Origin of the sequence: Streptomyces sp. Q6, from assembly GCF_036967205.1 — a bacterium.
GTDB classification, from domain to species: Bacteria; Actinomycetota; Actinomycetes; order Streptomycetales; family Streptomycetaceae; genus Streptomyces; species Streptomyces citrinus.
In genome coordinates this window covers 5910323-5967993 of the sequence record NZ_CP146022.1, presented here as the reverse complement: position 1 = coordinate 5967993, position 57671 = coordinate 5910323, and the positions used below count along the sequence as shown (strand labels likewise).

48 protein-coding genes, 1 pseudogene and 2 riboswitches (2 of these 51 running past the window's edge) are annotated in these 57671 nt (G+C 70.8%); of the genes and pseudogenes, 17 read left to right on the top strand and 32 right to left on the bottom strand.

The features are described from left to right. The 9 genes from V2W30_RS27825 to V2W30_RS27785 all read right to left on the bottom strand — a co-directional run. On the bottom strand, positions 1-148 hold the 5' portion of the coding sequence (locus tag V2W30_RS27825; RefSeq protein ID WP_338700777.1) for a M1 family metallopeptidase. It extends 1250 nt beyond the left edge of the window; the window shows 148 of its 1398 coding nt (coding positions 1-148); the start codon lies at positions 146-148; its stop codon lies beyond the left edge, outside the window. Positions 149-311: 163 nt separating this feature from the next. Then, positions 312-1742 (bottom strand): dipeptide ABC transporter ATP-binding protein, encoded by a 1431-nt coding sequence (locus tag V2W30_RS27820; RefSeq protein WP_425244704.1) that lies wholly within the window; start codon positions 1740-1742, stop codon positions 312-314. A 14-nt stretch (positions 1743-1756) separates the two neighbouring features. Next, on the bottom strand, positions 1757-2851 hold the full coding sequence (locus V2W30_RS27815) for an ABC transporter ATP-binding protein (RefSeq protein WP_338700773.1): 1095 nt from the start codon (positions 2849-2851) through the stop codon (positions 1757-1759). Continuing rightward, positions 2848-3855: an ABC transporter permease gene (locus V2W30_RS27810; RefSeq protein ID WP_338700771.1), complete on the bottom strand. Its 1008-nt coding sequence runs from the start codon at positions 3853-3855 to the stop codon at positions 2848-2850. Before V2W30_RS27810 ends, V2W30_RS27815 begins: the two co-directional genes overlap by 4 nt. Positions 3856-3927: 72 nt before the next feature. Next, a complete protein-coding gene (locus tag V2W30_RS27805) occupies positions 3928-5682 on the bottom strand; it encodes an ABC transporter substrate-binding protein (RefSeq protein ID WP_425244607.1) in 1755 nt (584 codons plus the stop codon). Between the two features lie 59 nt (positions 5683-5741). Beyond that, the gene (locus V2W30_RS27800) at positions 5742-6740 is read right to left on the bottom strand and encodes an ABC transporter permease (protein WP_338700767.1); all 999 of its coding nucleotides are present in this window, start codon (positions 6738-6740) and stop codon (positions 5742-5744) included. A 416-nt stretch (positions 6741-7156) separates the two neighbouring features. After that, positions 7157-7954: an enhanced serine sensitivity protein SseB C-terminal domain-containing protein gene (locus V2W30_RS27795; RefSeq protein WP_338700765.1), complete on the bottom strand. Its 798-nt coding sequence runs from the start codon at positions 7952-7954 to the stop codon at positions 7157-7159. A gap of 118 nt (positions 7955-8072) precedes the next feature. Next, complete coding sequence (locus tag V2W30_RS27790) at positions 8073-8897, bottom strand: enhanced serine sensitivity protein SseB (protein ID WP_338700763.1); 825 nt, start codon at positions 8895-8897, stop codon at positions 8073-8075. A 137-nt stretch (positions 8898-9034) separates the two neighbouring features. After that, positions 9035-9634 (bottom strand): AAA family ATPase, encoded by a 600-nt coding sequence (locus V2W30_RS27785; RefSeq protein ID WP_338703782.1) that lies wholly within the window; start codon positions 9632-9634, stop codon positions 9035-9037. Positions 9635-9863: 229 nt separating this feature from the next. Beyond that, a riboswitch (glycine riboswitch) is annotated at positions 9864-9963 on the top strand. After that, positions 9964-10065: riboswitch (glycine riboswitch) on the top strand. It abuts the riboswitch before it with no gap. Positions 10066-10101: 36 nt separating this feature from the next. On the opposite strand from V2W30_RS27785, the gene gcvT reads away from it, so the two are divergent. The 4 genes from gcvT to V2W30_RS27765 all read left to right on the top strand — a co-directional run bounded on the left by gcvT (position 10102) and on the right by V2W30_RS27765 (position 14500). Further along, on the top strand, positions 10102-11238 hold the full coding sequence (gene gcvT, locus V2W30_RS27780; RefSeq protein WP_338700761.1) for a glycine cleavage system aminomethyltransferase GcvT: 1137 nt from the start codon (positions 10102-10104) through the stop codon (positions 11236-11238). 66 nt (positions 11239-11304) lie between these two features. Beyond that, positions 11305-11682 (top strand): glycine cleavage system protein GcvH, encoded by a 378-nt coding sequence (gene gcvH, locus V2W30_RS27775; protein WP_338700759.1) that lies wholly within the window; start codon positions 11305-11307, stop codon positions 11680-11682. 8 nt (positions 11683-11690) lie between these two features. Then, on the top strand, positions 11691-12956 hold the full coding sequence (glyA, locus tag V2W30_RS27770; protein ID WP_338700757.1) for a serine hydroxymethyltransferase: 1266 nt from the start codon (positions 11691-11693) through the stop codon (positions 12954-12956). A 158-nt stretch (positions 12957-13114) separates the two neighbouring features. Further along, on the top strand, positions 13115-14500 hold the full coding sequence (locus tag V2W30_RS27765; protein ID WP_338700755.1) for an L-serine ammonia-lyase: 1386 nt from the start codon (positions 13115-13117) through the stop codon (positions 14498-14500). Between the two features lie 6 nt (positions 14501-14506). Here the strand turns inward: V2W30_RS27765 and V2W30_RS27760 are convergent, their stop codons facing one another. Next, positions 14507-15502, bottom strand: coding sequence for a L,D-transpeptidase (locus V2W30_RS27760; RefSeq protein ID WP_338700753.1), 996 nt, complete (start codon positions 15500-15502; stop codon positions 14507-14509). Between the two features lie 203 nt (positions 15503-15705). Here V2W30_RS27760 and V2W30_RS27755 point away from each other — a divergent pair, with 203 nt between their 5' ends. Then, a complete protein-coding gene (locus tag V2W30_RS27755; RefSeq protein WP_338700751.1) occupies positions 15706-16257 on the top strand; it encodes a glycoside hydrolase family 25 protein in 552 nt (183 codons plus the stop codon). 22 nt (positions 16258-16279) lie between these two features. Here the strand turns inward: V2W30_RS27755 and V2W30_RS27750 are convergent, their stop codons facing one another. Both V2W30_RS27750 and V2W30_RS27745 read right to left on the bottom strand, forming a co-directional pair. Next, complete coding sequence (locus tag V2W30_RS27750) at positions 16280-16978, bottom strand: NADPH-dependent F420 reductase (RefSeq protein ID WP_338700749.1); 699 nt, start codon at positions 16976-16978, stop codon at positions 16280-16282. A gap of 69 nt (positions 16979-17047) precedes the next feature. Further along, entirely contained in the window at positions 17048-18043 is a 996-nt protein-coding gene (locus V2W30_RS27745) for a zinc-dependent alcohol dehydrogenase family protein (protein WP_338700747.1), read from the bottom strand. Positions 18044-18144: 101 nt separating this feature from the next. On the opposite strand from V2W30_RS27745, the gene V2W30_RS27740 reads away from it, so the two are divergent. Continuing rightward, the gene (locus V2W30_RS27740; RefSeq protein WP_338700745.1) at positions 18145-19071 is read left to right on the top strand and encodes an AraC family transcriptional regulator; all 927 of its coding nucleotides are present in this window, start codon (positions 18145-18147) and stop codon (positions 19069-19071) included. A 457-nt stretch (positions 19072-19528) separates the two neighbouring features. On the opposite strand, the gene V2W30_RS27735 is transcribed toward V2W30_RS27740, so the two are convergent. Together V2W30_RS27735 and V2W30_RS27730 are read right to left on the bottom strand one after the other, a co-directional pair. After that, the gene (locus V2W30_RS27735) at positions 19529-19744 is read right to left on the bottom strand and encodes an EF-hand domain-containing protein (RefSeq protein WP_338700743.1); all 216 of its coding nucleotides are present in this window, start codon (positions 19742-19744) and stop codon (positions 19529-19531) included. A gap of 46 nt (positions 19745-19790) precedes the next feature. Beyond that, entirely contained in the window at positions 19791-20705 is a 915-nt protein-coding gene (locus V2W30_RS27730) for a MerR family transcriptional regulator (RefSeq protein ID WP_338700741.1), read from the bottom strand. Between the two features lie 53 nt (positions 20706-20758). Between V2W30_RS27730 and V2W30_RS27725 the strand changes: the two are divergent. Next, a pseudogene (locus V2W30_RS27725) lies at positions 20759-21414 on the top strand (GNAT family N-acetyltransferase). Here the strand turns inward: V2W30_RS27725 and V2W30_RS27720 are convergent. The 6 genes from V2W30_RS27720 to V2W30_RS27695 all read right to left on the bottom strand — a co-directional run bounded on the left by V2W30_RS27720 (position 21411) and on the right by V2W30_RS27695 (position 27902). Then, a complete protein-coding gene (locus V2W30_RS27720; RefSeq protein WP_338700738.1) occupies positions 21411-22592 on the bottom strand; it encodes a YncE family protein in 1182 nt (393 codons plus the stop codon). The pseudogene V2W30_RS27725 and the gene V2W30_RS27720 overlap by 4 nt on opposite strands. Next, entirely contained in the window at positions 22589-23389 is an 801-nt protein-coding gene (locus V2W30_RS27715) for a polysaccharide deacetylase family protein (RefSeq protein WP_338700736.1), read from the bottom strand. Before V2W30_RS27715 ends, V2W30_RS27720 begins: the two co-directional genes overlap by 4 nt. A gap of 299 nt (positions 23390-23688) precedes the next feature. Beyond that, positions 23689-24192 carry an ATP-binding protein gene (locus V2W30_RS27710; protein WP_338700735.1) on the bottom strand — a complete coding sequence of 168 codons (504 nt, stop codon included), beginning with the start codon at positions 24190-24192 and terminating at the stop codon, positions 23689-23691. A gap of 284 nt (positions 24193-24476) precedes the next feature. Then, entirely contained in the window at positions 24477-25244 is a 768-nt protein-coding gene (locus tag V2W30_RS27705; RefSeq protein ID WP_338700734.1) for an enoyl-CoA hydratase/isomerase family protein, read from the bottom strand. Between the two features lie 64 nt (positions 25245-25308). After that, positions 25309-26517: a L,D-transpeptidase gene (locus tag V2W30_RS27700; RefSeq protein ID WP_338700733.1), complete on the bottom strand. Its 1209-nt coding sequence runs from the start codon at positions 26515-26517 to the stop codon at positions 25309-25311. Between the two features lie 170 nt (positions 26518-26687). After that, positions 26688-27902, bottom strand: a complete 1215-nt coding sequence (locus V2W30_RS27695; RefSeq protein WP_338700731.1) for a L,D-transpeptidase — start codon at positions 27900-27902, stop codon at positions 26688-26690. A 150-nt stretch (positions 27903-28052) separates the two neighbouring features. On the opposite strand from V2W30_RS27695, the gene glgX reads away from it, so the two are divergent. Next, positions 28053-30353: a glycogen debranching protein GlgX gene (gene glgX / locus V2W30_RS27690; RefSeq protein ID WP_338700730.1), complete on the top strand. Its 2301-nt coding sequence runs from the start codon at positions 28053-28055 to the stop codon at positions 30351-30353. A gap of 44 nt (positions 30354-30397) precedes the next feature. Here glgX and V2W30_RS27685 read toward each other — a convergent pair whose 3' ends face one another. From V2W30_RS27685 to V2W30_RS27660, 6 genes are read right to left on the bottom strand one after another with little or no spacing between them, the layout of a single operon-like run. After that, positions 30398-30814, bottom strand: a complete 417-nt coding sequence (locus V2W30_RS27685; RefSeq protein ID WP_338700728.1) for a VOC family protein — start codon at positions 30812-30814, stop codon at positions 30398-30400. Next, positions 30811-31674 carry a helix-turn-helix domain-containing protein gene (locus tag V2W30_RS27680; protein ID WP_338700726.1) on the bottom strand — a complete coding sequence of 288 codons (864 nt, stop codon included), beginning with the start codon at positions 31672-31674 and terminating at the stop codon, positions 30811-30813. Before V2W30_RS27680 ends, V2W30_RS27685 begins: the two co-directional genes overlap by 4 nt. Positions 31675-31707: 33 nt before the next feature. Further along, positions 31708-32349, bottom strand: a complete 642-nt coding sequence (locus tag V2W30_RS27675) for a response regulator transcription factor (RefSeq protein ID WP_338700724.1) — start codon at positions 32347-32349, stop codon at positions 31708-31710. Further along, complete coding sequence (locus tag V2W30_RS27670; RefSeq protein WP_338700722.1) at positions 32342-33619, bottom strand: sensor histidine kinase; 1278 nt, start codon at positions 33617-33619, stop codon at positions 32342-32344. The genes V2W30_RS27675 and V2W30_RS27670 overlap by 8 nt, the downstream gene beginning before the upstream one ends. A 37-nt stretch (positions 33620-33656) precedes the next feature. Further along, positions 33657-34421: an ABC transporter permease gene (locus V2W30_RS27665; protein ID WP_338700720.1), complete on the bottom strand. Its 765-nt coding sequence runs from the start codon at positions 34419-34421 to the stop codon at positions 33657-33659. Beyond that, a complete protein-coding gene (locus V2W30_RS27660) occupies positions 34418-35338 on the bottom strand; it encodes an ABC transporter ATP-binding protein (protein ID WP_338700718.1) in 921 nt (306 codons plus the stop codon). Before V2W30_RS27660 ends, V2W30_RS27665 begins: the two co-directional genes overlap by 4 nt. Positions 35339-35506: 168 nt before the next feature. Here V2W30_RS27660 and V2W30_RS27655 point away from each other — a divergent pair, with 168 nt between their 5' ends. After that, on the top strand, positions 35507-37372 hold the full coding sequence (locus V2W30_RS27655) for an ABC transporter ATP-binding protein (RefSeq protein ID WP_338700716.1): 1866 nt from the start codon (positions 35507-35509) through the stop codon (positions 37370-37372). Then, positions 37369-39237 carry an ABC transporter ATP-binding protein gene (locus tag V2W30_RS27650; RefSeq protein WP_338700714.1) on the top strand — a complete coding sequence of 623 codons (1869 nt, stop codon included), beginning with the start codon at positions 37369-37371 and terminating at the stop codon, positions 39235-39237. The genes V2W30_RS27655 and V2W30_RS27650 overlap by 4 nt, the downstream gene beginning before the upstream one ends. A gap of 360 nt (positions 39238-39597) precedes the next feature. Here V2W30_RS27650 and V2W30_RS27645 read toward each other — a convergent pair whose 3' ends face one another. From V2W30_RS27645 to V2W30_RS27635, 3 genes are all read right to left on the bottom strand, one after another. Then, positions 39598-39750 (bottom strand): hypothetical protein, encoded by a 153-nt coding sequence (locus V2W30_RS27645; RefSeq protein WP_338700711.1) that lies wholly within the window; start codon positions 39748-39750, stop codon positions 39598-39600. A gap of 123 nt (positions 39751-39873) precedes the next feature. Next, positions 39874-40434 (bottom strand): RNA polymerase sigma factor, encoded by a 561-nt coding sequence (locus V2W30_RS27640; RefSeq protein WP_338700710.1) that lies wholly within the window; start codon positions 40432-40434, stop codon positions 39874-39876. An 87-nt stretch (positions 40435-40521) separates the two neighbouring features. Beyond that, positions 40522-40725 carry a hypothetical protein gene (locus tag V2W30_RS27635; protein ID WP_338700709.1) on the bottom strand — a complete coding sequence of 68 codons (204 nt, stop codon included), beginning with the start codon at positions 40723-40725 and terminating at the stop codon, positions 40522-40524. 55 nt (positions 40726-40780) lie between these two features. On the opposite strand from V2W30_RS27635, the gene V2W30_RS27630 reads away from it, so the two are divergent. The 4 genes from V2W30_RS27630 to V2W30_RS27615 all read left to right on the top strand — a co-directional run bounded on the left by V2W30_RS27630 (position 40781) and on the right by V2W30_RS27615 (position 48113). Then, on the top strand, positions 40781-41509 hold the full coding sequence (locus tag V2W30_RS27630; RefSeq protein WP_338700708.1) for a hypothetical protein: 729 nt from the start codon (positions 40781-40783) through the stop codon (positions 41507-41509). A gap of 656 nt (positions 41510-42165) precedes the next feature. Continuing rightward, positions 42166-44259 carry a M4 family metallopeptidase gene (locus tag V2W30_RS27625; RefSeq protein WP_338700707.1) on the top strand — a complete coding sequence of 698 codons (2094 nt, stop codon included), beginning with the start codon at positions 42166-42168 and terminating at the stop codon, positions 44257-44259. A gap of 337 nt (positions 44260-44596) precedes the next feature. Then, a complete protein-coding gene (locus V2W30_RS27620) occupies positions 44597-46243 on the top strand; it encodes a M4 family metallopeptidase (RefSeq protein ID WP_338700705.1) in 1647 nt (548 codons plus the stop codon). A gap of 304 nt (positions 46244-46547) precedes the next feature. After that, entirely contained in the window at positions 46548-48113 is a 1566-nt protein-coding gene (locus V2W30_RS27615) for a M4 family metallopeptidase (RefSeq protein WP_338700703.1), read from the top strand. 78 nt (positions 48114-48191) lie between these two features. Here V2W30_RS27615 and glgP read toward each other — a convergent pair whose 3' ends face one another. From glgP to V2W30_RS27600, 3 genes are all read right to left on the bottom strand, one after another. Beyond that, positions 48192-50804 (bottom strand): alpha-glucan family phosphorylase, encoded by a 2613-nt coding sequence (glgP, locus tag V2W30_RS27610; protein ID WP_338700701.1) that lies wholly within the window; start codon positions 50802-50804, stop codon positions 48192-48194. Positions 50805-51055: 251 nt separating this feature from the next. Beyond that, entirely contained in the window at positions 51056-51583 is a 528-nt protein-coding gene (locus tag V2W30_RS27605; protein ID WP_338700699.1) for a hypothetical protein, read from the bottom strand. Between the two features lie 129 nt (positions 51584-51712). After that, positions 51713-52273, bottom strand: a complete 561-nt coding sequence (locus V2W30_RS27600; RefSeq protein ID WP_338703781.1) for a maltokinase N-terminal cap-like domain-containing protein — start codon at positions 52271-52273, stop codon at positions 51713-51715. A 224-nt stretch (positions 52274-52497) separates the two neighbouring features. Between V2W30_RS27600 and V2W30_RS27595 the strand changes: the two genes are divergently transcribed. The 3 genes from V2W30_RS27595 to treS form a co-directional block, all read left to right on the top strand. Next, complete coding sequence (locus V2W30_RS27595; protein WP_338700697.1) at positions 52498-53715, top strand: S8 family peptidase; 1218 nt, start codon at positions 52498-52500, stop codon at positions 53713-53715. Between the two features lie 220 nt (positions 53716-53935). Beyond that, on the top strand, positions 53936-56395 hold the full coding sequence (locus V2W30_RS27590; RefSeq protein ID WP_338700695.1) for an alpha-1,4-glucan--maltose-1-phosphate maltosyltransferase: 2460 nt from the start codon (positions 53936-53938) through the stop codon (positions 56393-56395). Positions 56396-56437: 42 nt separating this feature from the next. Beyond that, a protein-coding gene (gene treS / locus V2W30_RS27585) for a maltose alpha-D-glucosyltransferase (RefSeq protein ID WP_338700693.1) crosses the window boundary here: on the top strand, positions 56438-57671 show its 5' portion. Its footprint extends 467 nt past the window's final position; 1234 of the gene's 1701 nt are visible here — the first part of the coding sequence; it begins with the start codon at positions 56438-56440; its stop codon lies beyond the right edge, outside the window.

The following is a 57671-nucleotide window of genomic DNA, read 5'->3' as shown; positions in this document are numbered from 1 at the left end:
CGTCGAAGCCGCCGTTGCCGAGCTGCGGGAAGTACGGGTCGCCGATGCCGTCGGAGCCGGGGGTGGGGGCGGGCGAGGCGGCGATCAGGCAGAAGGATGCGGCCGCGACGGTGAGGGCGGCCAGGCGTGCCGAACGGGAGAGTGCCATGGGCGTGCGTCCCTTTCGAGCGTGTTCCGGTGTATCGGACACCGAGACACTGCCGTTCGGGGCGCGGCGTGTACATGACCCTTCTGGGTCATGTTGGGCCGCCGCACGAGCCGCCGGTCGAGCCGACGCCGCACCGGGGCGGGGCCCCGGTGCGGCGTGCGCGCTACTTCTTGTCGGCCTCGGCAGCGGGCTCGGGCTCGGGCTCGGAGGCCGGCTCGCCGGCGGGCTCGGGCTCGGGCGCGGAGGCCGGCTCGGACTCCGGTTCCGAAGACACCGAATCCGACTCCGACTCCGACGCCGACTCCGGCTCCGACGCCGGCTCCGGCTGAGCCGCCGCCTCCGGCTCGGACGCGGCCTCGGGCTCAGCGGCCGTCTCGGCCGGGGCCTCCGACGTAGCCACCGCTTCCGGTTCCACCACCGCTTCCGGTTCGGTCACCGCTTCCGGCTCGGCCACCGCTTCCGGTTCCGCCACCGCTTCCGGCGTCGACGGGACCGTGATCACGTCGATCGCCGCCTCCTTGGCCACCGAGAGCAGCTTGGTGTCCTCGGGGGCCTGGTCCGCCGCGTTCTCCGGGTGGTGGCAGGCCACCTGGTGACCGGACGCGAGCTGGAGCAGCGGCGGCTCCTGGGTCGCGCAGATGTCCGTCGCCTTCCAGCAGCGCGTGTGGAAACGGCAGCCGGAGGGCGGGGAGATCGGCGAGGGGACGTCGCCGCGCAGCAGGATGCGCTCGCTCTTGGCACCGCGCCGCTTGGGGTCCGGGACCGGGACGGCGGACAGCAGCGCCTTCGTGTACGGGTGCATCGGCGACGCGTACAGGTCGTTGCGGTCGGCGAGCTCCACGATCTTGCCCAGGTACATCACGGCGATCCGGTCCGAGACGTGCCGGATGACCGAGAGGTCGTGCGCGATGATCACGTACGTGAGACCGAGCTCGTCCTGGAGATCGTCGAGGAGGTTGACGACCTGCGCCTGGATGGAGACGTCGAGCGCCGAGACCGGCTCGTCCGCGACCACGAGCTTCGGCTTGAGGGCCAGCGCGCGGGCGATGCCGATGCGCTGGCGCTGACCGCCGGAGAACTCGTGCGGGTAGCGGTTGAAGTGCTCCGGGTTCAGGCCGACCAGCTCCAGGAGGCGCTGGACCTCCTTCTTCACGCCGCCCTCGGGCGTCTCGCCCTGGAGCCGGAACGGCGCCGAGACGATCGAGCCGATGGTGTGGCGCGGGTTCAGCGAGCCGTACGGGTCCTGGAAGATCATCTGGATGTCGCGGCGCAGCGGACGCATGCCGCCGGACTTCAGATGCGTGATGTCCTTGCCCTCGAACTCGATCGACCCGCCGGTCGGTTCGAGCAGCCGCGTGATGACCCGGCCCATCGTCGACTTGCCGCAGCCGGACTCGCCGACGACGCCGAGCGTCTCGCCGCGCCTGACCTGGAAGTCGATGCCGTCGACGGCCTTCACCGCGGCAACCGTCCGCTGCAGCACGCCCTTCTTGATCGGGAAGTGCTTGACGAGGCCCTTGACCTCGAGCAGCACGTCCCGGTCCTCGGGCGAGGTCGCCTGGGCGGGGATGTCGGCCGTCTTCTTCTCGTCCACAGACTCGGTGTCACTCACAGCTTCGGCGCAATCTCTTCGGTCCAGATCCGCGTGCGGTCCTCGGGCGAGAGGTGGCAGGCGGAGTAGTGTCCGCCGTCCGCGAGGCGCAGTTCGGGGCGCTCGGTGCGGGTGACCCCGCCCTTGGGAACGTCCGCGTACGGGCAGCGCGGGTGGAAGGCGCAGCCGGACGGCACGTTGATGAGGCTCGGCGGCTGGCCCTTGACCGGCACGAGCCGGTCCGTCTGCTGCCGGTCGATGCGCGGCATCGAGCCCAGCAGACCCCAGGTGTACGGGTGCTGGGGCACCTCGAAGACCTCGTGCACCGGCCCGCGCTCCACGCACCGGCCGCCGTACATGACGAGCACCTGGTCGGCGATCTCGGCCACCACACCCAGGTCGTGGGTGATGAGGACGACCGCCGACTCGAACTCCTGCTGGAGGTCCCGGATCAGGTCGAGGATCTGCGCCTGCACGGTGACGTCGAGCGCGGTGGTCGGCTCGTCCGCGATGAGCAGCTGCGGGTTGTTGGCCAGCGACATCGCGATCATGGCGCGCTGGCGCATACCGCCGGAGAACTCGTGCGGGTAGCTGTCGACGCGCTTGGCGGGCTCGGGAATGCCGACGCGGTCCAGGAGTTCGACGGCGCGCCTGCGCGCGACCTTCTTGCTGACGTCGTTGTGGATGCGGTACGCCTCCACGATCTGGTTGCCGATCGTGTAGTACGGGTGCATCGCCGACAGCGGATCCTGGAAGATCATCGCCATGTCCCGGCCGCGCAGCCTGCGCACGTCGTCCGGGGCGGCGGAGATCAGTTCCTTGCCGTCGAGCCAGATCTCACCGGACATCTGCACGTTCTTGCCGCGGGCGCCGAGCCGGTGCAGGCCCATGATCGCCAGCGACGTGACCGACTTGCCGGAGCCGGACTCGCCGACGATGGAGAGCGTCTCGCCCTTCTCCAGGGAGAAGCTCAGCCCGTCGACGGACTTCACGAGGCCGTCGTCGGTCGGGAAGTGCACCTTCAGGTCGCGCACCTCGAGGAACGAGGTGGGCGCGGGCGTGCTGCTCACGGGCTCGCCGACGGCCGCGCCGGTTTTGGACAGTTCGGTCACGAGAGCCTCACCCGCGGGTCGGCGGCGGCGTAGAGAAGGTCCACCAGAAGGTTGCACAGGACGACGAAGAACGCGGCGAGCAGGGTCACGCCGAGCACCTTCGGCAGGTCGTTGTCGGTGATGCCCTGCACCGCGTACTCGCCGATGCCGTGCAGCGAGAAGACCTTCTCGGTGAGCACGGCACCGCCGAACAGCAGCCCGATGTCCATGCCGAAGACCGTGATGATGGGGGTCAGCGCGGCCCGCAGGCCGTGCCGTCCGACCACGGTGCGCTCGGGCAGGCCCTTGGCGCGCGCGGTGCGGATGAAGTCCTCGTTCATCGTCTCCAGCATGCCCGAGCGGGTGAGCCGGGCGTAGATGGCGGAGTACAGCAGCGCGAGCGAACACCACGCTGGGAACAGCGTGTTGGCCCACTGCGCCGGGTTCTCGGTGAAGGGGACATAGGTGCGGCCGAAGATCGGCCACTGGTAGGTGAAGAGCAGCAGCGCCAGCTGACCGGTGAAGAAGATGGGCATCGAGACGCCCGCGAGGGCGATACCCATGAACGTACGGTCGAAGATGGATCCGGGCTTGAGCGCCGAGATCACACCGACCGCCACACCGGAGAGCAGCCAGAGCACCGCGGCGCCGACGATGAGCGACACAGTGGTCGGCAGCCGGTCGGTGAGTTCGGGCCACACAGGAATGTGGTTCTTGAACGAGTAGCCGAAGCACGGCGCGTCGCAGTGCAGCGTGGTGGGGCCGAACTGGTACGAGGCCCCGGAGACGATCCCCTTGATGAAGTGCCAGTACTGGAGGTAGACCGGCTGGTCGAGTCCCAGGTTGTGCTTGACGGCCGCGATGTCGGCGGCCGAGGGGCTCTTGCCGATGTACTGCTGCGCGAGCTGGTCGGCGGTCTGGCCGGCGAGCCGTGGCAGCAGGAAGAAGATTGCAAAAGTGACCGCCGTGACGACCAGCAGCAGGATCACTGCCGCGATCAGTCGGCGGATGATGTACGAGATCACGGGGACCGGCGCTGGTGCCCGCGGGCCGAAGAGCCCGCGGGCACCAATGCCTTCACCTGCCTTCCGGGTCCGCTACTTCTTCGTGGTGCCGATGTTGAGGTAGTCGTACTGACCGCTGAAGGCGGCCGTGGACACCAGGTTGGTGGCGTACGGCGACCGGTACAGGAGCACCTTGAAGTAGGTCAGCGGAACGAGGGCCGCCTGCTCCATGACCCGCTTGTCGATCTGCGCGTAGAGCTTGTTGCGCGTGGCCTCGTCGGGCGAGGCGATGGCCTCGTCCAGCCACTTGTCGACCTGCTTGTCCTCGAGCTCCGAGAGCGCGGTGTTGCCGGACTGGCCGATCGCCTTGCTGTTCACGATCTGCTGGAGGAAGCCGTAGCCGGACGGCCAGTCGGCACCCCACTGCATCATCATGATGCCGACCTTGTTCTTCTGGTTGAACTTCGGGACACCGGCGTAGTCGGTGAAGTACTTGCCCGAGGGGTACTGCTTCAGGCTGGCGTCGATGCCGACCTTCTTGAGCGACGCGATGATCGCGGTCGCGGCGTCGACCTCTTCCTGACGGTCGCTGCGCGCGGTGATCGTGGTGCTGATCTTCTTCTCGCCGCAGGCCTTCAGGGCGTCCTTGGCCTTGGCGACGTCACCCTTGTTGCCGGAGGTGGCGTACGTGTCGGCCTTCTCGTAACCGGTGATGTCCGGCGGCAGGACCGTGGTGGCGATGTCACCGCGGATGTCGCCGCCCTCGACGGTCTGGACCGAGACCTTGTCCACCGCGTACTCGACGGCCTTGCGGCACTCGACGTTGGTGAAGGGCTTCAGCTTGGTGTTGATCGCCGCGTAGACGAGACGGCCACCGTAGGTGTTGTCGGTGTTCGCCTTCTTCTTCGGGTCACCGACGAGCTGGGCCTGGGTCTGCGCCTCGACGCCCTTGCCCTGGAGGTCGATCAGGGTGTCGCCGGACTGGAGGTCCTTGTCGATCGTCGACTGGTTGACCTTCAGGTTGACGACGATCTTGTCCGGGTACTGCTTGCGCAGCGGGTCCGTCTTCGGGTCGAAGTTCTTGTTGCGGACCAGGACGACCTGCTTGCCCTCCTGGTAGCTCTGGAACTGGTACGAGCCGGAGGAGACGATGTGCTTGACGTAGTCGATGCCGTCGTCCTTGGCCTTCGGCACCGGCGCGGTCTGCGGCGTGGCCACCAGGTAGTCGAACTCCTGGAAGGCGCGGTTGAGATGGAAGACGATCGTGTTGTCGTCCGGCGTCTCGATGGAGGCCAGGCCCTTGTCGCTCTTGTCCTTGTACGGGCCCTTGTACTTGTCGCCGCCCTCCATGAACTGCTGGAAGTAGTTCGGGCCGAGCGACAGCACGTCACGCGCGAAGTTGGAGCGCTCGACGGCGTACTTCACGTCCTTGGACGTGATCTTCGAGCCGTCCTGGTACTCCAGGCCCGAACGCAGCTTGTACGTCCAGGTCTTGCCGCCGTCCGAGGACTTGCCGGGCTCCGCCGCGAGGTCGGGGACCAGCTTGTTGCCCTCCTCGCCCGGGGCGGGGTTGAACGTCATCAGCGGGCGCGCGTAGAGCCGGCTGAAGTTGTACATGTACGCGTAGTACGTGTTGCCCGGGTCGAACGAGTCGGGGACGTCCGACATCGCGTAGGTGACCGTGCCGCCCTTCTTGGTCGACGCGTTGACGACCTTCTTCGTGGCGGCGTCCGCCCCGGCGGACTTGGTGTTGCTGTCGTCGTTGCCGTCGTCGGCCTTGCTGCAGCCGGCAAGCAGCAGGCTGACGCTGCCTATGGCCGCTACCGCGGCGAGTGATGACCTTCGCATGATGGTCGAATTCCCCTCCATTGTCGGAAACTTGTGGAGCCCTCTGAGCACGGGCTGCGTCAACGGCTGCGCGGGTCGAGAGCGTCGCGGAGACCGTCACCGAGCAGGTTGAACGCCAGTACGGTGACGAAGATGGCGAGGCCCGGGACGATCATGTACTGCGGGTCGACCTGGAAGAAGTTGACGGCCTGGCTGAGCATTCCGCCCCACGACGCCTGCGGCGGCTGGATGCCGACGCCGAGGAAGCTGAGCGACGCCTCGAAAATGATGTTCGTCGGGATGAGCAGCGTCGAGTAGACGATGATCGGCCCGACCAGGTTGGGCAGCAGCTCGCGGAACAGGATGTACGGGCCGCGCGCGCCCATGCCGCGGGCGGCGTCGACGAACTCTCGCTCGCGCAGCGCCAGCGTCTGGCCGCGCACGATCCGGCCCAGGTACGGCCAGTTGAAGAAGCCGATGACGAAGATCAGTACGCAGATGTGCAGCGGCAGCCCGTCGAGACCGAAGGCACCGCCCTGGAGCGTCGCGGAGATGGAGATCGCGAACAGCAGCAGCGGGAACGCGAGGAAGGTGTCCATCAGGCGGCTGATGACGGTGTCCACGCGGCCGCCGTAGTACCCGGCGACGACGCCCAGGATGGCGCCGATCACGTTCGACAGGATGGTGGCGCCGAAGGCCACGACGAGCGAGACCCAGGAGCCTTCCAGGATGCGGGCGAGGATGTCACGGCCGAACTTCGGCTCCACGCCCAGTGGGTGATCGACACTCATGCCGCCCCAACCGCCCTTGGGGAGCGACGTGTTGGGGTCGATGAGGTCCTGGTGGAACTCGTTCGGGTCGAGGCCGAGGAGGTGCTGGAGCGGGCGGGCCAGCACGGCGATGAGCACCAGGAGGATGACGACGACGCCACCGACGACCGCGACCTTGTCCCGCTTGAAGCGGTTCCAGGCGATCCGGCCGAGCGAACGGCCCTCGATGCGCGCTGCCCCGGCTCCGGCCAGCACCGCCTCAGGCTGTGCGTCGGCCGCTGCTGGGGTGGTCTCGATCGGTGCGGTCACGAGCGACTGCCCCTTCCCGGCCGGGGGTGACCGGCCCGCACTTGCCGCTGTGGCGGCCTCGTACTCGAACTGCGTTGCGGGCACCGCGTGGAGAGCGCCTCGCACAAGGACCCGAACGGTCCTGCATGCGGGGAGTCTTCATCGCGGCTGCGATCAGTCGCCAGATCCCCCGGCGAAAGGATGCCTAACCGTGATGCGGTCAGGGGGAATCCGTTATCCGGACGGCCGTGAACGGGGGGCGGACAGTGGGCAGTTGGGTGGTAACCGGCGGCAGAGCGGACATTGCGGTGCAGAGGGCCGCTTCTCTCCCCCAAACGGCTCTTACCTGAAATCGCCGCCGCGCAGCGGGAGTTGAGCGGGGGACAAAGCGGTCAGGTCGACCCCGAACGCGGGGCGGTGCGAGGAGGTACGAGGGCTCAGTACGAGGCGCCGTACGGCGGCGGGTAGCCGTAGCCGCCCGCCGGGGCCGCCGGCGCCGCGTGCGCCTCGCGGTCGTAGAACGGCCGGGCCTGCGCGCGCAGCCACATCGCGACCGGGTCGTACTCGTCCGACATCGCGACGGTCGAGACGGGCAGTCCGTCCGGCACCGCGGGCACGGACTGCTGCATCATCGCGCGCACCGCGTCCACGGAAGCGGGAGACGTGTCGTAGACGTCGAGCCCGATCGCCAGGTACGGGGCACCGAGCGCGGGCTGCACCCAGGCGCGGCGCAGCGAGCGGATCGCGGTGGTGCGGTGCGCGTTCTGCGCCAGCACCGCGTAGAACTGGGGGATCTCGATCGTCGGCTCGCTCAGCCGCAGCGGCCCCGCGGGCTGCCGGTCGAGGCCGCCGGCGATGCGCCGCAGGTCGAGCCAGGGGATGCCGACGCCGCCGCCGGGCGCGTGCGGGTTGAGCCACAGGCCGTAGTGGTCGGGGTAGAGGGTGCGGGCCGCGTCGACACCGCTGACCACCTCGTACGCACGCGACCAGCCGGACGCGGAGAGCTCCTGGGCGGAGGTGACGCAGGGGGCGTAGGAGAAACCGTCCACGTCCATGTTCCCGTACTGGGCGTCGGGCGATCCCGCCTGGCCGTGCCAGAGGAGCATCCAGACCTGCCCGGCCGTCGGGTCGGCGAGGGCCTGAAGCAGCGCCTCATAGGCGTCGTAGCGCCCGGGGGTCACCTGGCGCAGCATGTGCTCGACCTGTCCGGCCGCGGCCGTGCCCGACGCACTCACCCGTAACCGCCCCTTCGTGAACATCCGTGTCCCACCGTGACCGGAGGGCGGTGCGCCGTCCGGTCAGGTCATGAAACCAGCTTAAGCGGCGTTCCTGACACCGACTTGACGGACGGCGTCACGCTTCTCGTACGTAGAACGGACGCACCTGTGCGCGCATCCAGTCCGCGACCGGGTCCTGCGTGACGTCGAGGAAGACGAGGTTCACCGGCCAGCCGACCGGCGCGCGGCCCAGTGCGCGGCCGAGCGCGTCCAGGGGCAGGTCGCGCGCGCCGCCCTCCCACCCGGCCAGTTCCACGCCGACGAACAGGGACGGGTCCGCGTCCTCGACGACGGCCAGGCAGCGCCGGGCACTCAGCACGACGCCGGTCGCGGCGAACTCCTCGCGCACCGCCGAGAGGAAGTCGACGGGGTCGTCCTGCCAGTCCGGCTCGGAGAGCACGACCCGGCCGCCGGTGGACGCGCCGTCCAGCGGGGTGCGGTTGCCGCGGGCCAGCTGGGCCACGGCGGGCGGCGGCAGCGGGACGCCGATCGTGCCGTCCGGGTTCACGGCGATGCCGACCTGGGCGGGCAGGCCGCGCGCGAACTCGACGGCCGGTGCCACGGCGCAGTCCATCCGGCCGCCGGTGACCTGCATGAACTGCTGCTCGGAGCTGAAGACGGGCACGTATGCCTGGCCCTGGATCTCCACCGTGGGCAGGTCGAGGTCGCGGTTGGCGGCGCTGCCGCCCTTGGGCAGCGGGATCCAGACGGGGCTGCGGCCGAGGACCTCGACGATGCGGCCGCCGGCCTCGGGGCGGCCGAGCGCCGCGGCGAGGACCTCCTCCAGCTCGTTCGCGGGCCAGCCCTGCGACGGGTGGCCGTGCGCGCCCTCGTGGCTCGGGGCGTGACCGTGCCCCTGCTCGGCCAGGCCCGGGAGGCCCGGGTTCGTTGGGTCTTCCATAGCTGCTCTCAACCTCTGCTCTGCCCTCGCGCGGCCGCTCCCGCGCGAGGCCGACGATAACGCGTACCCCCTGGGGGACACCGGGCGCAGCCGTCCGGTTGCGCCCGGTGCGTGAGCTCACCGCCGGGCGGCGGTCGTCAGTCCTGCTGGAACGTGATGCCGTTGAGCGCGTCCGTCGCGGCGCGGTCGAGCAGCACCGCCGACTCGATGCCCGCCGGCAGATCGCCCCGCTCGGTCGACGTCACCAGCGCGCCGACCGCCCTGCGGTGCCGTGCGAACGCGTACCGGGACACGCCCCGGCCGCGGTCGCGCTGGCCTTCGAGGGCGGTGTCCGGCGGCACGTCGAGGACCATCAGGTGGACGGACGCGCCGCGCCGCCCCGCCGTGCGCGTCACCCAGCGCCGCACCCACGCCTGGGTGCCGCAGTCGTGCACGACGACGCTGGCGCCCGAGCGCATGGCCCGCCGCAGGCCCACGTAGTGCGCGATACGGACGAGGGGCCGGTACAGCGCGTACGGCACGCCCGGCAGCCGCGCGGCCCAGCGCTCGCGGGTGTCCTGCGAGTCGATGCGCACGACCTGGACGGCCCGCCGCATCAGCGTCGACTTGCCGCTGCCGGGCAGCCCCGACAGGACCACCAGATCCCCCGCGGCGAAACCGATCCGACGCGGAGTGCGGCCGTCGCGGCCGCGCAGGTCCCGCACCGAGCGCTGGCGCGGGACCCGCACACCCGCCACCGCCGCCCCGTACGCCCGCCCGTCTCCCGCCACCGCCCTGGCGAAGAGGAGCCTTCGGGTCCACCCCTCCCCTCCCACTGCTCCCGCTGCCTTCTGCACCGCGATCGCCCTCCCCGTTCCGGTCACGCCACTTCTGCCCGCCAAGTGTAAAGAGAAGGTAATGCCCTACGAGGGGTTTCCCCGTTCCGCGGGCATGCAATGATGTGCGCGCAACTGCATACCGGCCGCTTGAATCCGCGCGGGAGAGTTCTGGTCACGTCTTCGTGGCCGGACGCCGAAGGAGCAAGTTCCTCCCTTGAATCTCTCAGGCCCCGTACCGCGCGGGCGAGGCAGATCTGAAAAGCGGGCCGCCCTCTGACGTACGGCGGTCCCACCCAAGGTGCAAGCCCCTCGGGGCGAACCTCTCAGGTTCCGATGACAGATGGGGAGGACTACCTCGCCATCTGCCATGCCCGGGAGCACCAGCCATGACGCCCACATCCCCTCGCCTGACGTCCCTCGACGCCCTGCATCGTTCGCTCGGCGCCACGATGACCGACTTCGCCGGCTGGGACATGCCCCTGCGCTACGGCAGCGAGCGTGACGAGCACAACGCCGTCCGTACGAAGGCCGGCCTGTTCGACCTCTCCCACATGGGCGAGATCACCGTCACCGGACCGGCCGCCGTCGACCTTCTGAACCACGCGCTGGTCGGCAACATCGGTTCCGTCGGTGTCGGCCGCGCCCGCTACACGATGATCTGCCGCGAGGACGGCGGCATCCTCGACGACCTGATCGTCTACCGGCTCGAAGAGAGCACGTACATGGTCGTCGCCAACGCGGGCAACGCGCAGGTCGTCCTCGACGCCCTCACCGAGCGCGCCGCCGGGTTCGACGCCGAGGTCCGCGACGACCGGGACGCGTACGCGCTGATCGCCGTGCAGGGCCCGCACTCCCCCGCCATCGTGAAGTCCGTCACGGACGCCGACCTGGACGGCCTGAAGTACTACGCGGGGCTGCCCGGCACCGTCGCCGGCGTCGAGGCGCTCATCGCGCGCACCGGCTACACCGGCGAGGACGGCTTCGAGCTGTTCGTCTCCCCGGCCGACGCGGAGAAGCTGTGGCAGGCGCTCACCGAGGCGGGCGCGGAGTACGGCCTGATCCCCTGCGGCCTGTCCTGCCGCGACACGCTGCGCCTGGAGGCGGGCATGCCGCTGTACGGGCACGAGCTCACCACCGACCTCACCCCCTTCGACGCCGGTCTGGGCCGGGTCGTGAAGTTCGAGAAGACCTCCCCCCACGAGCACAGCGACGACTTCGTGGGCCGCGAGGCCCTCGTCGCCGCCGCCGCGCGCGCCGAGTCGAACCCGCCGCGCAAGCTCGTCGGCCTGATCGCCGAGGGCCGCCGAGTGCCGCGCGCCGGGATGCCGGTCGTCGCCGACGGACAGGTGATCGGCGAGGTCACCTCCGGCGCCCCGTCCCCGACCCTCGGCAAGCCGATCGCCATCGCGTACGTCGACGCCGCGCACGCCGAGCCGGGCACCGCGGGCGTGGGCGTGGACATCCGCGGTACGCATGAGCCGTACGAGGTCGTCGCGCTGCCGTTCTACAAGCGTCAGAAGTAGCCCCGGGGCCCCCGCGGCCTCCCCCGCCGTCACCAGCACCTTCCCGCGTACAGGAGAATTCGCATCATGAGCAACCCCCAGCAGCTGCGTTACAGCAAGGAGCACGAGTGGCTGTCGGCCGTCGAGGACGGCGTGGCGACGGTCGGCATCACGGAGCACGCGGCCAACGCGCTCGGTGACATCGTGTTCGTCCAGCTTCCCGAGGTCGGCGACACCCTCACCGCGGGCGAGACCTGCGGTGAGCTGGAGTCCACCAAGTCGGTCTCCGACCTGTACTCCCCCGTCAGCGGCGAGGTCGTCGAGGCCAACCAGGACGTCGTGGACGACCCGGCCCTGGTCAACTCGGCCCCGTTCGAGGGCGGCTGGCTGTTCAAGGTCCGGCTGGCCGACGAGCCGAAGGACCTGCTCACCGCCGACGAGTACACCGAGTTCTCCGGGAGCTGAACCGCACCATGACTGAGAAGTCCGTCCTGAACGAGTCCCTGCACGCCCTCGACCCGGAGATCGCCGTCGCGGTCGACGCCGAGCTGAAGCGCCAGCAGTCGACCCTGGAAATGATCGCGTCGGAGAACTTCGCCCCGGTCGCCGTCATGGAGGCCCAGGGTTCGGTCCTCACCAACAAGTACGCGGAGGGCTACCCCGGCCGCCGCTACTACGGCGGCTGCGAGCACGTCGACGTCACCGAGCAGATCGCGATCGACCGGGTGAAGGAGCTGTTCGGCGCCGAGTACGCCAACGTGCAGCCGCACTCGGGCGCCTCCGCGAACCAGGCCGCCCTCTTCGCGCTCGCCAAGCCCGGCGACACGATCCTCGGCCTGGACCTGGCGCACGGCGGTCACCTCACGCACGGCATGCGCCTGAACTTCTCCGGCAAGCAGTTCGAGGTCGTCCCGTACCACGTGGACGACAACGGCCTGGTCGACATGGCCGAGGTCGAGCGGCTCGCCAAGGAGCACCGCCCGAAGGTGATCATCGCGGGCTGGAGCGCCTACCCGCGCCAGCTCGACTTCGCCGAGTTCCGTCGCATCGCCGACGAGGTCGAGGCGTACCTGTGGGTCGACATGGCGCACTTCGCGGGCCTGGTGGCCGCGGGCCTGCACCCCAACCCGGTGCCGTACGCCGACGTCGTCACGTCCACGACGCACAAGACGCTCGGCGGTCCGCGCGGCGGCATCATCCTCGCCAAGAAGGACTTCGCGAAGAAGCTGAACTCGTCCGTCTTCCCGGGCTTCCAGGGCGGCCCCCTGGAGCACGTGATCGCGGCGAAGGCCGTCTCCTTCAAGGTCGCCGCCTCGGCGGACTTCAAGGAGCGCCAGGCCCGCACGATCGAGGGCGCCCAGATCCTCGCCGAGCGCCTGACCTCGGAGGACGCCCGCGCCCACGGCGTGAACGTGCTCTCCGGCGGCACGGACGTGCACCTGGTCCTCGTCGACCTGCGCGACTCCGAGCTCGACGGCCAGCAGGCCGAGGACCGCCTCCACGCGGTCGGCATCACGGTCAACCGCAACGCCGTCCCGAACGACCCGCGCCCGCCGATGGTGACGTCCGGGCTCCGGATCGGTACGCCGGCCCTCGCCACCCGCGGCTTCGACGCCGACGACTTCCGCGAGGTCGCCGACGTCATCGCGCTCGCGCTCCAGCCGTCGTACGACGTCGAGGCGCTCAAGGCCCGGGTGACCGCTCTGGCCGACAAGCACCCGCTGTACCCCGGCCTGTAGCAATTACGTACGCTTTGAGGCGTACGAACTTTCGGGGCACCCCGCACACTGGGAAGTGAGCAGGGTGCCCCGTGCCACGTCCCTCGTCACGCTGTGCCCCGCTCACCCCGCTTGTCCCGGCAGACAACGGCGTCTACCACCACCATTGGAGTTCCACCGTGGCCATCTCGGTCTTCGACCTGTTCTCGATCGGCATCGGCCCGTCCAGCTCCCACACGGTCGGCCCGATGCGCGCCGCCCGCATGTTCGCGCGACGCCTGAAGAACGAGGGGCTGCTCGACCGCACCGTCTCGATACGCTCCGAGCTCTACGGCTCGCTCGGCGCGACCGGCCACGGGCACGGCACCCCCAAGGCGGTGCTGCTCGGCCTGGAGGGCGAGTCCCCCCGCACCGTCGACGTGGAGCACGCCGACGAGCGCGTGGAGGCGATCAAGGAGTCCCGCCGGATCAATCTGCTCGGCGTGCACGAGATCGGCTTCGACTTCGACGACGACCTGATCCTGCACCGCCGCGAGACCCTGACCTACCACGCGAACGGCATGACGCTGTGGGCGTACGACGCCGACGGCAAGGAGCTGCTCACCAAGACGTACTACTCGGTGGGCGGCGGCTTCGTCGTCGACGAGACCGTGCTTTCTCACGAGGGCGTCGCGGGCGAGAACCCGATCGTGCCGGACGACACCGTCCTGAAGTACCCGTTCCGTACGGGTGACGAGCTGCTGCGCCTCACCCGCGAGACCGGCCTGTCGATCCCCGCGCTGATGCTGGAGAACGAGAAGGCCTGGCGCACCGAGGACGAGATCCGGGCCGGCCTGCTGGAACTGTGGCGCGTGATGCAGGCGTGCGTGTCTCGCGGCATGTCCCGCGAGGGCATCCTGCCCGGCGGCCTCAAGGTCCGCCGCCGCGCGGCCGGTTCGGCCCGCAAGCTGCGCGCCGAGGGCGATCCGCTGGCCCACTCCATGGAGTGGATCACGCTGTACGCGATGGCGGTCAACGAGGAGAACGCGGCGGGCGGCCGGGTCGTCACCGCGCCGACGAACGGCGCGGCCGGCATCATCCCCGCGGTCCTGCACTACTACATGAACTTCGTGCCCGGCGCCGATGAGGAGGGCGTGGTCCGCTTCCTGCTCTCCGCGGGCGCCATCGGCATGCTCTTCAAGGAGAACGCCTCGATCTCCGGCGCCGAGGTCGGCTGCCAGGGCGAGGTCGGCTCGGCCTGCTCGATGGCGGCGGGCGCGCTCGCCGAGGTCCTCGGCGGCTCCCCCGAGCAGGTGGAGAACGCGGCCGAGATCGGCATGGAGCACAACCTCGGCCTGACCTGCGATCCCGTCGGCGGCCTCGTCCAGATCCCGTGCATCGAGCGCAACGGCATGGCGGCGGTCAAGGCCGTCACCGCGGCCAAGATGGCGATGCGCGGCGACGGCAGCCACAAGGTCTCCCTCGACAAGGTCATCAAGACCATGAAGGAGACCGGGGCCGACATGTCCGTCAAGTACAAGGAGACGGCGCGGGGCGGGCTCGCCGTCAACATCATCGAGTGCTGACAGTGCTCAGAGGTTCGCTGCCGCGGACTCCCCCGACGCGCTGCCCGCGAGCCACTGGTCCCAGCTCAGGTTGAAGGCCGCGTAGCCGTTGTCGGCGGGGGCCTTGGCGCGCGGGGAGCCGGTGATCGTGACCGGGTCGCCCTGCTTGACCTGCTGGTAGAACCACTTGGCGTCGGACATCGACAGGTGCACGCAGCCGTGCGAGCCGCGCGCGCTGCCGCTGCCCGGGTTCGGGTCGCCGGTCGAGTAGTGGACGTAGGTGCCGGACTGCGTGAGGTGGACGTCCCAGGGCAGCGTCAGGTCGTAGTAGTTGGGGCTGCCCTTGTCGCAGCTGATACCGACGCTGCACGAGGTCATGTGGACCTTCTCCTGCTTGTCGATGACGGCCATCGTGCCGTTCCAGGTGGGGTACTCGGCGCTGCCCGCGTTGATGGACAGGGTGCGCAGGGTCGCGTTGTTCCTGGTGACCTTCATGGTGTGGCCGCTGACGGAGACGGCGGCGCGGACGTCGTCGCCGACGGTGAACGTGTGCGTGTAGTCGTGGACGCCGTACCGGCCGTTGCCGTTGCTGACGCCCTCCATGTCGGCGACGACCTTCACCTTCGTACCGGAGGGCCAGTACTCCTTCGGGCGCCAGTCGGCGCGCTTGTCGCCGAACCAGTGCCAGGCGCCCTCCACCGGCTGCGAGGCGCTCACCTTCATGTGCTTCTCGACGCCTGCGCGGGCCTTCGCCGCCACGGGGTTGGTGAACACCACCGAGATCGGCATGGCCACGCCGACCTTGGCGCCGGTCTGCGGGGTGATCGTCTCCAGGAGCATCGGCGGGCCCTTGGGCTTGGTCGGCGACGGCTTGGCGCTCGCGCTCGCCTTCCCCTTGCCCGCCCCCTTCCCGTCGTGCCCGCCCGCCGCGTCATCGCTCCCGCCGCCGCAGGCGCTCACGCCTGTCAGCGCCGCGACCGTCACGAGCGCGATTCCTATGCCAGTGCCCTTGCGCCGTCCCACGACCTGCCCCGATCTCCGTCACCCCGGGCCCCTGGACAGGGGCCGACTCCGTACATGTCCGACTCCCTGTGAGACAGCCCGAGCGGCGACGGTAGTTGCATGCGGTGTGGCAAAGCGTGTTCCAAGATTGCGGCCACTCATGCCTGTCGGGTGCTGGCACGATGGACGTTCGACCTCGTCGCCCCACCGACCGGGAGGCCCGCATGATCCGTGGAATCGACGTCAGTTCGCACCAGTCCACGTTCGACGCGGACGGCCTGGCGTTCGTCTTCATCAAGGCGACGGAGGGCCGTTCGTACGTCAATCCGCGGCTGGCCGCCCAGACGAAGCGGGCCCGTGACGCGGGCTGTGTCGTCGGCTTCTACCACTTCCTGTGGCCCGGGAACCTCACGGCGCAGGCCGAGTACTTCGTGAGCAGAGCCCCTGAGAAATCGGGAGACTTGCTGGCCGTGGACTGGGAGACGACGGGAGAGGGCACGCGGGCTTCGAATGCGGAGAAGGACCGGTTCATCAAAGAGGTGAAGCGGCTGCGTCCGGGCCATCGGGTGCTGCTCTACTGCAACCGCGACTACTGGCTGAACAGGGACACGACGTCCTACGCCGGTGACGGGCTCTGGATCGCCGACTACGTCACCGCGGGCAAGCCGCGCATCAAGGCGGACTGGGTGATCCACCAGTACACGGACCGGCCCCTCGACAAGGACGTGGCCGACTTCGCGAGCGCGCAGGCGCTGCGCGAGTGGGCCACGCCCTGACGGGGGCCGGGGCGGCTGCGGGTCAGGCGCGCCACTCGGCGGTGCGGGTCGGGGATGCCTCGTCGAGGGCCTTGCGCACGGACGCCGCGTCGGCGGCCAGGCCGTAGACGGGGGTGCCGGGCTGCTGGCGCCAGGATTCGTCCTGCCCGCCGGCGTCGACCGCGTCGAAGCCGATCTCGTCGAGGAGGGACGTCACGACCTGCTTGGCGGCGGTGTCGTCGCTCGCGATCGGCAGGGCGACGCGGGCCGGGTCGCCCTGCGGGCGGGGCTTGTCGAGGAGGTCGGCGGCGTACGTGCCGTTGAAGACCTTGACGACCTGGTGGCCGAGCTGGCGCTCCGTCCAGCGGCTCTCGGTGAGGCCCTCGTCCTCGATGCCCTCGATCTTCCCGTCGCGCTGCTGGGGGTAGTAGTTGCCGGTGTCGATGACGGTGACATCGGGAGCGGCCGTGTCCAGGAGGCCCTTGGGGAGGTTCGGTACGGCCTTGAGCGGGATGGTGACGACCACGACCTGCGCGTCGCGTACCGCGTCCTCCAGGGTGGCGGGCGTCGCGCCGGTCTCCTCGGCGAGCGCGGTGAGGGTCTGCGGGCCGCGGGAGTTCGCGACGTGCACGTCGTGTCCCGCGGCGGTGAAGCGCCGGGTGAGGTTGCCGCCGATGTTGCCCGCGCCGATGATGCCGATCTTCATGGTGCTCAGCCCTTCAGGAGTTCGCGTTCCGGTCACGCTTCGGAGATTCATGCATGTGCATGGAGTGCGAACCCTCGCGCCCCGCGGGCTATTCCGGCACTGGGCTCAAAGAGTGACGACGATCTTTCCGGTGTGGGTGTTCGACTCCATCAGGCGGTGCGCGTCCCGGATGCGGTCGAGGCCGTCGAAGACCTCCGCGATCGGCGGGCGCAGGCCCCCGTCGCGCAGGCCCGCGTCGAGGAACGCCTCGGCGCGGCGCCTGCCGTCCTCGGGCAGGTCGAAGTTGGCGTAGGTGTGGATGGTCTGCGGCCAGTTCATCGGGAAGGCGATGGTCCCGTTCAGCCAGCCGTAGACCACGATCGTGCCGCGCTTGCGCAACGCCGCGGCGTGGTGCGGGAGGTCGGGTCCGCCGATCGCGTCGAAGAGGAGGTCGGCGCCGTCTCCGGTGATCCGCCGGACCTCCTTCGCCAGGTCGTCGCCGTCGGTGACGACGACGTGCTCGGCTCCGAGGTCGAGCAGGGCCTGCTTCTTCGCCGCGGTGCGGGTCGTGGCGACGGGGATCGCGCCGATCCGCCGGGCCACCTGGATCGCGGCGGTGCCGACTCCGCTGGAGGCGCCGGTGATGACGACGTGGTCGCCGGGGCGCAGACCGCCCGTCTCGACCATGCCGCCATAAGCCGTCGTGTACGTGAGCCAGGCCGCGGCCCCGGTGATCGCGTCGACGGAGGAGTGCCGCGGCACGACCGCCGTCTCGGGCAGCACGATCCGGTCGCCGTAGACGCCCTGCGCGCCCATCTCGATGCCGGGGCCCGTCGTCACGAGGTCGCCGGGCCGGAAGCCGGTGACCTGGTCGCCGACGGCCTCGACGACGCCGGACGCCTCGTAGCCGAGCCGCGATCCGGGGAGCGTCGGCAGGTAGTAGTACTCGCCCGAGCGGAACAGCGCCTCCGCGCGGTTGAGACCCAACGCCTTGACGCGGATGAGGAGTTCGGCGGGACCGGGGCTGCGCAGTGGTACGTCCTCGATGTGCAGGACGTCGGGGCCGCCGAGTTCGTGGAAGAGGACGGCGCGGGCGGTGGCGGGAAGCGTGGTGTGGGTCATGCGTCGACCGTATGGACGCCGGGCGAGACGATCCATGCCTGCCGGTCTCGCTTTCATGTCCGTACGTCTCACCGCCTCAACTCCCGCGCTACGGTGGCCGGATGGACGTACTCAGCGACGCGATCGCCGCGATGCGGCTCGGGCGGCCGCACTCGGCGCTCCGGGACAAGTTCGCCCCGTGGGGCAGCCGGTTCGACGCCTATGACGGCGCCGGGTTCCATGTGCTGCTGCGCGGCTCGGCGTGGCTGCTGCCGGAGGCGGACGAGGAGCGGGCCGTGGCGCTCGGCCCCGGTGACGTGGTGTTCCTCGCGCACGGGCGCGGGCACACGGTGGTGAGCGAACTGGGCGCGGAGGTCGAGGAGTTCAGGCTCGAACCGGACGGCAGCTGGCCCGCGCCCGCGCCCCGGCCGCGCGTCGGCCCGACGCCCGACACGGTGATGCTGTGCGGCGCGTACCTCCTGGACCGGGCGCGGGCGCATCCGCTGCTGGACGAGTTGCCGGACGTGGTGCATCTGCCGGCGCACGTGGGCGCGCACCGGTCGCTGCGGGCGGCGGTCGAACTGCTCGGCGAGGAGCTGGACGGGCCGCGCCCCGGTTCGGACACGATCGTCTCGGCGCTCCTCGACACGCTGTTGCTGTACATCCTGCGGGCCTGGTGGCTGGGCCGGGACGACGCGGGTGCGCACGCCTCCGGCTGGTCGGCGGCGCTCACCGAGCCGCCGCTGGCCGCCGCGTTGCGGGCGATGCACGCGGATCCGGCACACCCGTGGACGGTGGCGGAGCTCGCGGGTCTGGGCGGTCTGTCGCGGGCGGCGTTCGCGCGGCGGTTCGGCGCGGAGGTGGGCATGCCGCCGCTGGCGTATCTGACGTGGTGGCGGATGACGGTGGCGGGGCGGCAGCTGCGCGAGGAGGACGTGCCGCTGCGCGTGGTGGCCGAACGGGCGGGCTACGCCTCGGAGTTCGCGTTCGCCAAGGCGTTCAAGCGGGAGTTCGGGGTGGCTCCGGGCCGGTACCGGAGGGCTTCTTGACCGCACGGAGACCTCGTGCTGCGCCTCGCGCCCCGTGGTGATCAGACGGCGGCGCCCGACAGCACCTCGACGCGGGCGCCGGAGGCACGGTTCCGGGCCGCGCGGTGCCGTTCGGGCAGCTCGGTGACGAAGTGCTCGCTCGACCTGGTGGAGCGCGCCGCGGCGGGCTTCGAGGAGCGGGCCGAGCGCGAGCACCGGGGAGGCGGGGCGGTAGCGCGGGGCGACCGCGTCCGCGCCGAGCCGAGCACCGGCCGGGCCGCGCTCGACGAGCGCGTCGAGGGCGCTGTCGACCTCGTCGCGGGTCAACGGGCGGTCAGGGACGCCGGTTCGCTGTCGGACCGGTCGGCGAGGAGCCGGTGGACGGCGTCCTCCTCGGGGCCGAGCCCGAGCAGCGTGAGCAGCGACACGTCCGCCGCCCCCGGGCTCGGGGACGGCGGACGAGACGTGCGGGCAGGGCTCAGGCCTTGCTCAGGTTGGCCCAGAACTCGTCGAAGGACAGCAGCTTGTCGCCGTTGGCGTCCTGGCGGGCGATGAGGACCTCGGCCACCGACTCCGTGACGTTGAAGTCGCCCATCTGCGCCATGGCGCTCTTGTACTCGGCCGCCGTGATGAAGCCGTCACCGTCCGCGTCGAACCGCTCGAACGCCTTGCGTGCTTCCTCGATGTCCGCCACCGGGACCACCCCTCGTTTACGTACTGCTGTGTTGACGAAGGTCAGATTATCCGGCCGTCCGGCACCGCAGTGCAGCGAGTACCCAGGCGAACTCCGCCTCGTGCCGGGGCAGCGTCTCCAGGCCGCGGACGCGGGAGACCAGATCACGGAACCGGGCCACGTCCTCGTTGGCGGCCGCCTCCATCCGCTCCAGGACCTCGCCCAGGTCAGCGGTGCCCACCAGGCCGCGCAGGATCTCGCCCGCCTCCGGCGACTCGGGGGCGACGCCGCGCTTGCGGGCCTCGCCGGCCAGGTGCACCAGGCGGCTCATGAACCACAGCGAGCTGCCGGGCGTCACGTCGGGGCCGCGGTCCGCCGCGTTGAACTCGATCATGCCGCGCATATGGGCCCTGAAGTCCGGGTCCTGCATCAGCTCGGCCAGTTCGACCCAGGCGTCGACCTGCTCGGATGTCGGGTCGTCCGGCAGATCGGGGACCATGACCCGCATCCGGTTGCGGATGTCGGGGTCGGCGGCGTCGAGACCGCCGAAGGTCTGCTCCATGAAGTCGTCGATGATGTGCTTGCGTTCGCCGGCGCTCAGTCGTGCCAGTTTGTTCATCAGGGCCATCTCCTCGGTGCTCGAACCACGTTTCGCGACGGTCGACAGGACAGCCCGGCTCAGCCGCAGCGAACGGATCTGCGCGTCGAGCGCCGCCACGTGGGCGGCGGCGACGGCGGCGATGTCCGCGTCCCCGGCCAGCACCGTGCGTACGTCGTCGAGGCCGAGGCCGAGCTCCCGCAGCGTGCGGATCAGTTCGAGACGGGCCACGGACGCGGCGTCGTACAGTCGGTAGCCGCCGTCGCTGCGGGTCACGGGGTGCAGGACGCCCTCGTCGGACCAGAAGCGGATGGTGCGCACCGTGAGACCGGTGCGGCGGGCCAACTGGCCGATCGTGAGCAGCCGCGTGCTGTCGTCGATCATGTCGAGGAGTCTGGGCCTTCCAGTGGGTGGAGACTCAAGTGAGGAGTACGGGGATGAGTCTGCGGGACATTCTGGACGCGGCGGCGAAGGGCGTCTTCCCGGCGCCGGACGGCACGACGACGGTCGTCGCGCAGCCGTCCGCGCGGGACGCGGGGGTGCTGGCGTTCACGGCGCACAGCGTGGTGTTCACGGACGAGTCCGAGGAGTGGGTGCGCGAGACGCTGGCCGCGGTGGACTGCGACGCGTTCGCGGCGACGATGAACGCCCGGTTCCTGGCCGCGTTCATGGACCGTACCGGGCGGGCCCACGACACGATCGACCTGCTGACGGTGGCCGCGGCGCTGCCCGGTGAGCCGCCGCTGGCGCTGCGCGAGATCCGCGACCGCGAGCACCCCCGGGTGACCCGGGCGCTGGATCACCGTGACGACGTACGGGTGTGGGAGGCGGCGGGGGACGCCGGGGGCGTGCTGGTGCTGGGGCGCGGGGTCGCCGGGCGCTGGGAGGCGGCGATCGAGGTGGACGAGGCCGGGCGCCACCGGGGCTCGGGCGGCAACTGGCGGTGGCCGCCCGGCACTTGGTCCCGGAGGAGTTCGTGTGGTCGCAGCAGTCGCCGGGCAACGCGCGCAGCGTGCGGGTGTTCCAGGCGGCGGGGTACCGCCCGGTCGGCTCCGAGGCGCTGATGCTGCGCCACGCCCAGGGCCCCGTCTAGCGGAAGATCCCGGTGTGGCCGAGGGAGTAGCGGCCCGGCTGCGGGTAGACCGCGAGGCCGTGCGGCCCCGAGCCGACCGGGATCCGGGCCACCTGGGCGCCCGTACGGGTGTCGATGGCGTACACCTCGGCGTCGTAACGGCCGGACAGCCAGAGGGTGTTGCCGTCCGCGGAGACGCCGCCCATGTCGGGGCTGCCGCCCTGCGGGAGCTTCCACTTCTTCGTGAGCCTGTCCTGCGCGAAGTCGAAGACGGAGACGGTGCCCTCGCCCCGGTTGGAGACGTACATCTCCTTCGAGTCGCGGCTGACGTACAGGCCGTGGGTGCCCTTGCCGGTGGGCAGCAGGGTCGGCTTGGAGAAGGTGTCGCCGTCCAGGACCCACATGCCGTCGGCCATCATGTCGGCGACGTAGAACTTCTTGCCGTCGGGCGACATCTTCACGTCCTGCGGCATCGCGCCGTCGAAGGGCAGCCTCTGCTGCCCGATGACCTTCATCTTCGCCGTGTCGACCTTGAGCAGTTCGCCGCTGAACTCGCAGCTGACGATGAAGTAGCGGCCGTCGAGGGAGAAGTCGGCGTGGTTGACGCCGTAGCAGCTGACGGGTTCGGTGTGCTTGATCTTCATGGTGTGCGGGTCGCGGAAGACCAGTTCGCGGTCGAGCGAGGCCATGACGACGGCGTTCTTGCCGTCGGGCGTGAAGTAGAGGTTGTACGGGTCGTGCACGTCGACCGGCTTGCCCGCCTCGCCGGTCCTCGGGTCGATGGGGGTGAGCGTGTTCCCGCGGTTGTTGTTGACCCACAGCGTCTTCATGTCCCAGGAGGGGACGACGTGCTGCGGCTGCCGGCCGACCTTGATCGTCTCGATGATCTCGAACGTCTTGGGGTCGATGACGGAGACCGTGTCGGACTCGGTGTTGGGGACGTAGACCCGCGACGGGAAGTCCTTGACGACCGGGGAGAGCTTGTTCGGCCGGTCGGCGGCGTACACGTCCTTCGGGTTGAGGACGGGCGGCATGCCGGGCAGCCCGTTCACGGTCTGCTTCGGCACGGCGGGCTTGACCGGCTTGACGGCGCCCTGGCTGCCTCGGTCGGCGGCGTTCTCGGTGCCGCAGCCGGTGAGCGCGGCGAGGACGGCGGTGGCGGCGGCGAGCAGGGCGCCGGTGCGGCGGGTGAGTTTCATGAGAGCAGCTCCGTGCAGGTCACGGCGGACAGGCCGCGGCGGTCGAGGTGGTCCAGGAGGGCGGGCAGCGCGGCGACGGTGTCCTGGTAGCCGAAGTGCAGGCTGACGACGGAGCCGGGGCGCACGGCCGAGGCGACGGTGTCGACGACGGCGCTCGCGCCCGGCGAGGTGAAGTCCAGCGAGTCCACGTCGTACGAGAGGACGTGCGGGTAACCGGCCCGCTGGGCGAGGCGGGCGACGAGCGGGGACGCGCTCTGGGCGCGCGAGGGCCGGAACCAGGTGCCGATGGAGCCGGTGAGCCGGCGGATGCGCTGGGCGCAGCCGGTGATCTCGGCGGACGCCTCGGCCTCGGACATGGCGTTGATGTCGCGGTGGTGCAGGGTGTGGTTGCCGAGGTCGTGGCCGCCGTCGAGGACGCGCCGGGCGACGGCCGGGTGTTCGTCGAGCCAGGTGCCGACGGCGAGCACGGTGACGTGGGCGTGGGCCCGCTCGGCCTCCTTCAGGAGTGCGTACGCGATGGCGGGGTCGCCCTGCCCGTGGAACGTGAGGGCGACGCGCGGGGCGGTGCGCGGGCCGTGGTCGATCTGGGCGGGCTGTCCGGGGAAGCGGTGCGGTCCGGGGGCGGCGCGTGCGGGGCGGGCGGAGCGGGCCGGGGAGGCCGTGGGGGCGGGCGTCGGGGTCCGTTCGGCGGAGGCGCAGCCGGTGGCGAGTGCGGCGGTGAGGCCGGCGGTGAGGCCGGCTCCGACGCGCAGGGCCGAGCGGCGTCGCAGCGGTTCTGCCTTGGTCACCCGCCCCATTTAAGGGGGATGTCAGACAAAAGCCGCTTACCGACCCGAGGGCCTTAACGAATACTGAACACCCTCTGCATTTCTCCTTCATTTACTAGGCCCGTGGGCCACATCACCAAGGATTCATTTGGACCTCGCCGACACCTTCTGTCATGATCGGTGCCACGACCCCCATTGACCCGGGCCAGGTCGTCAGCAGACGCCGTGGACTACACCCCCACTGTCCACGGCGCACCACACGAAAGCCCCCGCGGCGCCGTACGACGGCGAGAACGGGGGCTTTCGTGCGTGGTCCACCAGTACGGGACTCAGCGGTCGGCGACCCGCATCTCGAACCAGGTCGTCTTGCCGCGCGGCAGCAGGTCCACGCCCCAGCGGTCGGAGAGCTTGTCGACGAGGAAGAGGCCGCGGCCCGATATGTCGAACGGCTGCACCGGCATCAGACAGGGCAGTCCGCGCGAGGGATCGCGCACCTCGACCCGGACCCAGCCGCGGCGGCGCAGCATGCGCAGGCCGAAGACGCGGGCGCCGGTGTGCCGCACGGCGTTGCCGACGAGTTCGGAGACGAGCAGGACGGCGTCCTCGGTCATCTTCGGGGAGAGCCCCCAGTGCCGCAGGACGACGACCTGGGCGAGGCGGCGAGCGGTCGCCGCCGACTCGGGGCGCGACGGGAGCCGCACCTCCGCCTCGGTCGGATTTCCGAACAACTCCAGTGCCCTCAGGGCGTGTTCGTCCTCGACCGCGGGAGACCAGCGCGCGGCGGTCGCACCGCCGTGCCGCCGTGGTTGTTCGACACCCTCAAGCCCCGCCATGCCCTCCATGATGGCTGCCCGGAGCGGATCGCGGGGCCGTTCCGGCTGAATAAGCCCCCCGGAACGCCTCATTCCGGGGGGCGGTTTTGTCATATGCCGGAGGCAGATAGGGCGCCTTCGCGCCCCATCTGACCTGCGACGACATCATGTGCACGACCCAACATTGATCGCCGCGGACGAGAATCGCTTAAGGTTCTCTTAAGGCGGGGATAATGCGCCCCAACGAGGGACGTGATCAACTCGGCTCGCCTGTACGGGAGTTGACGCCCCCCGCTGAGGGTACGTCAGGCGAACTTCGCCTTGCCCGGACCTTCCTCCACGAAGCTACGCATACCGGTCTCCCGGTCCTGGGTCGCGAACAGTCCCGCGAACCAGGTGCGTTCGAGGGCGAGCCCGGTCTCCAGGTCGGTCTCCAGACCCGCGTCGATCGACTCCTTCGCGGCGCGCAGGGCGATCGCCGGACCCTGGGCGAGCCGGGCCGCGTAGGCGTGCGCGGTGTCGAAGACCTCGTCCGCCGGGACGACGCGGTCGACCAGGCCGATGGCCAGGGCCTCGTCGGCCTTCACCTGGCGGCCCGTGAAGATCAGGTCCTTGGCCCTGGACGGGCCGACGAGGCGGGACAGACGCTGGGTGCCGCCGGCGCCCGGGATGAGGCCGAGCAGGATCTCCGGCTGGCCCAGCTTGGCGTTCTCGCCCGCGATCCGGTAGTCGGCGCAGAGCGCCAGCTCGCAGCCGCCGCCCAGCGCGTAGCCGGTGATCGCGGCGACGACAGGCTTGGGGATGCGGGCCACGGCGGTGAACGAGTCCTGGAGCGCGCGGGACCGCACGACCATGGCCGCGTGGTCCATGGCCTGCATCTCCTTGATGTCCGCGCCGGCCGCGAACACCTTCTCGCTGCCACGGACGACCACGGCCCGGATGTCGTCCCGGGCCGTGGCCTCCTCGGCGAGTTCCTTGATGCGGTCCTGGGTCGCGACGTCCAGGGCGTTCATCGGGGGGCGGTCGAGGCGGAGGGTTCCGACGCCGTCGGCTACTTCGAGGTGAACGGTCATGCCCCGCAGGTTAGCGTCCGTTCACCGGGGCCCATCAGGCCCCTGCCGCCCTCGACCTGTGCTGCTACTTCTTCCAGTCCGCCCACGACATGTTCCAGCCGTTGAACCCGTTGTCCGGGGCCACCGTCTTGTCGTGTGAGTTCTTGACGACGACCACGTCGCCGATCATCGACTGGTTGAAGAACCACGCCGCCGGGACCTGGCCGTCGTAGCCGCCGCGGACGTCGCGCAGGCCCACACAGCCGTGGCTGGCGTTGTAGTTGCCGAAGGCGTCGCCGCCCCAGTAGTTGCCGTGGATGAACGTGCCGGAGTTGGTCAGGCGCATGGCGTGCGGGACGTCCTTGATGTCGTACTCGCCGCCGTAGCCGACCGTCTCGCCGTTCATCCGGGTCACCTTGAGCTTCTCGCTGATGACCATCTGGCCGTTCCAGGTGTCGTAGCCGGGCTTGCCGGTCGTCACGGGGATCTTCTTGATGACCTTGCCGTCCCGCTCGACCGTCATCCGCTTCTTCTTCACGTCGACCGTGGAGACCTGGCTGCGGCCGATCGTGAACTTCACGGTGCGGACCTGCTTGCCGTAGACGCCGGGGCGGCCCTCGACGCCGTCGAGGTTCAGCTTGACGGTGACCTCGGTGCCCGCGGCCCAGTACTCCTCGGGCCGGAAGTCGATCCGGTCGTTGCCGAACCAGTGGCCCTCCACCGGGACGGACGGCTCGGTCGTGACCGTGATGGCCTTCTCGACGTCGTCGGGGTGCGTGATACCGCGGGTGAAGCGGACCGAGAACGGCATGCCGACGCCGACCTTCGAGCCGTCCTCCGGCGTGAACGTACCGATGAAGGTGTTCTTCGGGGTGAGCGTGGTGAAGGACGTGTCCTTGGCCGACTCGCGACCGTCCTTGTCCTTCGCCACCGCGTGGATCTTGTACGTGGTGGACGCGGCCAGGTGCTGCGACGGCGTCCAGCTCGCGCCGTCCCCGGCGATCTTCCCGTCGACCGCCCTGCCCTTGGCGTCGGCCACCTCGACCTCGGTCAACTTGCCCTTGGACGCGGTGACTTTGAGAGCTCCGCTGGTCGCGACGTCGTCCGCGCCGTTCTTCGGCGCGACGGTGACGACGGCCGCCGACGGCTTGTTCGCCTCCGCCGCGCTCGACGCCTTGCCGGAATCGCCCTTGCCGTCGTCTCCCGCGTCCGAACCGCCCCCGCCACCGCACGCGGTGACCAGCAGCAGTGCCGCCCCCAGCAGAGCCGCCGATATGGGTCGTCGCCCGTTCAAGATGTTCTTCTCCCCTCGCCAGGCCCCGGTCCAGGGCCCGCACCCCTGCGCGTCAGCGCGCGCACTGCGAAAGATAACCACACGACCTGGGAAAACGGATCCCCGCTTATGTCACCGTTCCGTCCCAACGCCCTGGCCACACCCCCCTCTCCGCGTGCGCGGCCCGCCGGCTAGCCCGCGGCGCCGGCCGTCCACTCCTTCCATCCCATGTTCCAGCCGCCGAGCCCGTTGTCAGGAGCCACTTTCTTGTCAGCGCTGTTCTTCACCTCGACGACATCGCCGATCAGCGTGCGGTCGAAGAACCAGCCGGCGGGGGTCTGCGAACTGCCGCCCTTCACATCACGCAGGCCGACACAGCCGTGGCTGACGTTGGAGCTGCCGAAGACGCCGCCCGACCAGTAGTTGCCGTGCAGGAACGTGCCGGAGTCGGTGAGCCGGATCGCGTGCGGCACGTCCGGGATGTCGTACTCGCCGCCGAAGCCGACGGTGCGGCTGTTCATGCGGGTGACCTCGAGCAGCTCGGAGACGACCATCTTCCCGTTGTACGTGGTCGAGCGCGGCGCCCCCGCCGTGATCGGCAGGGTGTCGACGAGCTCGCCGTCCCTGCGGACCTCCATGGTGTGCGACGCGGCGTCGACGAGACTGACCTGGCTGCGGCCCACGGTGAACGTGAACGACTTGTACTGGAGGCCGTAGACGCCGGGCGCCGCCTCCACGTCGCGCAGCTTCAGGTCCACGGTGACCTTGGTGCCGGGCTTCCAGTACTCCTTGGGCCGGAAGTCGAGTCGGGTGTTCCCGAACCAGTGCGGGGCGACCTCGACGGCGGGCTTCGCGGTGACCCGTACGGCCTTCTCGACCGCGGCGCGGTTCTCGATCTCCCGGTTGAACTCCAGCTTCACGATCATGCCGGTGCCGACCGTGGAACGGTTCTCCGGCGTCACGTAGCCGATGAAACGCTCGTCGGGGACGAACGTGGTGAAGGTGGTGTGCCGGGCCATGCGGCGGCCCGCGTCGTCCACGGCGACCGCGTCGACGACGTACTTCGCGGCGAGCGCGAGCCGCTCGCCGTCGGGCCCGCTCGGCCGCCAGCGGCTGCCGTCCTGGTCGAGCCGGCCGGGGACCTTCTCCTCCTGCGCGTCCTGGATCCTGACGACCTTCACCGACTCCAACCGGCCCTCGGGCACCTTGACTTGAAGCCCGCCGTCCGTCTTCACGTCCTTGCTCGCGTCGTCCGGGGTGACCCGGATCAGGTCCTCCGGCGAGCGCGGCTTGCCGAACACCTCGCCCGAGTCGCATCCGGCGAGCCCGCCGACCAGTCCTGCCCATGTCAGTACGGCGGCCAGTGTCGCCCCTGCGCGCCTCGCGCGCCTCACAGCTGTTCTCACGCCAGGCCAACGACGCTCCCCCCGCCGGGGAAACGTGAGTGCGAGCCACGCTCTGGGCAGAACAGTGGGGAGGAGTACGCGTGGGGAGCCGCGGCCGGGACGCCGCACGCCCAGTTGACGAGCAGTCGTGGAGCCGCGGGAGGCTGGCAGGTGTCGAGCGCACCCGAGCAGGAGGCAGTGCAGACCGGCACGTCAGGGGGCGTGCCGGCCCGCACGGGGCAGGGCAACGGCCGGGCGGCGGCGACCGCCGCGTCGGCACGGGACCGGGAACGGGAACGGGAACGCACTCCCCCGGTCGGGCCGGTGTGGCCCGGCGCGCCGATGCCACTGGGTGCCCGCTTCCGGGTCGGCCCGGACGGCGTCGCGGGCACCAACTTCGCCCTGTGGGCCGGGGGCGCGCAGTCGGTCGAGCTGTGCCTGTTCGACGAGGAGGACCGTGAACGGCGCACCCCGCTGGCCGAGTTGACGCACGAGATCTGGCACGGCTTCGTGCCGGGCGTCCTGCCCGGACAGCGGTACGGGTTCCGGGTGCACGGCCGCTGGGACCCGTGGACCGGCGCCCGCTGGAACCCGGCGAAGCTGCTCCTCGACCCGTACGCGCGCGCCGTCGACGGCGAGTTCCGGCTGCCGCCGGAGGTCTACGGCCACGTACGGGACTGGCCCGAGCAGCACGTGGCGGACACGGTGCGCGACGGCCGGGACTCGGCCCCGTACGTCCCGAAGGGCGTCGTGGTCCACGACGACGCGCCGGACGACGAGTGGGCGGACGACCGCAGGCCGAAGACACCGTGGGCGGACTCCGTCATCTACGAACTGCACGTACGCGGCTTCACCCGCCAACACCCGGGCATACCCGAGGAGTTGCGCGGCACATACGCGGGCCTGGCGCATCCGGCAGCGATCGAGCACCTGGTGAAACTGGGCGTGACGGCGGTGGAGCTGCTGCCCGTGCACCAGTTCGCGCACGAGGACCATCTGCTGCGCCGCGGCCTGAAGAACTACTGGGGCTACAACTCCATCGGCTACTTCGCCCCGCACGCGGCGTACGCGGCGTCGGGCACCGCCGGCCAGCAGGTCGGCGAGTTCAAGCGGATGGTGCGGGCCCTGCACGACGCGGGCATCGAGGTCATCCTCGACGTGGTCTACAACCACACGGCGGAGGCCGGCGAGCTGGGCCCGATGCTGTCGCTCAAGGGCATCGACAACCGCGGCTACTACCGGCTCGCGGACGATCCACGCAGGTACGCCGACTACACGGGCTGCGGCAACACCCTGCACGTGGTGCAGCCGCACGTACTCCGGCTCATCACGGATTCGCTCAGGTACTGGGTCACCGAGATGGGCGTCGACGGCTTCCGCTTCGACCTCGCCGCCGCCCTGGCCCGCTCGATGCACGACGTCGACATGCTGTCGCCGTTCCTCGCGGTCATCGCGCAGGACCCGGTGCTGCGCCGCGTGAAACTCATCGCGGAACCGTGGGACGTCGGCTCCGGGGGCTACCAGGTGGGCGCGTTCCCCCCGCTGTGGACGGAGTGGAACGACCGGTACAGGAACGCGGTCCGGGACTTCTGGCGGGGCGCGCTCCCGGACGTACGGGACCTGGGATACCGGCTTTCGGGGTCGAGTGACCTGTACGCGTGGGGCGGCCGCCGCCCCTACGCCTCCGTCAACTTCATCACCGCGCACGACGGATTCACCCTGCGCGACCTGGTCAGTTACGAACGCAAGCACAACGAGGCGAACGGCGAGGGCAACCGCGACGGCTCCAACGACAACCGGTCCTGGAACTGCGGCGTCGAGGGCGAGACGCCGGACGAGGGCGTTCTCGCCCTGCGCAGGCGGCAGTTGAGGAACCTGCTCACGACCCTCCTGCTGTCGACCGGCGTCCCGATGCTGGTCGCGGGCGACGAGTTCGGGCGCACGCAGCGCGGCAGCAACAACGCCTACTGCCAGGACAACGAGATCAGCTGGGTCGACTGGGGGCTCCTCGACGACCCGGGCTGGCGGGCCCTGTTCGACCTCACCTCCCGTCTGATCGCCCTGCGTCACGCGCACCCCGTGCTGCGCCGCCGCGCGTTCTTCTCGGGCCGCGCGCACTCGGCGGACGGCCTGCGCGACCTGGCCTGGTTCACGTCACGCGGTACGGAGATGACGGAGCGGGACTGGTACGCGCCGGCGGCGACGCTCGGCATGTACCTCTCGGGCCGGGACATTCCCGGCCGGGACGCCCTCGGCGCCCCCATCGAGGACGACAGCTTCCTGGCGGTGCTGCATGCCGGGGACCGGGCGGAGAGTTTCGTGCTGCCGGGCGATCCGTGGGCACGGTCGTACGAGGTGGTCGTGGACACGGCCGACGAGGAGCAGTCCGGCGCGCCCGGGATCGTCCATCGGGCGGGAACGGTGATGACGGTGGGCGCGCGGTCGGTGGTGCTGCTGCGGGTGAGCGAGTAGGGGCGGGGGCACTGCGCGCCCGGCCCCTGCCCACCCTCGGACGATCAAGGCCGGGGCTCACCCCGGTACGTGCCGAACGACCAGTGGTTGCCCTCCGGATCCGTGAGGGCGAACTCGCGGCTGCCGTACGGCTGGTCCTCGATCTCGCGGAAGATCTTGACGCCGGCGTCGACGAGACGCGCGTACAGCTCGTCGACGCGGTCCGTGACGACGTAGCAGCCGAACGTGCCCGGCTTCTGGCACCACTTCTGCGGCGGGGCGTCCGGGTCGTGGGAGCCGAGCATCACGCCGCCGCCCTCGGGCCAGTCGAGCTGGGCGTGGGCGACGCGGTCGCCGTCCTCGTAGACGGCCGTGCGCAGGAAGCCGACCGTGCCGACGAGGAAGTCGATCAGGGCCGGGGCGTCGGTGGCCTGGAGGGTCGGCCAGACCAGGGGTTCGCGGGGGTTCTGTGGGGTGTTCATGGGGTCGATTCTTCGCCGTTGTGGTGGCCCCCGGCTTGGATGTTCCGGCACTCCTCGGCGAGCCACGCGGTGGGGCTCAGGCCCGTGTACCGGTGGAACGCGCGGACCAGGTGGGAGTGGTCGCAGTAGCCGTGGTCGGCCGCCACCCGGGACAGGTCCGGCGGCGCGTGACCCGCGACCGCCCTGACGACCGCCTCCTTCGCGTACTGGAAGCGCATCAGGCGGGCCGCCTGTCCTGGGCTCAGGCCGGTCTCGGCGCGGAACAGGGTCGTCAGGCGGCGCTCGCTGAGGGATACGTGTGCGGCGAGGCCCGGCAGGGAGCCCGTGCCGCGGTGCCGGGCGAGCCAGGTCCACGCCTCGGCGACCTCGGGGCGCACCCCGGCGAACGGGTCGGTCGCGCCCAGATAGGCCGACAGGAGCCTGAAGCGGTCCCGCCAGTCGCTCAACTCCTCCACCTGGTCGCGGACTCGGGCGGCCTGCCGGCCCAGTACGGCCGTTCCGTCGGTGACCACGCACCCGGCGAGTTCCGCCGCCGGAACCCCGAGCAGAGCCCGCGCCGCCAGGGGGTGCACGGCGAGCTGGATGCCGCTCTCGTGCTCGGGCTGCCGGATGAACGCGGGGTCCTGGTGCAGGCCGCCGACGACGATGTCGGTACGGATCGCGTCGGGGCCGGTGGCCTGCTCGGGGGTGGTGCCGCTGACCACGGGCCCGTCGAGGGAGAAGATCACCGTGAGGTACGGGGACGGCAGGCCGCGATGGAGCGCGGGGCGCTGCCCCCGGGTGCGGTAGCCGACGGCCGAGACGATCGCGCCGCCGGGGCGCGGGGTGGCCCGGACGAATTCCAGTGAGCCCGTGCTCATGCCTCCAGTATGCGGACGGGCCGCGCGAACCCGCTAGCCGAGAATCCCGCGGTCGTACGCCACCGCGACCGCCGCCGCGCGGTCCTTCACGCCCAACTTGCCGTAGATGTGCGTGAGATGCGTCTTCACCGTCGCCTCGCTGATGAACAGCTCGCGGGCGATCTCCTTGTTGGAGGTGCCGCGCGCGACCAGGACGAGGACCTCGCGCTCGCGGGCGGAGAGCGTCTCGTCGGCGGGGGCCGCGGGCGTGCGTACCGCGGTGACCAGGCGGGACGCGACCGCCGGTGACAGGACCGTGCGCCCTTGCGCCGCGGCTCGTACCGCCGTGAAGAGTTCCTCGCGCGGGGCGTCCTTCAGGAGGTAGCCCGTCGCGCCCGCCTCGATCGCAGGGAGCGTGTCGGAGTCCGTGTCGTACGTGGTGAGGACCAGGACGCGGGCGCGGGCGCCGCGGCGGGTCAGTTCCTTGATGGCGTCGACCCCGCCGCCGCCCGGCATGCGCAGGTCCATCAGGACGACGTCCGGATCGAGTTCGGCGGCGCGGGTGACGCCCTCCACCCCGTTCGCCGCCTCGCCGAGGACCGTGAAGCCGGGGGCCGATTCGAACATGCCGCGCAGGCCGTCGCGGACCACCGGGTGGTCGTCGACGATGAGGAGGGTGATCACTGGGTCAGCCATGGCGCACCAACGGTACGCGAGCCGAGATCGCCGTGCCGCCGCCCGGCTCTGACTCGACGGTGACGTCTCCCGCGAGGCGTTCGGCGCGGGCCCGCATGCCGTCGAGGCCGAAGCCGCCGGAGCCCGTACGGGCGGGCAGGGTGAGGGGGTCGAAGCCGCGGCCGTCGTCGCGCACGTCGAGGGTGACCTCGCCCGCCATGAAGGACAGGGTGACGCCGAGGCGGGTGGCGTGGGCGTGTCGGGCCGCGTTCGAGAGGGCCTCCTCGGTGATGCGCAGGAGGGTCGCCTCGATCTCGTCGTGGAGGGGTTCGGCGGTGCCGGTGAGGGTGAAGTCGGCGCGGACGCCGGTGCGGGCCGCCCAGTCGTGCACCGTCTTCTTGAGCGCCTCGGGGAGCGTGGAGCCGTCGAGGGCGGCGGGTGACAGGTTGTGCACGGAGCGGCGGGCCTCGCCGAGGCTGTGGCGGGCCAGGTCGGAGGCGCGGTCGAGGTGTTCGTGGGCGACGGCGAGGGTGGGGGCGTTCTTGACGACCTGGAGCTGCGCGATGATCCCGGTCAGGCCCTGGGCGATGGTGTCGTGGATCTCGGCGGCGAGTCGGCGGCGCTCGTCGGCGATGCCCGCTTCCCGTGCCTGGACGAGGAGTTGGGCGTGCAGGGCGGCGTTCTCGTCGAGGGCGGCCTGGAGCGCGGTGTTCGTCTCCTCCAGTTCGCCGATGGTGCGGGCCTGGACGCGGGCGCGCTCCTGCTCCTTCTCCTGGAGCTGCCCGGTGACCACCACGAAGATCATGTTGGCGACGAGCAGCCCGCCGAACACGGCCCAGCCGAGCGAGTCGCCCGGCGGCAGGCCGCCCGCCTGGGAACCGGCCACGATGACGGCCGAGGCGAGCAGGCCGAGCCGTTGCAGTCCGCGCGGCAGCAGCCGGTCGGCGTCGAAGTAGCCGACGGCCGCGAAGAACGCGTAGAACGGGTTGACCAGGGCGAGGACGAAGGCGCACGACCAGCGCACCCAGTAGAAGACGGCGCTCACCGAGGTCGGCCCCGACCGGGTGCGCTCCCGGTGGCCCCACCACAGCTGGAGGACGAGGGCGCCGCCGGTCAGGCAGCAGAGGACCCACCAGTCGAGCCGGTCCATGCCGATCAGGTCGGCGGTGGCCGCGGACAGCACGAAGCTGACGACGAGCAGGACGTAGGCGCCGTAACGGTGGACGACGCGCCACGGATCGTCCGCGAAGGCCGCCGTCTCGTCGGGCGCGGATCCGGTACCGGTGGTCATGCCCTCAGTCTGCCGCGCCGCGCTCCCGCTCATCGGCTCACTCCCAGCGGAACCAGCGCGCGGCCGCGCCGGTCAGGACGACGGCCCACAGGGCGAGGACACCCAGGTGCGACCAGGCCGGCCAGTCCCCCGCCATCGCCTGGTTCATGGCCTGCGCGGCGGCGCCGAACGGGGTCAGCTCCACGACGTGGGCCAGTGCGTCCGGCATCGCCTGCACGGGCACCCACACGCCCGCGCAGAACATCGCGGGGAAGAAGACGATCGAGCCGATCGCGTTGGAGATCTTCGTCGTACGGGCCCTGGAGGCGATCAGCGCGCCGAGGGCGAGGGCGCACACCACGGACAGGAGCAGGGCGAGCAGGTAGCCGGGGATCTGCCGCGGCAGCGCCACGTCGAAGGCGAGCCGGCCGACGGCGAGGCAGAGCGCGACGGAGACCACGATCGCGGCTCCGTGGATGCCCATCTGGGCGCTGAGCAGCGCGGACGGCCGGACCGGTGTGGTCGACATGCGGCGCAGGACGCCCCGCTCGCGGTACCCGGTGATGATCGGCGGCATCGACTGAATGCCGCCCGCGATCATCGCGAGCAGCACGGTGACGGGCACGTAGGCGTCGACCAGGCGGATGCCGCCGAGCCCGTCGTCGGCCTCCCGGAAGGAGGGGATCGAGCCGAGGATCACCAGCAGGCCGACGGGGAACAACAGGATGCCGATCAGGCTGCCGGCCTCGCGCCGGAAGAGCGTGAACTCGGCGGTGAGGACCGCCTTGTGGGCGGTGCGCGCGTGCACGGTGGCGGTGCTCATGACTGGCCGACTCCCGTCAGGTCGAGGAACGCGTCGTCCAACGTGGCGTCGGAGACCCGGAGTTGGTGGGCGGTCACGCGGTGGCGGGCGAGCAGTGTCAGGACGGCGTTGACGGTCTCGTCGTCACCGGTGAGCGTCACCCGGCCCTCGCGGTGCTCGGTGGAGGCGAGGCCGGGCAGCGCGGCGAGTTCCCGCTCGTCCAGCGGCGCGGACGGTGTGAAGGAGATGACGGTGGCGCCCGCCGCCTGCCGGATCAGTCCGGCGGGGGTGTCGAGCGCGGCGACCCGGCCCTGGTCGATGACGGCGATGCGGTCGCAGAGCCGCTGCGCCTCCTCCATGAAGTGCGTGACGAGGAGGACGGTGACGCCGCTGTCCCGCACGTCCTCGATCAGCGCCCAGGTGTCGCGGCGGGAGCGCGGGTCGAGGCCGGTGGTCAGCTCGTCGAGCACGACGACGCGCGGGTTGCCGACGAGGGCGAGCGCGATGAACAGGCGCTGTTTCTGGCCGCCGCTCAGTTTGCCGAAGCGGGTCGTGAGCTTGTCGGTCAGGCGCAGGCGCTCGGCGAGCGGGCGCCAGTCCAGGGGGTCCGGGTAGATCGCCGAGTACAGCTCCAGGGCCTCCCGCACCGTGAGCTTCGGCTGGATCTCGCTCTCCTGGAGCTGGGCGCCGAGGAGGCGGGTCACGGCGGCGTGGTCGCGGACGGGGTCGAGCCCGGCGACCCGGATGCGCCCCGCGTCGGGGGTGCGCAGCCCTTCCACGCACTCCACGGTGGTGGTCTTGCCGGCCCCGTTGGGACCGAGGATCCCGAAGATCTCACCCTCGGCGACGGTGAAGGAGACCCCGTCGACGACGGCCCGGCCCGCGTACGACTTGCGCAGCCCGGCGACCTCGATGAGCGGTGCGGTGGTGGTGGTCATGGATCCAGCCTCGCCGCCGGCGCCCGCCGGGACATCGCCCATCACGCTCGAAGCGGCATCAGCCGATCGGTTGATGGGCGGTACGACCTCCGGGCGCGTGTGCGCGGGGCCGGACGGCGTCCGAAACCCAGTGGGCGATGTCAGTGGCGAACCGTAGTCTCGCCACTGATGACGACTACACATGCAGCGACCACGGATCTGGACCGGAGCGACGAGACACCGCAATCGGCGGCGCCCGTACGGCAGTCGGCCGTGCGCTCGCTGCTGCGGCTGTGGCCGTACGTGCGTCCCGTGCGGGCGCGCTGGGCGGGCGCCGCGGCGGTGGCCGTGGTCGCCTCGTGCCTCGCGCTGGTCTTCCCGCTGGTCCTGAAGTGGATCGTGGACGGCCCGGTGACCCACCGGGACCCGGGCGGGGTGTGGGCCGGCGCCGGGGTGCTGCTGGCGCTCGGTGTGGCGGAGGCGCTGCTGTTCGGGCTGCGGCGATGGCTGGTGGCGCGGCCGCTCGCCGGGGTCGAGGCGGCGATGCGGGCCGACCTGTACCGGCATCTCCAGCGGCTGCCGGTCGGCTTCCACGACCGGTGGGCGTCGGGGCAGCTCCTGTCGCGCGCGACGACGGACCTCATGGTCGTCCGGATGTTTCTCGCCTTTCCGCTGACCTTCCTCATCGTCAACGGGGTGACGATCGCGGCCGGTCTGGCGCTGCTCGTCGTGCAGGACTGGGGGCTCGGGCTCGTGCTGCTCGCTCCGGCGGTGCCGCTGATCGCCGTCTGCTACCGGTTCGAGCACGGGTACGCGGCGGCGTCGCGGCGCGCGCAGGACCAGGTCGGCGATCTGACGACGGTCGTCGAGGAGTCGGTGCTCGGCATCCGCATCATCAAGGGGTTCGGCCGGCACCGCGCGCAGGCGCGGGCGTTCCGCGACCTGTCGCGGACCGTGCGGGGCACCGAGCTGACCAAGGCGCGGCTGCTCGCCGGGATCCTGGCGGTCATCACGCTGCTGCCGGAGGTGGCGCTCGGCGCGGCCCTGGTCATCGGGACGGTGCAGGTCGCGGACGGCTCGCTCTCGGCGGGCACGCTCGTCGCGTTCCTGTCGACGGCGCTCGCGCTGCGCTGGCCCATCGAGTCGATCGGCTTCCTGCTCGCGATGAGCCAGGAGGCGGCGACGGCGACACGGCGGTACTTCGAGGTGATGGACGCCGAGGAGGAGGACCCGTCCGTCCTGTCCGGCGCGAGCGGTGCGCCCGCCGACGGCGGGCTCCGGTTCGAGGGGGTCGCGTTCCGCTACCCGGACGCGGCCGAGGACGCCGTGCCGACGCTGCGCCATGTCGATCTGCACATCAGGTCCGGCGAGACGATGGCGCTGGTCGGCGCGACCGGCAGCGGCAAGACGACACTGACCGCGCTGGTGCCGCGGCTGTACGACCTCACGGCCGGGCGGATCACGCTCGACGGGCGGGACATCGCCGCGATGCCGCGCGAGGAGCTGCGCACGCTCGTCTCGGTGGCCTTCGAGGAGCCGACGCTGTTCTCGGCGTCCGTCGCGGAGAACGTGCTGATGGGCGCTCCGGACGCGGGCGCGGAGCAGTTGGAGCGGGCGCTCGGTGTCGCGCAGGCCGACTTCGTACGGCGACTGCCGGACGGTGTCGACACGGAGGTCGGCGAGCAGGGCCTGAGCCTGTCGGGCGGCCAGCGGCAGCGGCTCGCGCTCGCCCGTTCCGTGGTGGGCGGTCCGCGCTTCCTGATCCTGGACGACCCGCTGTCCGCGCTCGACGTGCACACGGAGGCCGCGGTGGAGGCGGCGCTGCGCCGCGTCCTCGCCGACAGCACCGCGCTCGTGGTCGCGCACCGGCCGTCCACGGTGCTGCTCGCGGACCGGGTCGCGCTGCTGTCCGAGGGGCGGATCGCGGCGGTGGGCACGCACCACGAGCTGCTGCGGACGAACGCGGAGTACCGGTATCTGATGTCGGGAGCCGCCGAGGAAGCCGAGGAACCGGTGGAGTCGGCGCGGCAGGCGGGAAAGGCGGCACAGGCATGACGACGACGGCCGGCACGAACCTTCAGAAGACCGAGCCGGAAGAGGCCGAGGACGTCCGGGTGCCCTCCCCCGGCGACCCGTTCGACCGGGACGACCTGCCCACGCCGAAGGGCGCGACGAGCGCACTGCTGCGCTCGCTCCTCGCGCCGCACCGGCGCGGCGTGCTCCTCACGGTGCTCGCGCTGCTGGTGCAGCAGGCGGCCGTGCAGTCCGGGCCGCTGATCGTCGCGTACGCCATCGACAGCGCGGTGCCCGCGTTCCGCGACCACTCCTACGGGCCGCTGGTCGCGGTCGGCGTCGGGTTCCTGCTGACGGCGTGCGGCTCGGCGGCCTTCCAGTACGCGTACATCCAGCTGTCGGCGCGCGTCAGCCAGAACGTGCTGCTCGATCTGCGCGGCCGGATCTTCCGGCACGCGCAGGCGCTCAGCGTCGACTTCCACGACCGGTACACGTCGGGCCGGGTGATCTCCCGGGCGACGACGGACGTGGAGGCGCTGCGCGAACTGCTCAGCGAGGGCTTGCAGGAACTGGTCAACGTCATCCTCGCCTCGGTCTACATCACGGCGATGCTGCTCTGGCTCGACCTGGGGATCGGGTCCGTCGCCGCGCTGTCGTTCGCCCCGCTGTACGTCCTGATCCGGCTGTACCGGCGGCGGGCCGCACGCGCCTACGGGGAGCGGTCGTCGGCGATCGCGGCGGTCATCGTGAAGTTCGTGGAGACGATGAACGGCATCCGGCCGGTGCGCGCGTTCCGCCGGGAGGACGCCAACGACGCGCACTTCGGCGAGCTGAACCACCGCCACGAACGCGCCAACGGGAACGCCCTGCTGGAGATGGCGCGCTACGTGGTCGGCTCCCGGCTCATCGCCAACACGGCGGTCGCCGGGATGGTCCTGTGGGGCGCGTACCGGGTCGCGGGCGGCACGCTGGAGCTGGGTGTGCTGGCGGCGGCGGTGCTCTTCATCCGGCGCCTGTACGACCCGATCGACCGGCTCGCGATGTTCCTCAACTCGTACGAGTCCGCGGCCGCGTCGCTGAAGAAGATCGCGGGGCTGCTCGACCAGACGCCGTCGGTGCCGGAGCCGGTGTCGCCGCGCGAGCTGCCCGCGGTGCGGGACGGGCGGCCGGGCCGCGAGGTCGAGTTCGCGGACGTCTCGTTCGGCTACCGCACCGGCGGCGAGGTGCTGCCGCGCTTCGACCTGACGTTCCCGGCCGGCCAGACGGTGGCGGTGGTCGGGTCGACGGGCGCGGGCAAGTCGACCCTCGCCAAGCTCCTCGCGCGCTTCTACGACCCCTCGCACGGGCGGGTCCTGCTCGACGGGGTCGACCTGCGCGAGCTGTCCAACGCCGAGCTGCGGCGCGGGGTGGTGATGGTGACGCAGGAGGCGTTCCTGTTCTCCGGGACGGTCGCCGAGAACATCGCGATCGGGCGTCCCGAGGCGAGCCGCGAGGAGATCGAGCGGGCCGCGAAGGCGATCGGCGCCCACGACTTCATCACGGCGCTGCCCGACGGCTACGACACGGATGTGCGCAAGCGCGGCGGGCGGATCTCGGCGGGCCAGCGTCAGTTGGTGGCGTTCGCACGGGCGCTCCTCGCGGACCCGGCGGTCCTGATCCTGGACGAGGCGACCAGCTCCCTGGACATCCCGGGCGAGCGGGCGGTCCAGCGGGCGATGCGCACGGTCCTGCACGGCCGCACGGCCGTGGTCATCGCGCACCGCCTCTCGACGGTGGAGATCGCGGACCGGGTCCTGGTGATGGAGGGCGGCCGCATCGTCGAGGACGGCTCCCCGGCGGAACTCATCGGCGGGACGGGGGTGTTCGCGGGGCTGCATCGGGCTTGGCGGGAGAGTCTGGTGGGGTGAGGGGTGGGGCCCGGCGTGCCCCGGGGACGGCTCGGCAGCGGGGACGGTTCGTCCCCGGGGACGGCTCGGTAGCGGGAACAGCCCGTCCCCGGGGACGGCTCGGTAGCGGGAACGGACCTGTCCCGGGGACGGCCCGGTCCCGGGGACGGCCCGGTCCCGGGGACGGCCCGGTCCCGGGGACGGCTCGGAGCGGAGACCGGGCCGAAGCCGGACCATCGCCGGGCCCATCCGGCGCCGGAGCCCGCCAGCCGGGTGCCGGGGTGCGGTGGCGCCACCGCACCCCGGCACCCGACTCCCGGCACCCGACTCCCTGCTCCCTGCTCCCGGCACCCGGCACCGGCCCGCCCGGAACCCCGCCCCCTACCCCCGCACCCGGATCAACTCGCAGGACCCCTCCGCGCACGAGCGGCGCAGGCGGCCCGCCGAGACGGTTTCCGCGAGGCCGATCACCCAGCACATCGGGCAGCCGCGCAGCGCGAACAGGCCGAGCGGGGCGAGGAGCAGGCTCGCCACGCCGACGACCGGCAGCAGCGCCAGGAGCCCGCGAGCGCGCCGAAGCCGACGGCGCCGCGGGCCAGATGGCGCGGGACGGTGCTGCTCGCGAAGCCGCCGCGCTTCGGCGTCGGCACGGCCGGGTCAGATGTCATCGTCGGTTCCCCTCGTCGTGGCCAGTTCGTCGCGCACGGCCGAACGGGCCCGGTGCAGGCGGGACTTCATGGCCGCGGTGCTCAGGCCGAGCCGGTCGGCCACGGTGCGGCCGGGCAGGCCCTGGATGTCCCGCAGGACCAGGACCTGCCGCTGGTCGTCGGGCAGGGCGGCGACGGCGGCCACGACCCGGTCCGCCTCCAGGCGCGACAGGGCGTCCTCCTCGGCGGAACGCACGAGACCGGCGGGCGCGTCGGCCCGGCCCGGCGACGTGTCGAGCAGCGCGCGCGTCCGCCGCAGGCACTCGTTGCGCACGATCCGGAACATCCACGACGCCAGCGCCCCGGACGCCCGCAGCATGCCGATCCTGCGATACAGGATGATCAGCGCTTCCTGCGCCGCGTCCTCGGCGTCCTGCGGCGTGGCGCACAGCGAGTGCGCGAACCGGTGCACGTGCGGGAACGAGCCGTACACCAGCGCGGTGAGCGCCTCGACGTCGCCGCGTTGCGCCGCGGCGACCAGCGTCGCGCCGGGCCAGGTGCGATCAGCCACGCCGACGGCTCCGGCGGCGCCGCAGCGTGACGGCGCACGCGCACACCAGCAGCGCGACGGCCGCGACGGCGATGACGACGGTGGTGGTCATGGGGTCCTCCCGATGGCATGGGCGGCGGACGTGGTCGCCCGCACCCATAGGAGAGGCGCGACGGCCACAAAAGGATTCACGTCGGGATCCATGCCGAGATCCGTGTCGAGATCCGTGTCGAGATCCGTGTCGAGATCCGTGTCGGGATCCGTGTCGAGATCCGTGTCGGGATCCGTGTCGGGATCCGTGTCGAGTTCCACATCAGGATTCACACCAGGATTCACGTCCGCGCGGAAAGGTGATCACATAAGGCCCATGGACCAGTTCACCGTGCCGGAGCTCTACCAGGGATACGACCTCATCGCCTTCGGCGGCTACGTCGCCGGACGGCTCGCGGCCGGCGTCGCGAGCAAGGTCGTACGGGTCGACTTCCGTGGTCCCGTACCCGTGGAGACGCCCGTCGTACGGGCCGAACTCGACGGTGGAGGGGTCGAGTTGAGGCACGCCGACGGGCGTGTTCTGGCCGTCGCCACCCCCGCTGACGGTCTCGCCGACACCGCCCCGCCCGCCCCGCCGACCCTCACGGAGGCGACCCGCGCGGCGCGGGCGCTGCGGGACGGCGCCCCTGCGGACCCCGGCACGGACTGCTTCGGCTGCGGTCTCGGCCGCACCGCGCGGACCGGACTGCGGATGCACTGCGGAACCGTCGAGGGCCGGAGGGACATCGTGGCCTGCGACTGGACGCCGGACGCGGTGCACGCGGGCCCGGACGGCACGATGGCGCCGGAGATCGTATGGGGTGCCCTGGACTGTCCAGGCAACTGGGCGGGCCGGCTGCTCGGTTCGCAGCGGGTCGGCGCGATGACGGCCTCGCTCACGGCGACGCTGCCGCGCCCGGTCCGCGCGGGCGTACCGCATGTCGTGTACGCGTGGGTGCGTGAGGAGTCGGGCCGCAAGCACGCGTACGGGATGGCCGTCGCCGACGCGGACGGTGAACTGTGCGCCGCGGGAGAGGCGTTGTGGATCGACCCGCGCGAGAAGTGACCGAGGGGTGCGGACCCCACGGCACCGGCCAAGCCCGTCCATGGACCCCCGGGACCGACCGAGGACAAGCGAGCACAACCAGCAACAACCAGGAACAACCAAGGACAAGTAGGCGCGGCTGAGGGCAACGGCCAAAAGCAGCCACGGTCGCCCCCTCCGACCGGCCACGGCCCCCTGTCCCCACGTGCACGTCCTGCCCCCTCAGCCCCTGCGGACCCACCCGTTCCGGACACCGCGGCGGGGCCGCGCCCGGCCGCGTCCCCCGAGGTGGGCGCGGTCAGCCGGGCCCCGCGGCGCCCCCGCGCAGGTCACCAGGACCGCGCCCCGCATATCGAACACGACTCCCCGCGCACCGAACTGTTTCCGGCCAACCTCTTGATGCGCTCCTGACAGACGGCGCTCTCTGCTGCCACTCTTCCCCACGACCGACAGCCGGAGCACAGCCGACCCACAGCGTGGGGGTGCCCCGCCGCGCGTCAGCAGCACCATCCGTGTCACCAGCGCCACCCGCTCCACGCGCACCGCCCGTTCCACTTGCCCCACCTGCACCACCCGCACCACCCGCACCGCCTGCACTGCGTTCTGCCCGGACGGCCACCCGCCGCCCTTTCCCCACTGGCCGCCCACCCAAGCGGCCACGCAGAAGGAGTCAAGCGTTGACCAGCACCTCTACCTCCCACAGACCTTCCCCCCGCCGACGCCGCGCCACCGCGGCCGCTGCCGCCGGCGCCGTCGCCGCCCTGCTCGCGGTCGCCGTCCAGTCCGGACCGGCCACGGCCGCCGAGGCCCGCGACGCGAGCCCGGCCGCGCAGGCCACGACGAGCGCCGCCCGCGGTGCCGACCCGGGCGCCCTGCCCGTGAAGCTCTCCCCGGCCAAGCGCGCCGAGCTGCTGCGTGCCGCCAACACCACCAAGGCGAAGACCGAGACCGCGAAGGAACTCGGCCTCGGCGCCAAGGAGAAGCTCGTCGTGCGCGACGTGCTTCAGGACCGGGACGGGACCACCCACACCCGCTACGAGCGGACCTACGACGGACTGCCCGTCCTCGGCGGCGACCTGATCGTGGACGCCGCCAAGTCGGGTGCCGAGCAGGGTGTCACCAAGGCGTCGAAGGCCGAGCTGAAGGGCGTCGACACGACGGCCGACGTGAAGCCCGCGACCGCGGAGGCGCAGGCGCTGAAGCTGGCGCAGGCCGACGGTTCGAAGAAGACCGAGGCCGACCGCGCGCCGCGCAAGGTCGTGTGGCTGGGGCAGGGCGCGACCAAGGGACAGCCCACGCTCGCGTACGAGACGGTGGTCGGCGGTCTCCAGGACGACGGCACCCCCAACGAGCTGCACGTCATCACCGACGCCGCCACCGGCAAGAAGCTCCACGAGTGGCAGGGCATCGAGAACGGCACCGGCAACACCCAGTACAGCGGCACCGTCACCCTCGGCACCGCGCTGTCCGGATCGTCGTACACGCTCAACGACACCGCGCGCGGCGCCCACAAGACGTACAACCTGAACCGCGCGACGTCCGGGACGGGCACGCTCTACTCCGGCTCCGACGACGTGTGGGGCAACGGCAGCGCGAGCAACACCGAGACGGCCGCCGCCGACGCGCACTACGGCGCCGCGCTGACCTGGGACTACTACAAGAACGTGCAGGGCAGGTCCGGTATCCGCGGCGACGGCGTCGGCGCGTACAGCCGGGTGCACTACGGGAACGCGTACGTCAACGCGTTCTGGGACGACAGCTGCTTCTGCATGACGTACGGCGACGGCACCAGCAACACGCACCCGCTGACGTCGATCGACGTGGCCGCGCACGAGATGACCCACGGCGTCACCTCGAACACCGCCGGCCTCAACTACTCCGGCGAGTCCGGCGGGTTGAACGAGGCGACCTCCGACATCTTCGCGTCGACCGTCGAGTTCTACGCCAACAACTCGTCCGACGTCGGTGACTACCTCATCGGCGAGAAGATCGACATCAACGGCAACGGCACCCCGCTGCGCTACCAGGACAAGCCGAGCAAGGACGGCGCGTCGAAGGACAGCTGGTACTCGGGCATCGGCTCGATCGACGTGCACTACTCGTCGGGCCCGGCGAACCACTTCTTCTACCTGCTCAGCGAGGGCAGCGGCACGAAGACGATCAACGGCGTCACCTACAACTCGCCGACCAGCGACGGTCTTCCGGTCACCGGCATAGGCCGCGACAAGGCGGCGCTGATCTGGTTCAAGGCGCTGACCACGAAGTTCACGTCGACGACCAACTACGCGGGTGCCCGCACCGGCGCGCTGGCCGCGGCCGGTGAGCTGTACGGGACGACGTCCGCCGAGTACAAGGCCGTCCAGGACGCGTTCGCCGCGATCAACGTGGGCGCCCGGTCCGGCGGCACCGACCCGGGCACCGGCAAGACGTTCACCAACGACACGAACGTCAACATCCCGGACTACCCCGGGGCGGCGGTCACCTCGTCCGTCACCGTCTCCGGCGTGACCGGCAGCGCGCCGTCCACGCTGAAGGTCGGCGTCGACATCGTGCACACGTGGAGCGGTGACCTCCAGGTCGACCTGGTCGGGCCGAGCGGACGGACGTACCGACTGCACTCGTCGGTCTACGACCCGACGCCCAACATCCAGACCACGTACACGGTCAACGCCTCGGCGGAGACCGCGAACGGCACCTGGAAGCTGAAGGTCCAGGACCTCGGCGCGCAGGACACGGGCTACATCAACAGCTTCAAGCTGACGTTCCCGTAAACCCGGATGTTCCCGTAAGCACCGCCGCACACAGCTGGGCGCGTCGCACCGGAGGTTCAACTCCCCGGTGCGGCGCGCCTGTTCGTGCGCTCAACCGTGACGCGCCCATGAACAGGCCATGAACCGGCTGTGTTCGCAATCCGTACAGCGATCATCGCTCGGCGGTTGAATTCCGGCCAACCTCTCGATGCGTTGATGACATGTTCGCGTCGCACCTGCCACGCTTCCCTCGCACAGCACGCCACCCCCGCACGGCGCATCAGTACCTGATTCACCCGATCCTCCCGACTCTCCCGGAGACCCCACGTTTCCCGGGAGCCCCACCGAAGGAGTTCGCGTGGCTGTCTACGCGCGTCAACACCGCACCACCCTCGCCATCGCCACCGCCCTCGCGGCCGGCGCCCTGCTCGCGACCGGCATCACCACCGGCGCCTCGGCCACGCCCACGGCCTCGGCGACCCCGTCCGGCGGCGCCCAGATCCAGCTCTCCCCCACCGCCCGCACCGCCCTCATCAAGAAGGCCGACGCGGCGGCGGACACCACCGCGGAGCGCATAGGCCTCGGCGCGAAGGAGGAGCTGAAGGTCAGAGACATCGTCAAGGACGCCGACGGCACGACGCACACCCGCTACGAGCGCACCTACGCCGGACTCCCGGTGCTCGGCGGCGACCTGGTCGTCCACACCGCCGCGTCCGGCGCCACGAAGTCCGTCACGAAGGCCACGAAGGCGGACATCGCCGTCTCGGACCTGTCCCCCGCCGTGACCAAGGCGGCGGCCGAGAAGCAGGCGGTCTCCGCCGCCCGCGCCGACGGCTCGGCGAAGACCGAGGCGGACAGCGCCCGCAAGGTGATCTGGGCGGCGTCCGGCACGCCGACCCTCGCGTACGAGACGGTGGTCGGCGGTCTCCAGGACGACGGCACCCCCAACGAGCTGCACGTCATCACCGACGCGGCCACCGGCGAGAAGCTGTACGAGTACCAGGGCATCGAGACGGGCACCGGCAAGAGCCTGTACTCGGGCACCGTCAGCCTGAGCACCTACCTGTCCGGGTCGACGTACCAGCTCTACGACACGACCCGCGGTGGCCACAAGACGTACAACAAGTCGCACACCACCACGTCCTCGACCGGCACCCTCTTCACGGACGCCGACGACACGTGGGGCACGGGCACGGCGTCCAGCTCGACCGCCGACCAGACGGCGGCCGTCGACGCCGCGTACGGCGCGCAGAAGACCTGGGACTTCTACAAGGCCACCTTCGGCCGCAGCGGCATCAAGAACAACGGCGTCGGCGCGTACAGCCGCGTCCACTACGGCAACCAGTACGTCAACGCCTTCTGGTCCGACACCTGCTTCTGCATGACGTACGGCGACGGCGAGGGCAACGTCAACCCGCTGACCTCGCTCGACGTGGCGGGCCACGAGATGACGCACGGCGTCACCTCGAACACGGCGGGCCTCACCTACTCCGGCGAGTCCGGCGGCCTGAACGAGGCGACCTCGGACATCTTCGGCACGGCCGTCGAGTTCTACGCGGCCAACTCCTCCGACGTCGGTGACTACCTCATCGGCGAGGAGATCGACATCAACGGCGACGGCTCGCCGCTGCGCTACATGGACCAGCCCAGCAAGGACGGCGCCTCGGCCAACTACTGGTCGTCCTCGCTCGGCAACCTCGACGTGCACTACTCGTCGGGCCCGGCGAACCACTTCTTCTACCTGCTCAGCGAGGGCAGCGGCGCCAAGACCATCAACGGGGTCAGCTACAACTCCCCCACCTCCAACGGCTCGACGGTCACCGGCATCGGTCGCGCCAAGGCCGTCCAGATCTGGTACAAGGCGCTGACCACGTACATGACGTCGACGACGAAGTACGCGGGCGCCCGCACTGCGACGCTGAGCGCGGCGTCGGCCCTGTACGGGTCCTCGTCGACGGAGTACGCGGCGGTGGCGGCGGCGTGGAGCGCCGTGAACGTCAACTAGCAGCATTCCTCTGACGGCAGGCGACAGGGCGTCCGGAGCGATCCGGGCGCCCTGTCCGCATTGCGTGCGTCAGTTTTCGCTCAACGGACGAATTCCAGCCAACCTCTGATCGCGTACATGACATGTACGCCCCTCAACTGCCACAGTTTTCCCGCACACCCCGTACGACCCGTACAGCCCGTACGACTCGCATACCCCACATGCACCGCACGACCCGTACGGCCGTACGAACGGCACAACCCGCACCACCCGCACCACCCGCACGGCAAAGCTCACCCCCCACATCCTCACAAGGAGCTTTCGCGTGACCCCCCACATATCCCGTAGGACAACTCTGTCCATCGCCACGGCCGTTGCCGCCGGCGCGCTCCTCTCCACCGCCTTCACGGCGACCGGCGCCTCCGCCGATCCGTCCGCACCCTCGGCCACCCCACTGGCCCTGAGCGCCTCGGCCCGCGCGGACCTGCTCAAGGACGCCAGCGCCAAGTCGGCAGCGACGGCACGGGAGTTGAAGCTCGACTCCCAGGAGAAGCTCGTCGTCCGTGACGTCGTCAAGGACCGCGACGGCACGACGCACACCCGCTACGAGCGCACGTACGACGGCCTCCCGGTACTCGGCGGCGACCTCGTCGTCCACGAGACGAAGGCGGGCGAGCACGCGGGCGTGACCCGCGCGACGTCGAAGTCGATCGACGTCGCCACCACCGGCGTCACCCTCAAGGCGGCCCCGTCCGGCGCCCGCAAGGTCGTCTGGGCGGCGAGCGGCACGCCGAGACTCGCCTACGAGAAGGTCGTCACCGGCACCCGGAAGGACGGCACCCCGAGCAAGCTGCACGTCATCACGGACGCGGCGACCGGCCAGGAGATCCACGCGTACGACGCGATCCACACCGGCACGGGCGAGTCCCAGTACAGCGGCGGCGTGGAGATCGGCACGAGCGGCTCGGGCTCGTCCTTCTCGCTGACGGACGCGACGCGCGGCGGCCACTCCACGTACGACCTCAAGCACGGCTCGTCCGGCAAGGGCACGCTCTTCACCGACGCGGACGACAAGTGGGGCGACGGGACGACGAACGACGCGGCGACGGCCGGTGTCGACGCCGCCTACGGCGCCCAGGTCACCTGGGACTACTACAAGAGCGTGCACGGCCGCAGCGGCATCAACGGCGACGGCAAGGGCGCCTACTCCCGCGTCCACTACGGCAACGCGTACGTCAACGCCTTCTGGGACGACAGCTGCTTCTGCATGACGTACGGGGACGGCGAGGGCGACGCCAAGCCGCTCACGTCGATCGACGTGGCCGCGCACGAGATGAGCCACGGCGTCACCGCCGCGACCGCCGGCCTGATCTACAGCGGCGAGTCCGGCGGTCTGAACGAGGCGACCTCCGACATCTTCGGCACGTCGGTCGAGTTCTACGCGAAGAACGCCTCGGACGTCGGTGACTACCTCATCGGCGAGAAGATCGACATCAACGGCGACGGCTCCCCGCTGCGCTACATGGACAAGCCGAGCAAGGACGGCTCGTCGCTCGACGCCTGGAAGACGGGCGCGGGCAACGTCGACGTCCACTACTCGTCGGGCATCGCGAACCACTTCTTCTACCTGCTCAGCGAGGGCAGCGGCGCCAAGACCATCAACGGCGTCGACTACGACTCCCCGACGTCGGACGGCTCCACGGTCACCGGCATCGGCCGCGACAAGGCCGAACAGATCTGGTTCAAGGCGCTCACCACGTACTTCACGTCGAACACCGACTACGCGAAGGCCCGCACCGGCACACTGAGCGCGGCCTCCGACCTGTACGGGGCGGACTCGACGGAGTACAAGGCCGTGGCGGCGGCCTGGGCGGGCGTGAACGTCAAGTAGCGCCGTCCGCGGGGTCGTGGTGGCCGGACGGCGGAGCGAGATCGCCGTCCGGCCTTCGTGTGCGGACCCCGGCCGGGGTCACCGCATCAACACCCCACCCCCCTCACTCACCTCCTCCGAAGGCACCGTCACCAGGCCGGTCTCCGCGGGGGACGCGAGGAGTCGGTGGGTCGGGAGGATGCGGACCGTGTAGCCGTAGGGGCCCGTGCGGTCCAGGGAGAGGGGGCCCTCGTAGGACCAGCGGCCCTCGGGGTCCGGGCCGGCGACCGGTTTCAGCGGGACCGTGACGCCGTCCGCGATGCGGTCCTCGCCGTCGACGCGGCCCGCGACGGCCTGGACCTCGACGTCGTCGGGGGCCAGATCGCCCAGGGCGACGCGGACATGGAGGGCGAGCGTCGCGCCGAGTTCCGCGGCGGTCGTCGCCGCCTCGACGTGGTCGACCGCGACGCGCGGCCAGGCCTCCCGTATCCGGTGCTTCCACGACGCGAGCTCCCGTGCCGCGTCCGCCGTCATGGCCCGGTCGGCGCGCGCCGCGGGGGCGTAGAGCTGCTCGACGTACTCGCGGACCATGCGGCCGGCGAGGACCTTCGGGCCGAGGTGGGTCAGGGTCTGGCGGACCATCTCGATCCAGCGGTCGGGCAGGCCCTCCGGTCCGCGTTCGTAGAAGCGGGGGGCGACCCGGCGCTCCAGGAGGTCGTAGAGCGCTGCGGCCTCCAGGTCGTCGCGGCGGTGTTCGTCGGTGGCCGTGCCGTCGGCCGTGGGGATCGCCCAGCCGAAGTCGGGCTCGAACCACTCGTCCCACCAGCCGTCGAGGACGGAGAGGTTGAGGCAGCCGTTGAGGGCCGCCTTCATGCCGCTCGTGCCGCAGGCCTCCAGCGGCCTGAGCGGGTTGTTGAGCCAGATGTCGCAGCCGGGGTAGAGCTTCTGCGCCATCGCCATGCCGTAGTCGGGCAGGAAGACGATGCGGTGGCGCACGCGCGGGTCGTCCGTGAAGCGGACCAGTTCCTGGACGAGGCGTTTGCCGCCGTCGTCCGCCGGGTGCGCCTTGCCCGCGACGACGATCTGGACCGGCCGGTCCTCGTCGAGGAGCAGCCGCATCAGCCGGTCCGGGTCGCGCAGCATCAGCGTGAGCCGCTTGTACGAGGGGACGCGGCGCGCGAAGCCGATCGTGAGGACGTCCGGGTCCAGCACGCCGTCCACCCAGCCGAGTTCGGCGGCGCCGGCACCGCGCTGGCGCCAGGACGCGGCGAGGCGGGCACGGACCTCCGTCACCAACTGGCCGCGCAGGGCCCGCCGTAGCTCCCAGATGTCCTGGTCGGCGATGTCGCCGACGGCGTCCCAGCGGTCCGAGCCGCCGACCGACAGGGCGTCCTCGGTGCGCCGTTCGCCGATCTGGCGGGCGCCGAGCCGGAACACCTCGGGGGCGACCCAGGTCGGCGCGTGCACGCCGTTCGTGACGGAGGTGATGGGCACCTCCTCGGCGTCGAACCCGGGCCACAGGCCCGCGAACATCCCCCGGCTGACCGCGCCGTGGAGCGTGGAGACGCCGTTGGCGCGCTGCGCCAGTCTGAGTCCCATCACCGCCATGTTGAAGACGTTCGGGTCGCCGCCCTGGTACGTCTCCATGCCGAGGCCCAGGATCCGCTGGACGTCCAGTCCCGGGAGTTCGGCGTCGGAGCCGAAGTGCCGGGCGACGAGTTCTCGGTCGAAGCGGTCGATGCCGGCCGGGACGGGCGTATGGGTGGTGAAGACGGTGCCGGCCCGCACGGCTTCCAGCGCCGTGTCGAAGTCCAGCCCCTCGTGGGCGAGTTCGGCGATCCGCTCGACGCCGAGGAATCCCGCGTGCCCCTCGTTGGTGTGGAAGACCTCGGGGCCGGGGTGGCCGGCGATCCGGCAGTACGTGCGCACGGCGCGCACGCCGCCTATCCCGAGCAGCATCTCCTGGAGCAGCCGGTGCTCGCTGCCGCCGCCGTACAGCCGGTCGGTCACCTCGCGTTCGTGGACGTCGTTCTCCTCGACGTCCGAGTCCAGCATGAGCAGCGGCACCCGGCCGACCCGCGCCAGCCAGACGCGGGCGAGCAGCCGCCGCCCGCCGGGCAGGGCGAGCGAGACGTGCGCGGGCGTGCCGTCGGGCTCCCGCAGCAGCGTGAGGGGCAGCTCGTTCGGGTCGGTGACGGGATAGGTCTCCTGCTGCCATCCGTCCCGGGACAGCGACTGCCGGAAGTAGCCGTGCCGGTAGAGCAGTCCTACGCCGATGAGCGGCACTCCGAGGTCGCTGGCCGCCTTGAGGTGGTCGCCGGCGAGGATGCCGAGGCCGCCGGAGTACTGCGGCAGCGCGGCCGTGACGCCGAACTCGGGCGAGAAGTAGGCGATGGCGGCCGGGAGTTCGGCGCTCCGCGCCTGGTACCAGCGGTCGTCGTGGAGGTAGCCGCGCAGATCGTCGGCGACCTCGCTGAGCCGGGCGAGGAACGCTTCGTCGGTGGCGAGTTCGGCGAGACGGGCGGTCGGCACGCTGCCGAGCAGCCGCATCGGGTCGCCGTCGGACGCGGCCCAGCGCGCGGGGTCGACGGCGGCGAAGAGATCACGGGTGCCCGCGTGCCAGGACCAGCGCAGATTGCGGGCGAGTTCGTGGAGCGGGGCGAGTGGTTCGGGCAGGACCGGGCGGACGATGAATCGACGGATGGCCTTCACGGATCCGGTTCCCCTTTCGCGCGGACAGCGGGGAGTGTCGGCGGTCGGTCGGTGCTGTTCCGTGGGCGTACGTCGTCGTACGGCCCTGTCGTCACCCCCCGACGGTAGTGGGCCGGGGGTCCGTGGGCCACGGCGCGCACGGGGAGCACGGTGCGCGCCGAGGGCCTGGGACGGTCAACTCCACTCCGCCGAAGAGGAGTTCAGCGGTGTCCTGTCAGGCTCCCGGCGCACCCTGCCCCCCGTGCCACGCGTCAGGCGATGGCTCCGGCCGCGCCGCGCGCCCCGCCGATGTAGTCACCGAGCGCCGCGTCGTCGTACACGGAGATGTCCACGTACGCGCCCTCGGGGATGTCGTAGTCCTTGACGACGTAGTCCATGACGGCGTCCGTGCCGGGGGCGGTGACCGTGCCGAGGTTGTGCGTGGTGCCGCCCGACGTGTACGAGATCTGCACGTAGAAGGTGTCGCCGTCGTTCTTCGTGTCGTACACCCACAGCTTCTCGTCGTTCGGGTGGAACTCGACCTTGCCGACGAACGAACCGCCCTGGTTCAGCTCCAGCTTCACGGCGTAGCCGCCCGCGTCGTACGCGAAGCTCGTGCCGTCGAACGGGTCGGTGAGCGTGCCGCCGCTGCACGGGCAGCCGTCGGTGTCGCGGTAGTAGGCGCTCACCGTGGGGTTCGGGCTGTACGCCTGGGCCGGGACGGCCGCCGTGCCGAGCAGGGCGCCCACGGCGAGTGCCGCTCCCGTGACCAGGCCCGCGAGTCGTCGTGTCGCTCTCATCGAAACGTCTCCCCCTGTAGGTCCGTTGCCGGACTTCCCGTGCGGAACATGCCGCTCTCACGTCACCGGCGGCCCGCCCACGATGTCAGATCCGTTCGGTACGGACCACACCGCAACGCCCGGAACCCGTCACTCCGCGCGAACCGTCACGAAAACCCCACGGACCCGCCCTCCGTCCCACTCGGCGCTGACCCCGCCGGCCGATCCGGGCGCCGGCTCACCGGCCTCCAGGACACGTACGAACTCGGGCCGCACGTCGTCCCCGTGGGCCTCGGCCCGTACGGTCGGGTCGAGGGCGCCGTCCACGCTCTGCGCGTGCGCGGCCACCTCCCCCTTGAGCAGCGCGGTCACCTGGGCGACCAGGACCGGGTCCCGCGTCCCGTCGTAGACCCAGCGGTCGCCGAGCACCCCGTGCACGAGGGTGCCGACGAGCGCGTCGTCGGGCGCGTCGGGGAGCGGGGCGGCCCGATAGGTCATCGGCACGTGGTACGTCACCGGGTCGGGACCCGAGGAATCGGTCACGGCCATGAACTCCATCCCCACCTCCCCCGCCGGATCGTCGAGCCGGAAACCGCCGGCCTTGGCCAACTCCGGCGTTCCGGAGCCCTGGTACCAGGGCTGCTTCGGGAGCCAGTCGGTGAGGAGTTCCAGCTTGGTGGGCTTGAGCGTGGTGTAGTGGATGATCGCCATGCCGCCATCCTCGGCGACGGCGGCGCCGGAGGCCAGGTGGTTCCGCCCGCCGGGCACGTCGCCGACTCGGCCGGATTCCGCCGCAACCTTCCGCAACCTTTACCCCACCTCCACGGGCGATATGGCCGATTCCGCCCCCTCGTACGCCCTTGTGACAGTTCACACCACAGGGGAGGCTGCCAACTGGCGTGATATCGCGCCGAGTTGAGGAGGGGAACTCATCCATGGCAGTGACCGTGCCAGTGACGCGGAAGCGGCGGGCCCGCTGGGCCGGAGGGCTCACCGCACTCGCCACGACCGCAGCGATTTCGGCCATCACGCTGCCCGCTCAGGCCGCTCCCGCACAGGGACGGATACTCGGCGCCGGAGAACCCGGCGCCGTGGCAGGCAGCTACATCGTGACGTTGAGGGGGGGAACGAGGGCCCCGTCCGAGGCGGGCAAGGACCTCGCCGAGAAGTACGGGGCGAAAATACGCCACACCTATAGCAAGGCGCTCAACGGGTACGCGGTGAAGGTCAACGAGGCACGGGCCAAGCGGCTCGCGGCCGACCCGGACGTCGCCTCCGTCGTCCAGGACTCCGAGGTCGCCTTCGACCACAACCAGAAGAACCCGCCCTCCTGGGGGCTCGACCGGATCGACCAGAACGACCTGCCGCTCGACGCGTCCTACACCTGGCCCGAGTCCGCGGGCGCCGGGGTGACGGTCTACGTCATCGACACCGGCATCCGCACCACCCATCAGGACTTCGGCGGGCGGGCGTCCAGCGGCTGGGACTTCGTCGAGAACGACGCGGTCGCCCAGGACGGCAACGGCCACGGCACGCACGTGGCCGGAACCGTCGCGGGCGCGAGCTACGGCGTGGCCAAGCAGGCGCACGTCGTCGGCGTCCGGGTCCTCGACGACGAGGGCTCCGGCACCACGGCCCAGGTCATCGCGGGCATCGACTGGGTGACCAAGCACGCGGAGAAGCCGGCGGTGGCCAACCTGAGCCTGGGCGGCTACGCCAACGCCCAACTCGACGCGGCCGTACGGAACTCGATCGCGTCCGGCGTCACGTACACGGTGGCGGCGGGCAACGACGGGCTCCCCGCCGACCTGTACTCGCCCGCCCGGGTCCGGGAGGCGATCACGGTCGGCGCCACCGACCGGAAGGACGCACGTGCGAGCTTCTCGAACTGGGGTACCCGTCTGGACCTGTTCGCGCCCGGAGTGGACATCACGTCCGCGTCGTACGCGAGCGACACCGGGAAGGCCACCTTCTCCGGTACGTCCATGGCGTCGCCGCACGCCGCGGGCGCGGCCGCGCTGTATCTCGCCGATCACGCGGGGGCCACGCCGGCGGACGTGGGCAAGGCGCTCGTCGGCCGGGCGGTTCCGGGCAGGGTGACCGGCGCCGGGCTCGGCTCGCCCAACAAGTTGCTCCAGGTCAACAACCCCTGAGGAGAAGGTGAGTTCATGGGCCGGTCCCGTCTCTCCGAGCGGGGCCGGTCTTGTGTGTGTGCTTACGCGCGAGTAGTTAACAAAGCACCGGATTGCCCGCCGGACGAGCGTGGAAGGCTCCCCCGGTACGCCCCACGAAACCATCGCAGGACCCCTCTCGCAGCACCCCGATTCCGCAGCGCCTCCGCAACCCCCGAATCCTCCGCGGACAGGAGCGGTCATGCCCGCACCACACCCTTCGTCGTCGCCCCGCGAACCGGGGCCCAACCCGTCCGATCCCGCCACGCCACCAGAGCCGACGGCGCCGTCGGCAGCGTCGGTACCCCCGACGCGGTCGGCATCGCCGGCGGCTCCCGAGAAGGCACCTCCGAAGGCCTCCCCGAAGGCCCCCGAGAAAGCCCTCAAGAAGGCCACGACACAGGCCGCCACGGCATCAGCCACGAAGGCGGCCGCGAAGGCCACCAAGAAGGCCCCGGCCAAGACCACGAAGAAGGTCCCGGCCAAGGCAACGAAGAAGGTCCCGGCCAAGGCCGCCGACAGCATCCCCCGCAAAAGGACCGCCGCCGCGAAGACCTCGACGGCCCCGAAGTCCCGCCAGACCCAAAAGGTCCAACAGGCCCAACAGGCCCAACAGACCCAGCAGGTCCACCAAACCCAGCAGACCCAGAACGCCCTGGCCGCCAAGGCCGCCGCACCACCACCCGGCCCCACCATCGGCCGCATCCCCATCCGTGACGTCCGACCGGTGATCGACCACGCCCGGCGCCCCGCCAAGGCCGTCGTCGGCGAGACGTTCCCGGTCACGGCCACCGTGTTCCGCGAGGGGCACGACGCCGTCGCCGCGAACGTGGTGCTGCGCGGCCCGGACGGCCGCACGGCCCCCTGGGCCCCGATGCGGGAGCTCGCCCCGGGCACGGACCGCTGGGGCGCCGAGGTCGCCGCCGACGCGACCGGGACCTGGCACTTCCACGTCGAGGCGTGGAGCGACCCGGTGTCGACCTGGCGGCACACCGCGCAGATCAAGATACCGGCGGGCATCGACACCGAACTCGTCCTGGAAGAAGGCGCGTCGCTGCACGAACGCGCTGCCGCCGGCGTGCCGGAAGAGCTGCGTGAAACGGTTCTGCAAGCAGCCGCCGCGCTCCGCGATCCCGACCGCGCCCCGGCCGCCCGGCTCGCGGCGGCGCTCACCCCGGACGTCGACGCGACCCTCTCCCGGTATCCGCTGCGCGAACTGATCACGTCCTCCGACGAGTTGCCGCTTCTGGTGGAGCGGGAGCGGGCGTTGTACGGGTCCTGGTACGAGTTCTTCCCGCGGTCGGAGGGTGCGGTCGTGGAGCCGGGGAAGCCGCCGGTGAGCGGTACGTTCGCGACGGCGGCGGAGCGGCTTCCGGCTATCGCGGCGATGGGTTTCGATGTCGTCTATCTGCCGCCGGTGCATCCGATCGGGACGACGTTCCGTAAGGGGCCGGACAACAGTCTTTCGCCCGGCCCGGACGATGTGGGGGTGCCGTGGGCGATCGGTTCGCACGAGGGCGGGCACGACGCGGTCCATCCGGATCTGGGCACGCTGGAGGACTTCGACACCTTCGTGGCGCGGGCGGGTGAGCTGGGGCTGGAGGTGGCGCTCGATTTCGCGCTCCAGTGCTCGCCGGATCATCCGTGGGTGCACAAGCATCCGGAGTGGTTCCACCACCGGGCGGACGGGACGATCGCGTACGCGGAGAATCCGCCGAAGAAGTACCAGGACATCTATCCTCTGGCGTTCGACGGTGATCTGCCGGGGCTGGTGGCGGAGACGACGCGGGTGCTGCGGCACTGGATGGCGCACGGGGTGCGGATCTTCCGGGTGGACAATCCGCACACGAAGCCGGTCGTGTTCTGGGAGGAGGTGATCGCGGACATCAACCGGAGTGATCCGGATGTGATTTTCCTGGCCGAGGCGTTCACGCGTCCCGCGATGATGCACACTCTCGCGCAGATCGGTTTCCAGCAGTCGTACACGTACTTCACGTGGCGTAATTCGAAGCAGGAACTGACCGAGTACGTGGAGGAGTTGAGCGGGGAGGCGGCCTCTTACATGCGGCCGAACTTCTTCGTCAACACGCCGGACATCCTGCATGAGTTCCTCCAGCGGGGTGGGCGTCCCGCGTTCGAGCTGCGGGCGGTGCTGGCCGCGACGCTGTCGCCGTCGTGGGGTGTCTACAGCGGCTACGAACTGTGCGAAAACACTCCGCTACGGGCCGGTAGCGAGGAGTATCTGCACTCGGAGAAGTACGAACTACGGCCCCGGGACTGGGAGTCGGCCGAGCGGGAGGGCCGCACGATCGCCCCGCTGCTGACCGCGCTCAACGACGTCCGCCGGCGCAGCCCTGCGCTGCGTGCCCTGCGCCCGGTGCACTTCCACCACGCCGACAAGGACGAGGTGATCGTGTACTCGAAGCGGGAGGGCTCGAACACGGTTCTGGTGGTCGTGAACCTCGACCCGCACCACACCCAGGAAGCCACGGTCTCGTTGGACATGCCGCAACTCGGACTCGGCTGGCACGAGTCCGTGCCGGTGCGGGACGAACTCACCGGCGACACCTACCACTGGGGCAGAGCGAACTATGTGCGCCTCGAACCGGGCCGTACGCCCGCGCACATCCTCACCGTCCTGCGACCGTCCACACCGCGATGAATTCTCTGGCAGAGCAAGGGATTTCGGAGGGTCACCCACACCATGATCATGAATGAGCCCGTCCCGGACACCTTCGAGGACACCCCTGCCAAGGACCGGGACCCTGATTGGTTCAAGCGCGCCGTCTTCTACGAGGTGCTCGTCCGGTCCTTCCAGGACAGCAACGGCGACGGCGTCGGCGACCTCAAGGGCATCACCGCGAAACTGGACTACCTCCAGTGGCTCGGCGTCGACTGCCTCTGGCTGCCACCGTTCTTCAAGTCCCCTCTGAGGGACGGCGGTTACGACGTCTCGGACTACACCTCGGTACTCCCCGAGTTCGGTGATCTGGCCGACTTCGTGGAGTTCGTGGACGCCGCCCACCAACGCGGCATGCGCGTCATCATCGACTTCGTGATGAACCACACGAGCGATCAGCACGAGTGGTTCAAGGAGTCCCGCTCGGACCCGGACGGCCCCTACGGCGACTACTACGTCTGGGCCGACGACGACAAGCAGTACCAGGACGCCCGGATCATCTTCGTCGACACCGAGGCGTCGAACTGGACCTTCGACCCGGTCCGCAAGCAGTACTTCTGGCACCGCTTCTTCTCCCACCAGCCGGACCTCAACTACGAGAACCCGGCGGTCCAGGAGGAGATCCTGGCGGCCCTGCGGTTCTGGCTCGACCTGGGCATCGACGGGTTCCGCCTGGACGCGGTCCCCTACCTGTACGCGGAGGAGGGCACCAACTGCGAGAACCTGCCCGCCACGCACGAGTTCCTCAAACGGGTGCGCAAGGAGATCGACGCGCAGTACCCGGACGTGGTGATCCTCGCCGAGGCCAACCAGTGGCCCGAGGACGTCGTCGACTACTTCGGCGACTTCCCCTCGGGCGGCGACGAGTGCCACATGGCGTTCCACTTCCCCGTCATGCCACGCATCTTCATGGCGGTGCGCCGCGAGTCGCGGTACCCGGTCTCGGAGATCCTGGCGAAGACCCCGGCGATCCCGTCCGGCTGCCAGTGGGGCATCTTCCTGCGCAACCACGACGAGCTGACGCTGGAGATGGTCACCGACGAGGAACGCGACTACATGTACGCGGAGTACGCCAAGGATCCGCGGATGCGCGCCAACATCGGTATCCGGCGGCGTCTGGCCCCGCTGCTGGACAACGACCGCAACCAGATCGAGCTGTTCACGGCGCTGCTGCTGTCGCTGCCCGGCTCGCCGATCCTCTACTACGGCGACGAGATCGGCATGGGCGACAACATCTGGCTGGGCGACCGGGACGCGG

Excerpts from the sequence above, each read along its gene's own strand:
- V2W30_RS27605 (WP_338700699.1), bottom strand. The coding sequence starts at position 51,583 with ATGAGAGCGACACGACGACTCGCGGGCCTGGTCACGGGAGCGGCACTC.
- V2W30_RS27650 (WP_338700714.1), top strand. The coding sequence starts at position 37,369 with ATGACGACGACGGCCGGCACGAACCTTCAGAAGACCGAGCCGGAAGAG.
- V2W30_RS27660 (WP_338700718.1), bottom strand. The coding sequence starts at position 35,338 with ATGACCACCACCACCGCACCGCTCATCGAGGTCGCCGGGCTGCGCAAG.
- gcvH (WP_338700759.1), top strand. The coding sequence starts at position 11,305 with ATGAGCAACCCCCAGCAGCTGCGTTACAGCAAGGAGCACGAGTGGCTG.
- V2W30_RS27655 (WP_338700716.1), top strand. The coding sequence starts at position 35,507 with ATGACGACTACACATGCAGCGACCACGGATCTGGACCGGAGCGACGAG.
- V2W30_RS27665 (WP_338700720.1), bottom strand. The coding sequence starts at position 34,421 with ATGAGCACCGCCACCGTGCACGCGCGCACCGCCCACAAGGCGGTCCTC.
- V2W30_RS27590 (WP_338700695.1), top strand. The coding sequence starts at position 53,936 with ATGCCCGCACCACACCCTTCGTCGTCGCCCCGCGAACCGGGGCCCAAC.
- V2W30_RS27630 (WP_338700708.1), top strand. The coding sequence starts at position 40,781 with ATGGACCAGTTCACCGTGCCGGAGCTCTACCAGGGATACGACCTCATC.
- V2W30_RS27705 (WP_338700734.1), bottom strand. The coding sequence starts at position 25,244 with ATGACCGTTCACCTCGAAGTAGCCGACGGCGTCGGAACCCTCCGCCTC.
- V2W30_RS27730 (WP_338700741.1), bottom strand. The coding sequence starts at position 20,705 with ATGATCGACGACAGCACGCGGCTGCTCACGATCGGCCAGTTGGCCCGC.
- V2W30_RS27715 (WP_338700736.1), bottom strand. The coding sequence starts at position 23,389 with ATGGGGCGGGTGACCAAGGCAGAACCGCTGCGACGCCGCTCGGCCCTG.
- gcvT (WP_338700761.1), top strand. The coding sequence starts at position 10,102 with ATGACGCCCACATCCCCTCGCCTGACGTCCCTCGACGCCCTGCATCGT.
- glyA (WP_338700757.1), top strand. The coding sequence starts at position 11,691 with ATGACTGAGAAGTCCGTCCTGAACGAGTCCCTGCACGCCCTCGACCCG.
- V2W30_RS27675 (WP_338700724.1), bottom strand. The coding sequence starts at position 32,349 with ATGGCTGACCCAGTGATCACCCTCCTCATCGTCGACGACCACCCGGTG.
- V2W30_RS27595 (WP_338700697.1), top strand. The coding sequence starts at position 52,498 with ATGGCAGTGACCGTGCCAGTGACGCGGAAGCGGCGGGCCCGCTGGGCC.
- V2W30_RS27745 (WP_338700747.1), bottom strand. The coding sequence starts at position 18,043 with ATGACCCACACCACGCTTCCCGCCACCGCCCGCGCCGTCCTCTTCCAC.
- V2W30_RS27600 (WP_338703781.1), bottom strand. The coding sequence starts at position 52,273 with ATGGCGATCATCCACTACACCACGCTCAAGCCCACCAAGCTGGAACTC.
- V2W30_RS27740 (WP_338700745.1), top strand. The coding sequence starts at position 18,145 with ATGGACGTACTCAGCGACGCGATCGCCGCGATGCGGCTCGGGCGGCCG.
- V2W30_RS27670 (WP_338700722.1), bottom strand. The coding sequence starts at position 33,619 with ATGACCACCGGTACCGGATCCGCGCCCGACGAGACGGCGGCCTTCGCG.
- V2W30_RS27720 (WP_338700738.1), bottom strand. The coding sequence starts at position 22,592 with ATGAAACTCACCCGCCGCACCGGCGCCCTGCTCGCCGCCGCCACCGCC.
- V2W30_RS27790 (WP_338700763.1), bottom strand. The coding sequence starts at position 8,897 with ATGGAAGACCCAACGAACCCGGGCCTCCCGGGCCTGGCCGAGCAGGGG.
- V2W30_RS27805 (WP_425244607.1), bottom strand. The coding sequence starts at position 5,682 with ATGCGAAGGTCATCACTCGCCGCGGTAGCGGCCATAGGCAGCGTCAGC.
- V2W30_RS27755 (WP_338700751.1), top strand. The coding sequence starts at position 15,706 with ATGATCCGTGGAATCGACGTCAGTTCGCACCAGTCCACGTTCGACGCG.
- V2W30_RS27685 (WP_338700728.1), bottom strand. The coding sequence starts at position 30,814 with ATGAACACCCCACAGAACCCCCGCGAACCCCTGGTCTGGCCGACCCTC.
- V2W30_RS27710 (WP_338700735.1), bottom strand. The coding sequence starts at position 24,192 with ATGGCGGGGCTTGAGGGTGTCGAACAACCACGGCGGCACGGCGGTGCG.
- V2W30_RS27680 (WP_338700726.1), bottom strand. The coding sequence starts at position 31,674 with ATGAGCACGGGCTCACTGGAATTCGTCCGGGCCACCCCGCGCCCCGGC.